Annotated in this window: 41 protein-coding genes and 5 tRNA genes (1 of these 46 running past the window's edge); 33 read left to right on the top strand and 13 right to left on the bottom strand. The window is 39.2% G+C overall.

What is annotated here, in order from left to right; genetic code table 11:
• Nucleotides 1-1,257, top strand: partial view of a phosphoenolpyruvate carboxylase gene (locus tag ACKWBX_RS16710; protein ID WP_413969866.1) — the end only. 1,290 nt of this gene lie to the left of the window's left edge; only the last 1,257 of its 2,547 coding nucleotides appear in the window; the start codon falls outside the window, past its left edge; its stop codon occupies nucleotides 1,255-1,257.
• Nucleotides 1,258-1,348: 91 nt separating this feature from the next.
• Here ACKWBX_RS16710 and ACKWBX_RS16705 read toward each other — a convergent pair whose 3' ends face one another.
• The gene (locus ACKWBX_RS16705) at nucleotides 1,349-3,433 is read right to left on the bottom strand and encodes a hypothetical protein (protein ID WP_413969865.1); all 2,085 of its coding nucleotides are present in this window, start codon (nucleotides 3,431-3,433) and stop codon (nucleotides 1,349-1,351) included.
• A 142-nt stretch (nucleotides 3,434-3,575) separates the two neighbouring features.
• Nucleotides 3,576-5,072 carry a M20/M25/M40 family metallo-hydrolase gene (locus ACKWBX_RS16700; RefSeq protein ID WP_413969864.1) on the bottom strand — a complete coding sequence of 499 codons (1,497 nt, stop codon included), beginning with the start codon at nucleotides 5,070-5,072 and terminating at the stop codon, nucleotides 3,576-3,578.
• A 104-nt stretch (nucleotides 5,073-5,176) separates the two neighbouring features.
• Between ACKWBX_RS16700 and ACKWBX_RS16695 the strand changes: the two genes are divergently transcribed.
• A complete protein-coding gene (locus ACKWBX_RS16695; RefSeq protein ID WP_413969863.1) occupies nucleotides 5,177-6,928 on the top strand; it encodes a RagB/SusD family nutrient uptake outer membrane protein in 1,752 nt (583 codons plus the stop codon).
• A gap of 4 nt (nucleotides 6,929-6,932) precedes the next feature.
• Here the strand turns inward: ACKWBX_RS16695 and trpA are convergent, their stop codons facing one another.
• From trpA to ACKWBX_RS16645, 10 genes are all read right to left on the bottom strand, one after another.
• Nucleotides 6,933-7,694 carry a tryptophan synthase subunit alpha gene (gene trpA, locus ACKWBX_RS16690; RefSeq protein WP_413969862.1) on the bottom strand — a complete coding sequence of 254 codons (762 nt, stop codon included), beginning with the start codon at nucleotides 7,692-7,694 and terminating at the stop codon, nucleotides 6,933-6,935.
• Between the two features lie 70 nt (nucleotides 7,695-7,764).
• A complete protein-coding gene (trpB, locus tag ACKWBX_RS16685) occupies nucleotides 7,765-8,946 on the bottom strand; it encodes a tryptophan synthase subunit beta (RefSeq protein WP_413969861.1) in 1,182 nt (393 codons plus the stop codon).
• A 134-nt stretch (nucleotides 8,947-9,080) separates the two neighbouring features.
• Nucleotides 9,081-9,767, bottom strand: coding sequence for a phosphoribosylanthranilate isomerase (locus ACKWBX_RS16680; RefSeq protein ID WP_462044678.1), 687 nt, complete (start codon nucleotides 9,765-9,767; stop codon nucleotides 9,081-9,083).
• A 67-nt stretch (nucleotides 9,768-9,834) separates the two neighbouring features.
• Nucleotides 9,835-10,617, bottom strand: coding sequence for an indole-3-glycerol phosphate synthase TrpC (gene trpC / locus ACKWBX_RS16675; protein WP_413969859.1), 783 nt, complete (start codon nucleotides 10,615-10,617; stop codon nucleotides 9,835-9,837).
• Between the two features lie 78 nt (nucleotides 10,618-10,695).
• Nucleotides 10,696-11,691 carry an anthranilate phosphoribosyltransferase gene (gene trpD, locus ACKWBX_RS16670; protein ID WP_413969858.1) on the bottom strand — a complete coding sequence of 332 codons (996 nt, stop codon included), beginning with the start codon at nucleotides 11,689-11,691 and terminating at the stop codon, nucleotides 10,696-10,698.
• Between the two features lie 84 nt (nucleotides 11,692-11,775).
• Nucleotides 11,776-12,360: an anthranilate synthase component II gene (locus ACKWBX_RS16665; RefSeq protein WP_413969857.1), complete on the bottom strand. Its 585-nt coding sequence runs from the start codon at nucleotides 12,358-12,360 to the stop codon at nucleotides 11,776-11,778.
• A gap of 1 nt (nucleotide 12,361) precedes the next feature.
• Nucleotides 12,362-13,759, bottom strand: coding sequence for an anthranilate synthase component I family protein (locus ACKWBX_RS16660; RefSeq protein WP_413969856.1), 1,398 nt, complete (start codon nucleotides 13,757-13,759; stop codon nucleotides 12,362-12,364).
• A 274-nt stretch (nucleotides 13,760-14,033) separates the two neighbouring features.
• Nucleotides 14,034-14,615: a YceI family protein gene (locus ACKWBX_RS16655; protein WP_413969855.1), complete on the bottom strand. Its 582-nt coding sequence runs from the start codon at nucleotides 14,613-14,615 to the stop codon at nucleotides 14,034-14,036.
• 44 nt (nucleotides 14,616-14,659) lie between these two features.
• Entirely contained in the window at nucleotides 14,660-15,292 is a 633-nt protein-coding gene (locus ACKWBX_RS16650; protein ID WP_413969854.1) for an NAD(P)H-dependent oxidoreductase, read from the bottom strand.
• A gap of 8 nt (nucleotides 15,293-15,300) precedes the next feature.
• Nucleotides 15,301-15,747 carry a MarR family winged helix-turn-helix transcriptional regulator gene (locus tag ACKWBX_RS16645; RefSeq protein ID WP_413969853.1) on the bottom strand — a complete coding sequence of 149 codons (447 nt, stop codon included), beginning with the start codon at nucleotides 15,745-15,747 and terminating at the stop codon, nucleotides 15,301-15,303.
• Nucleotides 15,748-15,886: 139 nt separating this feature from the next.
• Here ACKWBX_RS16645 and ACKWBX_RS16640 point away from each other — a divergent pair, with 139 nt between their 5' ends.
• The 25 genes from ACKWBX_RS16640 to ACKWBX_RS16520 all read left to right on the top strand — a co-directional run bounded on the left by ACKWBX_RS16640 (nucleotide 15,887) and on the right by ACKWBX_RS16520 (nucleotide 38,012).
• Nucleotides 15,887-16,198: a rhodanese-like domain-containing protein gene (locus ACKWBX_RS16640; protein WP_413969852.1), complete on the top strand. Its 312-nt coding sequence runs from the start codon at nucleotides 15,887-15,889 to the stop codon at nucleotides 16,196-16,198.
• Between the two features lie 60 nt (nucleotides 16,199-16,258).
• On the top strand, nucleotides 16,259-17,539 hold the full coding sequence (locus tag ACKWBX_RS16635; protein ID WP_413969851.1) for a DUF2851 family protein: 1,281 nt from the start codon (nucleotides 16,259-16,261) through the stop codon (nucleotides 17,537-17,539).
• A 10-nt stretch (nucleotides 17,540-17,549) separates the two neighbouring features.
• Nucleotides 17,550-17,777, top strand: coding sequence for a PspC domain-containing protein (locus ACKWBX_RS16630; protein WP_413969850.1), 228 nt, complete (start codon nucleotides 17,550-17,552; stop codon nucleotides 17,775-17,777).
• 2 nt (nucleotides 17,778-17,779) lie between these two features.
• Complete coding sequence (locus ACKWBX_RS16625) at nucleotides 17,780-18,787, top strand: potassium channel family protein (RefSeq protein ID WP_413969849.1); 1,008 nt, start codon at nucleotides 17,780-17,782, stop codon at nucleotides 18,785-18,787.
• 74 nt (nucleotides 18,788-18,861) lie between these two features.
• Entirely contained in the window at nucleotides 18,862-20,484 is a 1,623-nt protein-coding gene (locus tag ACKWBX_RS16620) for an alanine/glycine:cation symporter family protein (protein ID WP_413969848.1), read from the top strand.
• Between the two features lie 147 nt (nucleotides 20,485-20,631).
• Entirely contained in the window at nucleotides 20,632-21,378 is a 747-nt protein-coding gene (locus tag ACKWBX_RS16615; protein ID WP_413969847.1) for a ComEA family DNA-binding protein, read from the top strand.
• 4 nt (nucleotides 21,379-21,382) lie between these two features.
• Nucleotides 21,383-22,552, top strand: a complete 1,170-nt coding sequence (locus ACKWBX_RS16610; protein WP_413969846.1) for an acyl-CoA dehydrogenase family protein — start codon at nucleotides 21,383-21,385, stop codon at nucleotides 22,550-22,552.
• Nucleotides 22,553-22,644: 92 nt separating this feature from the next.
• Nucleotides 22,645-22,839, top strand: a complete 195-nt coding sequence (gene rpsU / locus ACKWBX_RS16605; RefSeq protein ID WP_047244701.1) for a 30S ribosomal protein S21 — start codon at nucleotides 22,645-22,647, stop codon at nucleotides 22,837-22,839.
• Between the two features lie 93 nt (nucleotides 22,840-22,932).
• Nucleotides 22,933-23,826, top strand: a complete 894-nt coding sequence (locus tag ACKWBX_RS16600) for a tyrosine-type recombinase/integrase (protein WP_413969845.1) — start codon at nucleotides 22,933-22,935, stop codon at nucleotides 23,824-23,826.
• Nucleotides 23,827-23,881: 55 nt separating this feature from the next.
• Nucleotides 23,882-24,184, top strand: coding sequence for a ribosome hibernation-promoting factor, HPF/YfiA family (gene hpf, locus ACKWBX_RS16595; RefSeq protein WP_413969844.1), 303 nt, complete (start codon nucleotides 23,882-23,884; stop codon nucleotides 24,182-24,184).
• 101 nt (nucleotides 24,185-24,285) lie between these two features.
• Nucleotides 24,286-24,359, top strand: a tRNA-Thr gene (locus ACKWBX_RS16590).
• A 27-nt stretch (nucleotides 24,360-24,386) separates the two neighbouring features.
• Nucleotides 24,387-24,468, top strand: a tRNA-Tyr gene (locus ACKWBX_RS16585).
• A 53-nt stretch (nucleotides 24,469-24,521) separates the two neighbouring features.
• A tRNA-Gly gene (locus ACKWBX_RS16580) sits at nucleotides 24,522-24,594 on the top strand.
• 86 nt (nucleotides 24,595-24,680) lie between these two features.
• Nucleotides 24,681-24,752: transfer RNA gene (locus tag ACKWBX_RS16575), tRNA-Thr, on the top strand.
• 167 nt (nucleotides 24,753-24,919) lie between these two features.
• A complete protein-coding gene (gene tuf, locus ACKWBX_RS16570; RefSeq protein ID WP_413969843.1) occupies nucleotides 24,920-26,107 on the top strand; it encodes an elongation factor Tu in 1,188 nt (395 codons plus the stop codon).
• Between the two features lie 75 nt (nucleotides 26,108-26,182).
• Nucleotides 26,183-26,255 (top strand) — tRNA-Trp (locus tag ACKWBX_RS16565).
• Nucleotides 26,256-26,395: 140 nt separating this feature from the next.
• Nucleotides 26,396-26,584, top strand: a complete 189-nt coding sequence (secE, locus tag ACKWBX_RS16560) for a preprotein translocase subunit SecE (RefSeq protein WP_413969842.1) — start codon at nucleotides 26,396-26,398, stop codon at nucleotides 26,582-26,584.
• Between the two features lie 11 nt (nucleotides 26,585-26,595).
• Nucleotides 26,596-27,147, top strand: a complete 552-nt coding sequence (gene nusG, locus ACKWBX_RS16555) for a transcription termination/antitermination protein NusG (RefSeq protein ID WP_413969841.1) — start codon at nucleotides 26,596-26,598, stop codon at nucleotides 27,145-27,147.
• Between the two features lie 67 nt (nucleotides 27,148-27,214).
• The gene (rplK, locus tag ACKWBX_RS16550; RefSeq protein WP_099574512.1) at nucleotides 27,215-27,652 is read left to right on the top strand and encodes a 50S ribosomal protein L11; all 438 of its coding nucleotides are present in this window, start codon (nucleotides 27,215-27,217) and stop codon (nucleotides 27,650-27,652) included.
• Between the two features lie 19 nt (nucleotides 27,653-27,671).
• Nucleotides 27,672-28,361, top strand: coding sequence for a 50S ribosomal protein L1 (gene rplA, locus ACKWBX_RS16545; RefSeq protein ID WP_413969840.1), 690 nt, complete (start codon nucleotides 27,672-27,674; stop codon nucleotides 28,359-28,361).
• Nucleotides 28,362-28,388: 27 nt separating this feature from the next.
• Complete coding sequence (gene rplJ, locus ACKWBX_RS16540) at nucleotides 28,389-28,904, top strand: 50S ribosomal protein L10 (RefSeq protein WP_413969839.1); 516 nt, start codon at nucleotides 28,389-28,391, stop codon at nucleotides 28,902-28,904.
• Nucleotides 28,905-28,956: 52 nt separating this feature from the next.
• A complete protein-coding gene (gene rplL, locus ACKWBX_RS16535) occupies nucleotides 28,957-29,337 on the top strand; it encodes a 50S ribosomal protein L7/L12 (protein WP_167961641.1) in 381 nt (126 codons plus the stop codon).
• Between the two features lie 140 nt (nucleotides 29,338-29,477).
• The gene (gene rpoB, locus ACKWBX_RS16530; protein ID WP_413969838.1) at nucleotides 29,478-33,287 is read left to right on the top strand and encodes a DNA-directed RNA polymerase subunit beta; all 3,810 of its coding nucleotides are present in this window, start codon (nucleotides 29,478-29,480) and stop codon (nucleotides 33,285-33,287) included.
• 56 nt (nucleotides 33,288-33,343) lie between these two features.
• Nucleotides 33,344-37,642 (top strand): DNA-directed RNA polymerase subunit beta', encoded by a 4,299-nt coding sequence (gene rpoC / locus ACKWBX_RS16525; RefSeq protein WP_413969837.1) that lies wholly within the window; start codon nucleotides 33,344-33,346, stop codon nucleotides 37,640-37,642.
• Between the two features lie 55 nt (nucleotides 37,643-37,697).
• Nucleotides 37,698-38,012 carry a DUF3467 domain-containing protein gene (locus ACKWBX_RS16520; RefSeq protein ID WP_413969836.1) on the top strand — a complete coding sequence of 105 codons (315 nt, stop codon included), beginning with the start codon at nucleotides 37,698-37,700 and terminating at the stop codon, nucleotides 38,010-38,012.
• A gap of 33 nt (nucleotides 38,013-38,045) precedes the next feature.
• Here the strand turns inward: ACKWBX_RS16520 and ACKWBX_RS16515 are convergent, their stop codons facing one another.
• On the bottom strand, nucleotides 38,046-39,635 hold the full coding sequence (locus ACKWBX_RS16515) for a peptide chain release factor 3 (protein WP_413969835.1): 1,590 nt from the start codon (nucleotides 39,633-39,635) through the stop codon (nucleotides 38,046-38,048).
• A gap of 360 nt (nucleotides 39,636-39,995) precedes the next feature.
• Here ACKWBX_RS16515 and ACKWBX_RS16510 point away from each other — a divergent pair, with 360 nt between their 5' ends.
• From ACKWBX_RS16510 to ACKWBX_RS16485, 6 genes are all read left to right on the top strand, one after another.
• On the top strand, nucleotides 39,996-44,036 hold the full coding sequence (locus tag ACKWBX_RS16510; RefSeq protein WP_413969834.1) for an Ig-like domain-containing protein: 4,041 nt from the start codon (nucleotides 39,996-39,998) through the stop codon (nucleotides 44,034-44,036).
• A 12-nt stretch (nucleotides 44,037-44,048) separates the two neighbouring features.
• Complete coding sequence (locus ACKWBX_RS16505) at nucleotides 44,049-45,005, top strand: PorP/SprF family type IX secretion system membrane protein (RefSeq protein ID WP_413969833.1); 957 nt, start codon at nucleotides 44,049-44,051, stop codon at nucleotides 45,003-45,005.
• 11 nt (nucleotides 45,006-45,016) lie between these two features.
• Nucleotides 45,017-46,957 carry an OmpA family protein gene (locus tag ACKWBX_RS16500; RefSeq protein ID WP_413969832.1) on the top strand — a complete coding sequence of 647 codons (1,941 nt, stop codon included), beginning with the start codon at nucleotides 45,017-45,019 and terminating at the stop codon, nucleotides 46,955-46,957.
• Nucleotides 46,958-47,196: 239 nt separating this feature from the next.
• Nucleotides 47,197-52,476, top strand: coding sequence for a beta strand repeat-containing protein (locus ACKWBX_RS16495; protein ID WP_413969831.1), 5,280 nt, complete (start codon nucleotides 47,197-47,199; stop codon nucleotides 52,474-52,476).
• Between the two features lie 245 nt (nucleotides 52,477-52,721).
• Nucleotides 52,722-56,459, top strand: coding sequence for a hypothetical protein (locus ACKWBX_RS16490; RefSeq protein WP_413969830.1), 3,738 nt, complete (start codon nucleotides 52,722-52,724; stop codon nucleotides 56,457-56,459).
• 335 nt (nucleotides 56,460-56,794) lie between these two features.
• Nucleotides 56,795-57,671, top strand: an 877-nt coding sequence (locus tag ACKWBX_RS16485; RefSeq protein WP_413969829.1) for a hypothetical protein, incomplete at its 3' end; no start/stop codon positions are given.

Genomic DNA, 57,671 nt, shown 5'->3' with positions numbered 1-57,671 from the left:
GAGGGCTGCAATAGGTATATCATTAGTAATTCAGAAGATATATTTTCAATCCTATTTGTTTATGGTCTGTTCCGCTGGTGTGGTTGGAAAGATAAGACCATAACTTTTGATATTGTTCCACTTTTTGAAACTATGAAGGGAATGGATAGTGCACAGAACACGATGCATCAACTATTCAATTTAAAAGCATATAGAACACACCTTACCAATAGAAAAGACAGGCAAACGATAATGCTTGGATTTTCGGACGGAACCAAGGACGGAGGGTACTTAAAAGCAAATTGGTCCATTTTAAAAACCAAGGAAGTGTTGTCCGAAGTCTGTGACGAAAACAATATTTCCGCTATTTTCTTTGATGGCAGGGGAGGACCGCCGGCTAGGGGTGGCGGTAAAACGCATCGCTTTTATGCCGCCCAGACCAATAAAGTAGCGAACAATGAAATTCAATTGACCATTCAAGGGCAGACGATTACCAGTACCTATGGCACCAAAGAACAATTCATTTATAACAGTGAGCAGTTGCTCACCGCAGGTCTGTCCAATACTATTTTGGAAAAAGAAGTAACCATTTCCGATGATGATAGAAATTTGATAGAAGAGCTTTCTGAAACGAGTTTTGAGAAGTACGATGCCTTAAAACACCATGATAAGTTTATGCCTTATTTGGAGAATATGAGCACATTAAAGTACTACACAAAAGCAAATATTGGCAGTAGACCGGGAAAAAGAGGAAACAAGGCCAAATTGGAGCTGACGGACCTACGGGCGATTTCCTTTGTAGGGTCTTGGAGCCAATTAAAACAAAATGTTCCCGGGTATTTTGGTATTGGTACCGCGTTGAAAAAATTAAAGGATTCAGGGAGATTTGCCGAAGCGCAAAAATTGTACAATGAAGTGCCATTTTTCCAAGCCTTGATGATGAATAGCATGATGAGCCTTTCCAAATGCTATTTTGAATTGACAAGCTATATGAAACAGAATGACGAGTATGGAGATTTTTGGGATATTTTGTTGAATGAATATAATCTTTCCAAAGAAATGCTCCTGGAACTTTCTGGAATGAAGATCTTGATGGAAAAAGAAGCTGTTTCGAGAGAGTCTATCAAGATAAGAGAGGATATTGTACTACCGTTATTGGTCATACAGCAATATGCCTTACAGAAAATAGGAGAAAATAATGACTATAAAGCGTTATACGAAAAAATTGTAACGAGATCACTTTATGGTAATATCAATGCCAGTAGGAATTCGGCATAATTTTTAAAAAGTTTCTTAAAATAAAAACCCTGCAATATTGCAGGGCTTTCTATTTGTTGATTTGAGAAAAATCAACTACTTGAACACTGTTTTAATGTACTTTTCTAACCACTTTGATGGAGTTGGAAATATCGTAACATCCATTGAACTCATCAAACGTCCAACCTACTTCCAGTCCAGTTAATCCATCTTCATAACGGATATAGTAGATGAAACATGTTCCTTCTCCTGCATCATCAAGATTTACACCTTCAACGGCTGCCAGTGTAGGTGGTAGACCTAGTATTTTTCCAGATTCGTCCGTAATGATCCAAGAGCTGTTCGCTCCGGATGCATTGGGATTTTCCAAAGTAATACCGCTGACATAATCGGCAGTTCCATCAACAATAAACTTAAAGGGTCCGCCAACTATGGTGCCTGCTTCTGGTTTTGTTCTTGTCACCTTCAATGGATTGGAAAGTGCAAAGTTGCCTGTGATGTCATTTGCATTTTTACCCATTTCCGCACCTTGTATTTCTCCTTCATAGCGAGCATACCAGATCAAACATACTCCTGCGCCAGCTTCATCAAAATCCACTCCTTTCACGGCTTCCAAAGTTGGTGGAAGTCCAAGGATGGTTCCATCGGCATCCGTAATGACCCAAGTACTGTTTGATCCTGATGCATTGGAACTATCCAACGTAATTCCGTCAACATTGTCAACTTCGCCATCCACGCAGAAATTGTATGGTCCGCCGGAAAGTACTCCTGCGTTTACCCCTGCAATTCTTTGCACCTCAATAGAGTTGGAAAGGTCAAAGCATCCTTTTAAATCGGCTGCATTTTTACCCATTTCCGCACCCTCAAGTCCGTCTTCAAAACGCAAATACCAAATTAAGCAAGTACCTGCACCGGCCTCGTCAAAATCAACACCTTTAACGGCATCCAATGTTGGAGGTAACCCAAGAATGTTCAATTTATCATCGGTGATTACAAAAGTTGAATTTGTACCCAGTGCTTCTGAGCTATCCAAAGTAATATCGGTAACAAAATCGGCCTCTCCATCAATATAGAACCTATAAGGACCTCCAGCAAGCACACCTGCTTTTGTCTGAAGCCTGTCTACGGTGATAGAATTGGATAAACTAAAATTACCTTGTAGATCATTGGCATTTTGACCGGCAGTCAAACCTGTTAAGCCTTCTTCATAACGTAGGTACCAGATAAGACATGTGCCAGCACCGGCTTCATCAAAATCCACTCCTTTCACTGCTTCCAAAGTTGGTGGCAGTCCTAAAATAAGACCTTGATCGTCCGTTATTACCCAACTGCTTAAGCTTCCCGAAGCATTAGTGCTATCCAAGGTAATATCGGTAACAAAATCGGCCTCCCCATCAACACAAAAACTGTAAGGTCCTCCTACAATGGTCCCTGCATTGGCAGCATCCAAACGAGTAACTTGAATAGAATTTGAAAGACTAAAGCAACCTTCAAGATCACCTGCATTTTCCCCCATTTCCGCACCTTCCAGGCCATCTTCAAAACGTAAATACCAAATTAAGCATACGCCTGCCCCTGCCTTATCAAAATCTACTTCTTTCACGGCATCCAATGTAGGTGGCAACCCAAGAATATTCAATTCATCATCGGTAATTACAAAAGTACTGTTGGTTCCTTTGGCATTTTCACTATCCAAAGAAATTTCCGTTACAAAATCCGGTTTTCCGTCTACTGTAAACTCGTATGGGCCACCTGAAAGTACTCCGGCCGCAGTTTCATTCCGTGTTACCTCAATAGAATTTGATAAATCAAAGGTTCCCGTAAAGTCACTGGTATTGGCATCCACTTCCAGTCCTACCAAGTCGTCCTCGTAACGTAAATACCAGATGAAACAAATTCCAGGACCTGCCTCATCAAAATCAACACCGTTTACCACTTCTAAAGTTGGCGGTAGGCCTAATATCTTTCCAGCGTCATCAGTGATGACCCAAGTACTATTGGTTCCCGTACTTTCCGAAGCATCAAGAGTGATTCCCGATACATTATCTACCGTTCCGTCTACACAAAATACAAATGGACCACCGGCAATCGTCCCCGAGGCGGGCACAGTAGTTTCTGCTACGGCATCTGCATCATCCGTACAACTTGCCAAAATTAGCAAGCACAATAATGTTAAAATTAAATTGAATTTTTTCATAGTTCTGTTTTAAGGTTCTGAACAAATGAAAAAATACAGGGTAACAGGAAGGTCACAAGAATATCAACTTTCTGTGATATTTATTGTGATACTTTCGTGATATTTAAGTTTGTGTTTTGTTGTAAAATAAATTTTTCCGATTTTATTCTACAGGGCTACTCAATATGGAATAAAAGGTTTGAATCCCGTAAGCAATCTGACCTATTCTCAAATTTTCGTTAGGGCTGTGCTGATTGTTGTCCGGATTGACCATGGGAACTATAAAAGCCGGCATTTTAAGTTCGTTGATAAACGGGGCTATAGGAACAGTACCTCCCATAATGCGAATTTGGACAACATCCTCATTAAATGTTTCTTTTAAAGTATTAACCAAAAAATTACCGTAAGTATTGTTCAAATCCGTTCGGAAAGCATCGGTTACGGAGCCTTCCTTTACAGTGATGATTTTATCGTGCGCCATGCGCTCCTCTTTAGTTGGTATTGTTTCCTTAATATAAAAACCTTGTTCTTTGATATGGTTTTTGACCAAGTTTTTAAGTCGGGTTCCATCGGATTCCGGAACCAAACGTAAATCCAGTTCCGCAGTTGCCGTTGCAGGAACAATAGTTCTTGCTTTTTCACCGATCCACCCAGAACCTAAACCCCGGATATTCAAGGAAGGATACTGTAAAGCTTCCTGATAAAACCCACCTACTTTTTCAGGCGTTTTTATAGCCAGGTTCGAGTTGATTTTCATGGCATCGTCCGGGACGCTTTTTAAGATGGTAACGGTAGGTTCATCCAAAGAAATACCGTTATAATAACCCTTTACCAATACCTTTCCCTCGCCATCTTTCATTGAGGCCAAAAGTTCAGCAAGCAAAAAACCGGGGTTTGGGGCATAGTTCCCGTAATGACCGCTGTGTTGCGGTTTTATAGGTCCGTGGGTGGTCAAGGATAAGGTGGTAATGCCCCTGCAACCGTAAACTACGGTTGGTTTCCCCGATGCATGTACCGGACCGTCGTTGATTACCAGAAAATCAGCCTTCAATAATTCTCTATATGTTTTTACAGCTTTAGGAAGGGGTTTACTGCTTTTTTCCTCTTCACCATCTAAAATCACTTTTACGTTGAAGGGTATTTCTACGGCATCTTTTTTTAATAAATCGATAGTATTTAAAAACATTACGATGGGGCCTTTATCATCTGAGGTAGACCTTCCGAATAAACGCCAATCATAATCTATGTCATCGTTCAAATCTTCAAACGATTCGTTTTTCCATTCATCTCCATCTTTTGATTTTAAAACGATATGGTAAGGATTTGGTTGATTCCATTTTGAAGGGTCCACGGATTGCCCGTCCAAATGCATATAGAACAAAACGGTAGGTTTGGCATCATCCATGGGTAATGCCGCAAAAAATAGGGGCAAGTTTTCAGTCTCCAAGACAGAGGTGTTAAAGCCTCTTTCGTTGAATTTATTTCTTAGCCAAATCAGGTTTTGGTCTATATCATCCGCATCCAATGCATCATTGGGTATTTTAACGAAATTCACCAGTTCGTCTATCGTGTGACGTACTTGGGATTTTAGTGAAATTGAGTCTTGGGAAAAAAATACGTTAGATGTAAATAAAAATAATATTAGTACGTTTAACTTCATATTAAGTTTAATAAATTATTGACTAAGGTCGGAATCTTTTTTCTGATATAGAAAACAGTTTTAAGATTTAGCCCTAACCTTCTTTCAAATTAAATTATATAAATATGAGGACTTTCCATGTGGTGTCAATTATCTTTATTTGCTTTTTTTTAAAAAGTTGTGTTAAAGAGAATATATCAAGTGAACCAAAGGGAAGCTTAAAAGTTGTTATTAAAACATCTGATAATCTTCCCGAACCTAATGCAGTTGTAACAACCGAACCAAGTACACAAAGATTGATATCCGATTCAACTGGAAGTGTTGTTTTTGACAATATATCGGCAGGGGTATATAAAGTTATCATTGAGCTATCTCCAAATTCTACATCCTTTGCAGATTTTGATTTTATTTTGGAAAATATTAAAGTGGAAGAAAGCACCACCGCAGAAGTCTTTTATACTTTAATTGATGGCCCAAGTCCGATTACTGAAAACCCACTGAATCTGGATTTACTTCTTAGCGATAGTTATAGAAAGCTAAAAGACACGTATTTTATCGGAAATTACGATTACATATATTGGGGGGATATAGGCACTAATTCCGTCTATGTTAATCCGAATGAATCCGATAGGGATATTTTGGAGCTAGATACATATGAGGTGTCGGTAAATAATAGAATTATATATAATGTATGGACAGAAAATTATAAAGGTATACGAAATACAAATATTGGATTAGAAGCTATTCAGGATTCCAAATATGAGTCTCCATCAAATAGAGAGGAAGTAGAGCTAGAGGCAGAATTTAAGTTTTTAAGAGCATTGTTTTATTTTAATATGGCCAAATTATATGGCAATCCAGTTTTAGTAACTTCTACAGATTTTAATCAAGAATTTCTTCAGTCAAAAGAGGATTTATTACTCTTAATTGAGGAAGATTTAGTTTTTGCTGAAGAAAATCTTCCATCAATACAAGTTTCTGATATAGCTTCTAAAGGTGCGGCCCAAGCTATGCTTGGTAAATTTTATTTGTATTTAGCAGGCTTCCCTAATAATCAAACTGACAAGTATACATTGGCAATTAATCAATTTGAAAAAGTTATCGGAGCATACTCTTTAAATGAAAATTATGAGGATACATTTAATCCTCAAATTAAGGATTCCAATAAAGAAATTATCTTTAGAATCCCATTTAATTCAGATGAAAATAATGGAGGGAATCGAGGAGTTTTCTGGGGACCAAAAGGCTATGCCCTCCGTGATTTTTTATTACTGGATAAATCTTTTGTTTTAGATTATTTCAATATATCAGAAGGAGTTGGAGAAATTGTTACTTTTCCCTTAGATATAACCGATAAAAGGTTTTTCAATAATATAGCTTCTTTTACTGTTGTTGATAACGTGGCCAACAATGCAGAAAATATTGATGACTGGAGACCACTAAAATTTATTAGTGACATAATTGTTGAACCTCAGTTAAATTCTTCTATTGAAGATTTTCCACTATTGCGTTATGCTGATGTGCTATTAATGTTAGCCGAAGCTGAAAACGCCGTCAATGGACCTACTCAGAAAGCATACGATGCTATAAATGAAGTTGTTATGCGTTCTATCGGACCAGTAGGGATTCTATCTAATAACCTTACTCAAAGGGAATTATTATTAGAAATTATAAAACAAAGGAAGCTTGAATTTTGCTTCGAAGGCCAGTACAAAGATGATTTAATAAGGAATGAACTTTTGGAGTCTGTTATCTTAGATTTTAATGAGAGGAATCCAAGTTTTGCAAAACAATTTGATACTCATGAATATATTTGGCCCATACCACAAGAAGAGATTGATTTACTTCCTAATCTTATTCAGAATCCAGGATATTAACAAGCTAACGAATCTTATTGATAAAATCTGAAATAACATTCACTCCATTCTCTGTTAAATACTTTATAAAAGCAGACCCGATTATCGCTCCTTTTGCATATTTGGTGGCGGCCTGAAAAGTCTCCGCATCCTTAATACCAAAACCAACAATTTGAGGATTTGTAAGTGCTAGCGAAGCAATCCGCTCAAAATAATGTTCCTGTTCATCACCAAAACCTGATTTTGAACCTGTTACACTTGCCGTGCTTACCATGTAGATAAATCCGTCCGAGACTTTGTCGATTTGGCGAATGCGTTCATCACTGGTTTGGGGCGTTATTAGGAAAACATTGAGAAGGCCAAATTTTTTGAAAGTAACCTCGTAATCATTTTGATATACGTCCAAGGGCAAATCTGGCATAATGATACCATCAATACCTATTTCATGGCATTTCTTGCAAAAGGCTTCCACACCGTATTGCAACATGGGATTAAAGTACCCCATAACAATCAAAGGAATGGAAACCGATTTCCGAATGTCTTTTAATTGCTCAAAAAGTATTTCGGTGGTCATTCCGTTTTTAAGAGCTGCGGTAGAGCTATTCTGTATAGTAGGTCCATCTGCTAAAGGATCGCTAAATGGTAGACCGATTTCAACCATATCGACACCGCTCTTTTCCAAATCCTTAATGATTTTTACGGTATCGTTCAATGCAGGATAACCTGCCGTGAAATAGATGGAGAGGAGTTTTTTGTCCTCTTGCATTTTTTGGTTTATTCTGTTCATTATGTAAAGTACGAGGTGCGAAGCATGAAATACAAAGTCATTTTCTTTATACTTGTTGCTTCATGCTTGTTTAAAGTTTAAAGTAGTCTATGTATGTGTTCAAATCCTTATCCCCACGTCCTGAAAGACTTATCACGACTACATCATCAGGTTTAAATTTTTTATGTTCAAAAATAGCAAAGGCATGCCCGGTTTCAATGGCCGGAATGATACCTTCTAACTGTGATAATTCCAATCCCGCGGTCATGGCCTCATCATCCGTAGCAGAATAAAACTCGGCCCTTCCCGATTTGTATAAATGTGAATGCATAGGCCCCACACCGGGATAATCCAATCCGGCAGAAATGGAATAAGGTTCCGTTATTTGTCCGTCCATCGTTTGCATCAACATCGTTTTACATCCATGGATAATACCTACTTTTCCTAATGCCGATGTTGCTGCACTTTCTCCCGTATCTACTCCTTTTCCGGCTGCTTCCACGGCGATGATGCCCACATCGGGTTCATCCAAAAAGTGATGGTATGTTCCTGCAGCATTACTGCCACCACCAATGCAGGCTACTACATAATCAGGATTCTCACGACCTTCTTTTTCCTTTAATTGCCATTTTATTTCTTCTGAAATAACGGATTGAAAACGGGTCACCATATCAGGGTAGGGATGTGGCCCAATGGCCGAACCTATAATATAATGTGTGTCTACCGGATTATTGATCCAATCCCTGATCGCTTCGTTGGTAGCGTCTTTAAGCGTTCTACTTCCCGAGAGTGCCGGCCTCACTTCCGTGCCCAGCATTTTCATACGTGCGACATTCGGTGCTTGACGGGAAATATCGATTTCTCCCATATATACGATACACTCCATTCCCATTAGGGCGCAAACCGTAGCGGTGGCCACACCGTGTTGACCTGCTCCGGTTTCGGCAATAATCCTAGTTTTTCCCAACTTTTTTGCCATTAAAATCTGACCGATGGTGTTGTTCACTTTATGTGCCCCGGTATGGTTTAAATCCTCTCGTTTTAAATAGATTTTACAGCCATGTTTTTGGGATAATCTTTTGGCAAAATAGAGTGGGGAGGGCCTACCTACATAGTCTTTGAGAAGTTGATGGAATTCCTTTTGAAAAGAATCTTCATACATGATTTCCAAATACTTTTGGCGTAATTCTTCTACGTTGGGATACAACATTTCAGGAATATAGGCTCCTCCAAATTCTCCATAGTACCCTTTCTCGTCTGCGTGATATTTCATAGTTTTCAGTAATCAGTAATCAGTAATCAGTAATCAGTAATCAGTAATCAGTAATCAGTAATCAGTAATCAGTAATCAGTAATCAGTAATCAGTAATCAGTATTGGTAATTTGATGCCTAAACGATATAAATTCTTATAAATCATAAAGTACTTCTTTAAATTTTCTTACTTTTTCTACTTCCTTTAATCCCGGTTCAATTTCAAATTTGCTGTTGACATCTATAGCATGGCAATATTTGCTTTCGGGAGTCTTTAAGAATTCCAGTAGGCTTTCCGTTTCTTCCATACCAATTCCACCACTTAAAAAATAGGGTTTGGTAGAAGGGTAGTTTTCCAATAATTTCCAATCAAAGCGGTAACCGTTTCCGCCCGGTAATTTTCCCTTGGTATCAAACAGAAAAAAATCACAAACGTTCTCAAAAGGTTTCAATTGATCAAAATCAAAATCATCTTTTATCGAAAATACTTTGATGATTTTTAATATCTTTTCTGTCCGGTCTAGCGGAGTCGAGACCTCGTTATCGTTTCTTGACTCCGCTCGAAATGACGGGTAATCTTCTTTTAACCTTTTACAAAAATCAGGACGTTCCTTTCCATGTAACTGAACTGCGTGCAAGTCATATTTTGCTACTTTCTCCAATACTTCATTTATAGGAGCATTGACAAAAACCCCTACCTTCTTCACGCTATGGGGAACAGATGGCATTTCTGTATTGAAATATCTTTTTGAAGGTTCCCAAAAGATAAAACCCAAATAATCAGGTTTCAATGTAGCTACGTCTAAAGTATTTTTATTCATACCACATATCTTGAGTCTCACCCTATCCTTTTCTGTAGGGAAGGGTTTTTTACTTTCGTTCTTATTTGGATGAGGATAATTCACTTTTTTATTTCAACTTTTCTATGAAATCTTTTGCACTTTTCCCGGGATTATCGGTCTTCATGAAATTTTCACCTATCAGAAAACCCTGATAACCAAAGCTCTTTAAATCCTTAATCGCTTCAATACTACTGATACCGCTTTCAGATACTTTTACAAAATCTTCCGGAATTAATTTGGACAAATACTTGCTGGTCTCCAGACTTACCTCAAAGGTTTTCAAGTTACGGTTATTTACTCCTAACATATCCAAACTGGGCATGATGGATTTATATAGTTCCTCTTCATTATGAACTTCTAACAGTACATCTAAATCCAGACCTTTTGCAAGTTCCGAAAACGTTTTTATTTCTTCCCGTGATAAGATGGCCGCAATCAATAAGATGACATCCGCGCCATGCGCTTTTGCTTCAAGAATTTGATATTCACTAATAATGAATTCTTTTCTGAGTAAAGGCATGTCTACAGATGCTCTTGCCAGTATTAAATCTTCCAAAGAACCGCCGAAGTATTTAATATCGGTCAAAACGCTCATGCCGCAAACGCCTGCTTTTTGATATCCCATCGCTACTTGTCCCACATTGGTATTTTGATTGATAGTACCTTTTGAGGGCGAACGTCTTTTGTGTTCCGCAATAATACCTGTGGCACTATTTTTTAAAGCGTTAGCCAAAGAAAATGTTTTTCTTTCAAACAGAACGGAAGCCTCTAATTGAGATATGGGAATAAGCGATTTTTTTAAATCGACTTCCTTGTGTTTATCAGCTGTTATTTTAGCTAGAATATTCATATTGTCTTCTAATTCCAGGCGAAGCGATTGAGAAATCTAAATTTTCATTGAGATGTCTCAAATTCGTTCGGCATGATACTAATTTCTACTTAATTCCTGTAATTTTTTTAAAGCTCTTAATCCATTACCACTTAAAAGAGATTCTTTTGCTTTTTCGAATCCATCTCTGGGCATGGTTTCTTCAACCGTAGCAATAGCGACACCTGCATTGGCACAGACCACATTGTTCTGTGCTTCCGTTCCTTTGCCCTGTAGAACGTTCAGGAATATCTGTGCGGATGCCTCAATGGAGTCGCCACCGACAATATCGGATTGCTTAATGGCCGATAGTCCAAAATCAGATGGTTTTATCATTCCTTCAGAGGTATTGGAAATGGTTTTGGTATTTCCCGTTAGGGAAATTTCATCGTATCCATCCAAAGCATGAAGTACCGTAAAATTCTTATCGGTATTTTGATAAAGATACCCATACATCCTCGCCAGTTCCAGATTGAAAACACCTACCATCTGGTTTTTTGGAAAGGCCGGATTTACCATAGGGCCCAACATATTAAAAAACGTTTTTACGGCCAATTCTCTACGGATGGGTGCTACATTTTTCATTGCAGGATGAAATAAAGGAGCATGCAGCACACAAATTCCCGCTTCATCGATAGACTTTTTTAGGAAATCTGCCTCATTACTGAATTTAATACCCAAAAATTCCATGACATTGCTGCTGCCACATTTAGAGGAAACGCCGTAATTACCATGCTTGGTTACTTTTATACCAGCACCTGCTGTTACAAACGAGGCCAGTGTAGAAATGTTAAAAGTGTCTTTACCATCACCCCCGGTGCCACATAAATCTATGGGGTTGTACTCGCTTAAATCCACGGCCAAGCATAATTCCAAAAGTGCATCCCTAAATCCTTCCAACTCTTCAATGGTAATGCTACGCATCATATAAACCGTTAAAAAAGCGGCAATTTGACTGGTATTGTAATCGCCTTTGGCAATATTGACCAATATCCTGTTCGCATCGTCTTTAGAGAGGATTTCGTGGTTTATTAACCTGTTTAGTGTTTCTTTCATAAGCCCCACCTAACCTCCCCAAAGGGGAGGAACTGGCCTCCTTTTTTAATTAATAATAATTGCATTATACTTTCAATTCGAGTTTTAAATCCCACCTTTGGGAGCTAAGGCGCGCAACCAATTCTCCAATATTTTTTTACCATCCGGGGTCAGAACGGATTCTGGATGAAACTGTACGGCACTCACATCAAAAGTTCGATGACGGAGGGACATTATTTGACCGTTTTCATCAAAACTCGTAGCTTCCAAAACTTCTGGTAAATCTGGATGTACCACCCAAGAATGATATCTGCCTACCTCAATTTCATTTAACATACCATCAAACAATATATCATCTTTGGTAATATTTATTTTGGTCGCGACCCCATGGTACACTTGATCCAAATTTACCAATGTGCCCCCGAACACTTCAGCAATTGCTTGTTGCCCCAAACACACCCCAAAAATACTCTTGGTAGCGGCATACTTTTCTATAATCGGTTTTAGCAATCCAGCTTCCTCGGGAATTCCTGGGCCTGGGGAAAGCACAATTTTATCAAAGCCTTCTAAATCCTCCAATTCCAATTGGTCGTTTCGCAAAACCGTTACCTCACAATCCAAATCTTCCAAATAATGCACTAGATTGTAGGTGAAACTGTCGTAATTGTCTATGACTACTATTTTTTTCATGTTAGATGTCCTCTGCTAATTTTAGCGCCTTCGTGAGCGCTCCCAATTTATTGTACGTTTCCTGTAATTCTGCTTCGGGGTCCGAGGCAGCGACCAATCCCGCTCCTGCTTGATAGTGTAATTCATGGTTTTTGCTCAGGAACGTTCTGATCATAATAGCGTGGTTAAAATTCCCATTAAAGTCCATAAAACCTATAGCACCGCCATAGTAGGCCCTACTGGTTTTTTCATATTTTTCAATGAGTTGCATGGCCATATGCTTAGGTGCGCCACTTAGGGTGCCGGCGGGAAAAGTATCCGCTACGACCTTCATGGTAGAAATAGCTGGCTTTTTTTGTCCTGTAACTTTAGAGACCAAGTGAATTACGTGCGAAAAGAATTGAACCTCCCTGTAATTCTCTACTTGTACTACATTTCCGTTTCGGCTCAAATCGTTCCGGGCAAGGTCTACCAGCATCACGTGTTCGCTATTTTCCTTATCGTCCGCTTTTAACGCTTTGGCCAATTGTGCATCCTGTTCGTCATTTCCGGTTCTTTTGAAAGTTCCGGCGATAGGATGAATTTCGGCTTTACCATCGCTTACAATGAGCTGTGCTTCCGGCGAGCTGCCAAAAATCTTAAAATCCCCGTAATCAAAATAAAACAGGTAAGGTGACGGATTCACGGAACGAAGCGCCCTATATACGTTAAATTCATCGCCTTTGAACCCTTGTGAAAACCTACGGGACAATACCAATTGAAAAACATCTCCTCTTTGACAGTGTTTTTTTGCCAAAACGACATGCTCTTTATATTCTTCATCGGTGAGATTGGAATTTGGTTCGCCTTCCGTATTAAAATTATAAGACGCAAAATTTCGAATGTTGAAAATTCGTTCTAATTCAGCGATATTATTTTCGCTTTCATAGCAATGAGCGAAAATGTATGCTTCGTTATTAAAATGATTTATAGCGATAATGTTTTGATATACCGCATAAAAAATATCCGGAATGACCAGCGAATCGGTCTTTTTGGAAATTTCAATGTCTTCAAAATACCGCACCGCATCATAGGACATGTAACCGAACAGTCCGTTGTTTATAAATTTGAAATCATTGTTGTCCGCCTTGAATTTTTGACTGAATTTATTGATGGTCTCTACCACATCAGTAGATGTGCCAATAGGTGTCTCTTGTTGAGAACCATCGGGAAACTGCTCAAAAATGATTTCGTTCTCTACCTTTATGGAAGCAATAGGATTGCAGCAGATGTATGAGAAACTGTTATCATTGGCATGGTAGTCACTACTTTCCAAAAGAATACTGTTGGGGAAACGGTCCCGTATTTTCAAATAGATGCTGACAGGGGTAATGGTGTCCGCCAACATCCTCTTGTGATAGGTTTTTAATTGATAGTCCATAAATTCATTTTCATTTTGCCTTTGTCCAAACGAAAGTAAAATCTCTTAAATTAAAAAAGGCCTGTCGTGATGACAAGCCTCTGTATATGAAATAGGGTGCTTTGCTCACGAAGATTGCCGTAAGTTACTCCACCACCAAGTTTTTTTGTTACTGTTTTTCATTGAAGCCCAAATATAGAAATCATTTTTTGAATACCCAATTAAGGATATAAAAAAATAACCTCGTTTTCTATTTTTAAAGAAAACGAGGCTAAACTTGTGAGGTCAAGTTTATTTACAATGCCAAATCTACGACCAAATCAAACTCGTCATAAATGGTTTTGTCTCCCAAATCATCAAAGAAGCTGCCTGAACCATATTTTACATCATACTTTGCTCTGTCCACTTTCATAGTAGCAGTTGCCTTATTTTCAAACATAGAAACAACCAAGGTTATAGGTTTGGTAATTCCCTTAATGGTCAAGTCGCCCTGTACGGTATAGGAATTCTTGTTGAAAGGTTTTGCTGAATTTATCACCAATTTGGAAGTAGCGTGTGTTGCGGTTCCAAAGAAATCATCGGACTTTAAATGGCCTTCCAGTTTTTCCTTTCCGTCACCCGCTTTTAAATCGGTTACGGTCAAAGAGGTCATATCCACTACAAACTCTCCTCCTGTTAGTTTTTCGCCTTCCATTTCTAAATAACCTGATTTTAGGCCTATGGTACCTTCATGTGACCCGGTAACCTTATAACCTTTCCAAGTAACGCTACTTTCGCTAACTTTTACTTCTTTTTTTTCTCCATCGATAGGATTGTTGGCAGTTGCGGTAGACCCGAACACTACGGCCAAAGCCAAGCTTAACATTGTTTTTTTCATGATACTGATTTTAATGTAATTGTTAATTTGAAGTTTATAATGAATTATATATGCTGAATAAAATCTTTTTTGGACTGTCTTACTTTTGAAAAATGTTGTGTGCCATCTTCCGAAGACCTATATCCAATGGGCAATACCAATGCTGCATTGAGCCCTTTTTCCGTTAAATTTAAAATACTGTTATACGCCTCTGGCTCAAAACCCTCCATGGGACAAGTGTCAATTTTTAACAGTGCCGCCGCGGACATTAGGTTTCCAAGGGCAATATACGCTTGTTTGGAGGTCCAATTAGCCCGCTCTTCAGGCGTAAGAGCCAATACTTTTGATTTCATAAAATCACCATATTGATCAAGTGATTCCAAAGGGATGTTCCTTGTTTCGCTCACATCCTTTAGATAACTATTTATCCAATCTTCGTCTACCTCTGTTTTGTTAGCAATGACCAGTAAGTGTGACGCATCTACTATTTGCGTTTGCCCCCAAGAAACAGGTTGCAATTGTTTTCTAACACCCTCATCGTTTATTACAAAAATATGATAAGGCTGTAATCCATAGGACGATGCACTTAGCCTTGCGGACTCCAGGATAATATCTAGATTTTCTTGTGATACTTTTTTGGTAGCATCAAACTTTTTGGTAGCATAACGCCATTGCAAGCTTTCTATATATTCTTTCATTCTTATGTTTAAAATTTATCCAATAATTTATTTAGTTCCAATAGTTCCCTATCTGTAAAATCTTTGAGGATACGTTCTTCCGTTTCAAAGAGTATGCCATCAATTTTTTTGAGTACCGCCAATCCTTTGGGCGTTATTTGTATTTCAACCTTTCTTCTGTTATGCTGGCAAACAGTTCTGTTTACGTAACCTTTGGTGAGTAATTTGTCTACCAACCGGGTAGTGTTGCTCATTTTGGTCACCATACGTTCGTTAATGGTAGATAAATTGGCAGGTTCTCCTTTTTGACCTCTTAGTATGCGCAATACATTAAATTGTTGTGTGGAAATTTCAAAAGGTTTTAGACAGCAGTTCACCTCTTCATTTATTTTGTTCACTACAAGTGATAAATGAATGATTGTCCTCTTTTTTAAAGGAATCTCCGCATTGGTCTTTATGATTTCCTCAACATTCATGTTATTACAACAATTGTATATACAAATGTATGTAAGTTTGTTTTAGAGTCAACTTGTTTTAAAATTAAATATTTGTTAAAAAATTGAGTTAGTAGGTTTGCTTTAAATCGATTATTTTTGTGAATCAAAAACTAAAAAAATGGCAGACTTATCACAAGAAGAGTGGAGGGAACAACTGGAAAAGGATGAAAATGCCTTTATCTTGGATGTAAGAACAGATGATGAGGTTGCGGAAGGCTATATCCCAAACGCAAAGCAAATAGATATTTATTTGGGCGACGGCTTTATAGAGGAAGTGGAGAAACTGGATAAAAGCAAAAACTACTATGTATATTGCAGAAGCGGCAACCGTAGTGGCCAGGCCTGTTCCATTATGAACAGCCTCGGTTTTGAAAATGCCTATAATCTGGAAGGTGGTTTTATGAATTGGGACGGAGAAGTAACCGAATAGCTGATGGTCTAGCCAAAAATGATACGACCCGCTTTTCGGCGGGTTTTTTATTATTATCGAGTGAAAGAAGAATTACTACATTTTATTTGGAAGTATAAAAAGTTACCGTTGGAAGGTCTTCTCAGTGCGTCCCAAGAAACTATTCAAGTAATTCAAACAGGCAGGCACAATCATTTAAGCGGACCTGACTTTTTCAATGCCAAATTGAAAATTGGGGGTCAGTTATGGGCCGGAAACGTAGAGATTCATTTGAAAGCATCCGATTGGTACGCGCACCATCATGAAAAGGATGCAAAATACGATAATGTTATTCTTCACGTAGTTTGGGAAAATGATGTTTCCGTATTTAGGAAAGATAATTCCGAAATTCCTGTTTTGGAACTTAAAAATTATATCTCAACGGAATTATTAAATAGATATCAAGAATTGTTCAACCGAAAGAACCAACAATTTATTCCATGTGAAAATGAGATAAAGGATATTCAAGAGTTTACCTTAAAACATTGGTTTGAAAGACTTTTTTTTGAACGTTTGGAACAAAAGTCCAACGTTATCCTAGGGCTATTGGAAACTTCTAAAAATGATTGGGAAAAAGTGCTTTTCATTCTATTGCTGAAAAACTTTGGTTCTAAAATTAATGGGGAACTGTTTTTTGAAATGGGAAAGTCTTTGGATTTTTCCATCGTAAGGAAATTACACGGAAAACCGCTACAAATGGAAGCACTGTTTATGGGCCTGTCCGGATTACTTATTTCAGAAAACAGCACGGATTCGTATTACACTGCCCTAAAAAAAGAATATAAGTTTTTGAAGAAAAAATTTGTGTTACGCGAAATTCCTTCTGGCCCTCCAGAGTTTTTTAAATTAAGACCGCTTAATTTTCCAACCATTCGTTTGGCACAATTGGCTGCTCTATATTCTGGTGCCAACAACTTGTTCAATTTAGTGGTCAATGCAGAGAGTGAAGAGCTAAAAACGATATTCAGTATACATCCAAACACCTATTGGGAGGAACACTATACTTTTGGAACGGTTTCTAAAAAAAGTAAAAAGGGGCTCTCTAAGAATTTTGTTGATTTATTGATGATCAACACGGTTATACCATTGAGATTTTGCTATCAAAAGTATAAAGGTATTTTTGATGAAGACATTATCCTAAGCACTATTGAAGCCATCCCAAAAGAAAACAATAGTATTGTGAAGCGGTACGAGGGTTTGGGAATAAGTGTAAGAACAGCTAAGGAAAGCCAATCTTTATTACAACTTTATAATAACTATTGCACTCAAAATAAATGTTTGGACTGTACGGTAGGTGCACGGTTATTAAATTTAAAGTCCTAATTTTATAACTATGAATATGTTTTATGACTTGCTGCACTATCTTCAAAAACGTGGTTTTGAGGTTTGCCGTCGTATAGCGGAAAGGTTTGGCATCAGGGCTAGGGTGGTGCGTACTTCATTTATTTATTTGACTTTCGTAACGCTGGGCTTTGGTTTTGCTCTTTATCTATTCTTAGCTTTCTGGCTTAAAATAAAGGATTTGATTTATACCAAAAGAACTTCTGTTTTTGACCTCTGACCATGATAAAACTATCCCGTTCCAAACTTTATGTAGCTCTATCCTTAACACTTGCTGTAGTTTTTTTTGGTACCGTGGGTTATCGGTATATCTCTGATTATTCATGGATAGATGCGCTGTATATGACTGTTATCACCATGGCTACGGTCGGTTTTAAGGAGGTGCAGCCTCTGGACGATACTTCAAAAATTTTTACAGTATTTTTAATCGTAGCAAGTGTCTTTATTTTGGGTTTTGCTATATCAGTACTAACGGAATATGTTCTCAGTAGAAGTTCGCTGAACCTTTTAAAAAAGAAAAAAGTGAAAAATAAAATAAATAGTTTATCCGATCACGTAGTTATCTGTGGTTACGGTCGTAACGGAATGCAGGCTGCTGAACGTTTAATCGCTTATAAGAAACCTTTTGTGGTCATAGAGAAAAACAAGGATATCATTGAAAAATATGAAGAAAATATTCTATTTGTAGAAGGGGATGCTAATGATGATAGTACCTTGGATGAGGCCGGGATAGCTAGAGCGCAGTATTTGATTACGGCCATGCCGGATGATGCGGCCAATTTGTTCGTTGTGCTTTCGGCACGTCAACTCAATGAAAAACTATTTATCATCAGCAGGGCTTCCTTGGCAACATCACAAAAGAAACTATTTCTTGGCGGAGCGGACAAAGTAATTATGCCCGATAAAATTGGAGGTGACCACATGGCCTCTTTGGTCGTAATGCCGGATTTGATTACGTTCATGGATAAACTTTCTATGGAAGGTGTTCACACTACCAATCTAGAAGAAGTGGCCATTGAGGATTTTTCCGATCAGGTGGACTGTAATTCCCTCAGGGATTTGGATTTGAGAAAAAGAACAGGTTGTACCATAATAGGCTATATTGCACCCGATGGTGAATATATCATCAATCCCGAAGCGGACTTACAGCTACAACCAAAAAGCAAGGTCATAGTTTTAGGAAGGCCCGAGCAGATCAAACGGCTTAATGAAATGTTCCATATTGGATAAGCATCTTTTCAAGTTTTTTTTGACTCCCTCTATAATTTTTAAGATATTGCCGCTTAGACTAAATTAAAAATAATATGAAATACAAGCTTTTTGCTTTATTGGCTCTTTTTTTACCTGTAGTAACATTTGCACAGGAAACAGCGGAAAAAGGATTGGATGAAAAGGTAAACGACGCTTTTATGCCGTTTGCCACGTGGTGGGAAAATACCGTTTTAACATCTGTTCCTATTGCTGGTTATAATATTCCTATCGTATTGATTCTACTTATACTAGGTGCTACATTTTTTACCATTTATTTTAAATTTCCCGGTATCACTAAATTTCCTTTGGCCATTAACGTAGTTAGGGGAAAGTATGAGGAAATTGAAAAATACGGCCTTGAAAAGGTAGAAATGCACATGACCGAAGATGGTGATATTCCTGACACTATTCGAGATGAAAGCGAAGAGGGGGAAGTAAGTCATTTTCAGGCATTGGCAACTGCCGTTTCCGGAACAGTTGGTCTGGGCAATATTGCAGGGGTAGCCGTTGCGATAGCCCTAGGTGGGCCAGGAGCAACATTTTGGATGATTGTTTGTGGGTTAATAGGGATGTCCACCAAATTTGTGGAATGTACTTTGGGTGTAAAATATAGGGATGTTGGTCCGGACGGAACAGTATATGGTGGGCCAATGTATTATTTGTCCAAAGGGTTAAGTGAAAGTAATTTCAAAATTTTAGGAAAAGTTTTGGCTGTAATTTTTGCCATTTTATGTGTAGGTGCATCCTTTGGAGGCGGTAATGCATTTCAATCCAATCAAGCGGCTGTTCAACTTACAACGATGCTAAGTTTGGAAGGTGGCGCAACGGGAGTGATCATCGGAGTTGTTTTAGCCATTCTTGTGGGTATCGTTATCATTGGAGGTATTAAAAAGATTGCCAGTGTCACCGAAAAAATAGTTCCGTTCATGGCGGGTATTTATGTATTGGCTTCTCTGATTATCATTTTTGCGAACATCAAATACATAGGTGATGCTTTTGGGATGATATTTTCTGGAGCGTTTTCTCCTGATGCCGCAATAGGTGGTATCGTTGGGGTGATTATCGTAGGATTTCAAAGAGCGGCTTTCTCGAATGAGGCAGGAGCAGGTTCGGCTGCTATTGCACACTCAGCCGTAAAGACCAGATACCCCGCTAGCGAAGGCATTGTGGCCTTATTGGAGCCTTTTATTGATACCGTTGTGATCTGTACCATGACCGCTTTGGTCATCATATTTTTTAATATGGATGCCGGTGCCTTTGATTATGGTAACGGTGTTGGAAGTACAGTGTTATTGAATGATTCCGGAGCTTATGTGGGTGGGGTCGACTTAACTTCAATGGCCTATGATTCGGTTATTCCCGGGTTTAGATATGTGTTGACAATAGCGATTATCCTATTTGCTTTTTCAACGATGATTTCATGGTCTTACTATGGGCTTCAATCGTGGAAGTATTTATTCGGTAGAGGGAAAACAGCAGATATTTTATATAAAGTTCTTTTCCTTTTATTCGTTGTAATCGGTGCGGCCGCAACTTTGGATGCTGTCATCAAGTTTTCGGATGCCATGATACTTGCCTTGGTGTTTCCAAATATGATTGGCCTTTTGATTCTCTTTCCAAAGGTTAAAAAGAGTCTCACAAAATATATCAATGCCATTAATAAGGTCTATGAATAATATAGATTGATAAGATTGAAAAATTTTAAATCCCACTTTGAGTTCACAAAACAGGAACGAAGTGGGATTTTCTTTTTGTTATTGTTTTTAGTTTCGATCCAAGTTGGATATTTCGTGTACGACAGCGCAGACTTTTCTAAACCGAATATGTTCCAAATAGATGACGAGCTTCAAAAAGAGATAGATGCATTAAAGAAAGAAGTGGTTTCGGACAGCTTGAAGATATATTCCTTTAATCCCAATTATATTTCGGACTATAAAGGATATACGCTGGGAATGAGTGTTGAGGAAATAGACCGTTTGCATTTATTTCGCTCTAAAAACAAATATGTGAATTCGGTAATTGAATTTCAACAAGTTACTGGTGTTTCGGATTCACTGCTATATAGAATAGGGCCCTATTTCAAATTTCCCGATTGGATCAAAAATCAAAAACAAAAGACCAAAACATATCGATCTAAAAAAGTTGTTGAGAGTAGGAATGTAAATGCAAAAAAGGATTTAAACACTGTATCTGTTACGGAATTGAAAACAATTTACGGTATAGGGGATAAATTGTCCGCTAGAATCCTAAAGTTTCGTGACCGCTTGGGCGGATTTCTAGTGAACGAACAATTATACGATACCTATGGGTTGGAAAAAGATGTTGCGGACAGGGTTCTGTCAAAATTTGAAGTCAAGAATCCGCCGATAATCACCAAAATAAATATAAACAGTGCTACTGCGGAAGAATTGTCACAATTGATCTATATCCAAAAGAATGTAGCATGGAATATAGTCAATTATAGGAACGATAACGGTGCATTCATTTCTTTTGACGAATTGCTAAAGATTAAGGATTTTCCTGCTGATAAAATCGATAGAATTAAGCTATATTTGACCCTCAAAAAATAAGGCTATGCAAAGTATGTACTTCACTGAAGAACATCGATTATTTAGAGAAAGTTTAAAAGATTTTTTACAAAAAGAAGTTGTTCCACATATAGAAAAATGGGAAGCTGTGGGTACCATAGAAAAGTTCATTTGGAAGAAGTTTGGCGAAATGGGCTATTTTGGCCTTGCAACTTCTGAAGCGTATCATGGTCTAGGGTTGGATTTGTTCTATACCGTGATTCTTTTAGAGGAACTACAAAAAATCAATTCCGGTGGTTTTGCGGCTGCAATATGGGCACACGCCTATTTGGCCATGACGCATTTGAACAAAAATGCAAACGATTCGCAAAAAAAGAAATATTTGATTCCAAGCGTAAATGGGGATAAAGTCGGTTGCCTTGGAGTTACCGAGCCTTTTGGCGGGAGTGATGTTGCCGGTATGCGAACTACCGCTACCAAAAATGGGGATGTTTATATTGTCAACGGTTCAAAAACATTTATTACCAATGGTGTTTATGGGGATTACTGTATACTGGCAGCTAAAACGGATCCATCAGCGGGCAATAAAGGGATTAGCCTTTTTATAGTGGATTTAGATAGTGCCGGAGTTTCTTCCAATAAACTTAATAAATTAGGATGGAGAGCATCCGATACGGCAGAATTGGCTTTTGATAATGTAGAAGTACCTGTTGAAAATAGAATAGGTGTAGAAGGAAAAGGTTTTACTTTTATCATGGAAGCCTTTGCTTTAGAGCGTTTGATTATGGGTGTGAATGCCCACGCCAGAGCAGAATTTGCAATTGATTACACACTTCAATATATGTCCGAAAGGGAGACCTTTGGAAAACAGATAGACCAATACCAGGCATTACGCCATAGAATGGTAGACATGCATGCGGATATGGAAATGTGCAAACAATATAATTATGCCGTAATCGCTAAAATGGATAAAGGTGAATATGTTGTTCGAGAAGCAACGATATCAAAATTAAAATCCACTAAAATGGCCGATGAGGTCATTTATAACTGTCTGCAGTTTTTAGGAGGGTACGGTTATATTGAAGACTATCCCCTGGCCAGAATGCTGCGCGATAGTAGGTTGGGTCCCATAGGTGGAGGTACATCGGAGATTCTTAGGGAAATTATCGCCAAAATCATAATCGATAAAAAAGAATACCGAGCACCAAAATCATAGGTTTTAAATTTTATTAAAATAAGTTAGGCTGTAAATCATTAATTCGTTTTATATTTGTAGCCTTAATCATTAAAGAAAGGAGGTTGTAGCCAATGTTAATAATACCAGTAAAAGAAGGAGAAAACATAGACAGAGCTTTAAAGCGCTTCAAGCGAAAGTTTGATAAGACAGGTACAATGCGGCAGTTGAGAAAACGTCAACAGTTCACAAAACCTTCTGTTGAAAGAAGAGCGCAAATACAGAAAGCGCAATATATTCAAGGTTTACGAGATCAAGAGGAAATCTAGACCCTTGTTTGACAAAATAAAAGAAATCCCGCTAATAGTGGGATTTTTTTATGCCTTTCAATAAAACGAGTATTAAGTTTGGTAACTTTGATTATGGCGTTAACCGAATTTATTTCCTACTTGTCCTTGGAAAAGAATTACTCTTCCCATACGGTAAATGCATACAAAAAAGACCTTCAAGATTTTCAAGAATTCTGTTCGGAAAGATATGAAGAACCGAACATTGATAATATAGGTTATCCTATAATAAGAAGTTGGATCGTATCCCTGTCCGAAAAGGATACATCCAATAGGACCATCAATAGAAAAATAGCATCCTTAAAGGCATATTATAAATTTCTTCAACGAACAGGTGAAATAGGAGTTACACCCTTGGCAAAGCACAAAGCTTTGAAAATGTCTAAAAAGATAGAGATTCCTTTTTCGGAACAAGAGATGAACCTCGTATTATCGTCCATAGCGTATTCAGATGATTTTGAAGGGAGTCGGGATAAATTAATAATTCACATTTTATATTGTACAGGAATGCGCAGGGCAGAGCTCATTAATCTCAAAATAAACGATTTTGACGATGCTGCCAATACCATAAAAGTTCTTGGAAAAAGAAACAAAGAGCGTATCATTCCCATACTAAATGAAACTAAGCAGTTATATGCGGAATATATTGCGAAGCGTAACAATCTGGAAAAAATACAGGATTTTGAATATATATTTCTCTCAAAATCTGGCAACAAAATGTATGAAACCCTTGTTTATAGAATTATAAATAAGTACTTTAATGATGTTTCTGCAAAGGTTAAAAAAAGCCCACATATATTGCGGCACACCTTTGCGACCCATTTATTGAACAAAGGGGCGGATTTGAATTCCGTGAAGGAACTATTGGGCCATTCCAGTTTGGCTTCTACACAAGTCTATACACATAATAGTATAGCAGAGCTTAAAAAGGTACATATGTCATCACATCCACGTAGTGGTAAAAAATAATTGTAACTGTTTAACCCGTCTTGATGATTTTTGTTAAGACATAAAATTTCTATCTATGAAAGTAAACGCACAATCCGTTAATTTCAATGCAGATGTGAAACTCATTAATTTTCTGCAGAGCAGAATGGACAAGCTCGAAAACGTTTATGATAAAGTCATAAGTTCAGATGTTTATTTAAAAGTGGAAAATACAAGCTCAAAAGAGAATAAGATAGTGGAAATTAAAGTGAATGTGCCCAGGAATAAATTTGTGGTGAAAAAACAATGTAAATCCTTTGAAGAAGCAGTAGATTCTGCCTGTAATTCTTTGGAAAGGAAGTTGATAAAAAGAAAGGAAAAATTACGGTTACATGCATGATGAAAATTTTTCAAATTTTATTTTGAATAAACAAATAAATCAATACATTTGCAGTCCGTTAGAAATAGCGGACTTTTTTATGCTTAAAAAGTGTAGAAAGTGCCGATGTAGCTCAGCTGGCTAGAGCAGCTGATTTGTAATCAGCAGGTCGTGGGTTCGAGTCCCTCCATCGGCTCGTAAGTTCTAAAAATACTGGTTATCGGGGGAGATACTCAAGCGGCCAACGAGGGCAGACTGTAAATCTGCTGACTACGTCTTCGCAGGTTCGAATCCTGCTCTCCCCACTTTAACATGTAAAAGAGGGCACTGGTATTTGAAATGTTGAATAATAAAATAAGCGGGAGTAGCTCAGTTGGTAGAGCGTCAGCCTTCCAAGCTGAATGTCGCCGGTTCGAACCCGGTCTCCCGCTCAAAACTTGAAGTTTAAGGTTTCAAGTACAAAAAGGTTTAAGTTTTTTGGGCTAAAACTTTAAACTCTAAACCTGGAACACAATACGCCGGTGTAGCTCAGGGGTAGAGCGTTTCCTTGGTAAGGAAGAGGTCACGAGTTCAAATCTCGTCATTGGCTCAATTAAGAATATATAAAGATTTTAATTTGACATCTTGATTTTGTTTTCTGCGAGTGACCAAGGTCACGCCTGCCCGACGGTAGGCAGTAGTTTAAATCTCGTCATTGGCTCAATTTAAGGCATAAATTTGTACACTAATATAAACTAAGATTAAAATTCAATAAAAATGGCAAAGGAAACTTTTGATCGTTCCAAACCGCACTTAAATATAGGTACCATTGGACACGTAGATCACGGTAAAACTACATTGACTGCAGCTATTACTGAAGTATTGGCAAACGCAGGACTTTCTGAAAAGAGAAGCTTCGATTCTATCGATAACGCTCCAGAAGAAAAGGAAAGAGGTATTACTATCAACACATCACACGTTGAATACCAAACTGCTAACCGTCACTATGCACACGTTGACTGTCCAGGTCACGCGGATTACGTAAAGAACATGGTAACGGGTGCTGCTCAGATGGACGGTGCTATCCTTGTTGTTGCTGCCACTGATGGTCCTATGCCACAAACTCGTGAGCACATCCTTTTAGGGCGCCAGGTTGGTATTCCTAGAATCGTTGTTTTCATGAACAAAGTTGACATGGTTGACGATGAGGAGCTTTTAGAGCTTGTTGAAATGGAAATCAGGGAATTGCTTTCTTTCTATGAGTATGATGGAGATAATGGTCCTGTTGTTGCTGGTTCGGCACTAGGTGCATTGAACGGTGAGCAAAAATGGGTTGACACCGTAATGAAGTTGATGGAAGAAGTTGATGCTTGGATCGAGCTTCCAAAAAGAGATGTTGATAAAGATTTCTTAATGCCCGTTGAAGATGTATTTACGATTACTGGTCGTGGTACTGTTGCAACTGGTCGTATAGAGACTGGTATTGCCAATACGGGTGATGCTGTTGATATCATTGGTATGGGTGCTGAGAAATTGGCTTCTACAATTACTGGTGTTGAAATGTTCCGTAAGATATTGGATAGAGGTGAAGCTGGGGATAACGTAGGTATCTTGTTGAGAGGTATTGAAAAATCTCAAATTAGCCGTGGAATGGTAATCTGTAAGCCAGGTTCTGTTAAGCCACACGCTAAATTTGAAGCTGAGGTGTATATCTTGAAAAAAGAAGAAGGTGGTCGTCATACACCATTCCATAACAACTACCGTCCACAGTTTTACGTAAGAACTACAGACGTAACGGGTAATATTGCTTTGCCAAGTGGAGTAGAAATGGTAATGCCTGGTGATAACTTGACCATTACTGTAGAGTTGATTCAGCCAATCGCATTGAGCGTAGGTCTTCGTTTTGCTATCCGTGAAGGTGGTAGGACTGTAGGAGCTGGTCAGGTCACTAAGATTTTAGATTAATCTTTCGGTATTAAATAGTGTTACATCTATAAGGGGTGTCCCGATTCATCGGGATACCTTTCGATGTAAATATAAACGGGTGTAGCTCAGTTGGTAGAGCACTGGTCTCCAAAACCAGGTGTCGGGAGTTCGAGTCTCTCCTCCCGTGCGTATTGAGATAAGGTATGAGACGAGAAGCCTGCCTGTCGGCAGACAGGTTTATCCCGAGCGGAGTTGAGGCAAGTTTCTCATTGTATGTCAAGAGTAAAAAGGAATACATGGTATTCCTTATAATATAAAATAGTTGAAATGTTTACATATATAAAAGAATCTTACGAGGAATTAAAGAACAATGTTACATTGCCTTCCCGTTCCGAGTCTTCTAACCTAATGGTGATAGTTGCCGTTTTTTCAATATTATTTGCATTGGCTACTTGGGGGGTTGACACTGTTTTTAGTAAGGTTATAAAGCTATATTTCAACAACGTTCTAAACTAATTCGAATCACTATGTCAGATGTATTAGAGAAAAAATGGTATGTGGTTAGGGCTGTTAGTGGGCAGGAGAATAAAATCAAGGGCTACATTGAGAGTGAAGTGGAGCGTCATGGTTTTTCCGATTATTTGGAAGACGTTTTGGTTCCTACCGAAAAGGTGATTCAAATTAGAAACGGAAAAAAAATAAATAAAGAGCGTACTTATTTTCCAGGATATATCATGGTGAAGGCCAATCTTGGGGGTGAAATGGTACATATTATACGGTCTATTACAAATGTGATCGGTTTCCTTGGTGAAACAAAAGGAGGTGATCCTGTGCCATTGCGTAAATCCGAGGTAAATAGAATGCTCGGTAAGGTTGATGAGTTGGCCGTGAATACGGATAGCGTTGCAATACCTTTCGTATTTGGTGAAACCGTAAAAGTAATCGATGGTCCTTTTAACGGATTTAACGGTACGGTAGAAAAAATTAATGAAGAAAAGCGTAAGCTAGAAGTGATGGTGAAGATTTTCGGGAGAAAAACACCATTGGAATTAAGCTATATGCAAGTAGAAAAGATTTAAAGATAATTGTTACATATTTAAAAGTTGTGTTGCTTCCATTGACACACTTTCAATTTAATTTTAAACAATGGCAAAAGAAGTAGGTAAAGTAGTTAAACTACAAGTTAGGGGAGGTGCAGCGAATCCGTCGCCACCGGTTGGACCCGCCTTAGGTGCTGCCGGCGTTAACATCATGGAGTTCTGTAAGCAGTTTAATGCACGTACACAGGACAAACCCGGAAAGGTTTTACCAGTTGTTATCACGGTTTACAAAGACAAGTCGTTTGACTTCGTTGTAAAAACACCACCAGCGGCAGTTCAGCTATTGGAAGCAGCTAAGATTAAAAAAGGATCTGGCGAACCTAACAGAGTTAAATTAGGTAGTGTAACCTGGGACCAAATCAAGGCAATAGCCGAGGATAAAATGGTTGACCTTAACGCATTTACGGTAGAATCTGCAATGAGTATGATTGCAGGCACTGCACGATCAATGGGTATGAAGGTGGCAGGCAAAAGACCTTTTTAAAATCTTAAAAAGCAATTAAATGGCAAAGTTGACAAAAAAGCAAAAAGAAGCCAATTCTAAAATTGAAAAAGACAGATTATATTCTGTAGAGGAGGCTTCCGCTTTAGTAAAAGAGATAACTAATACAAAATTTGATGCATCCATAGATTTGGCTGTTCGTTTGGGAGTAGACCCTAGAAAAGCAAATCAAATGGTACGTGGAGTGGTAACCTTGCCCCATGGAACCGGTAAAGATGTGAAAGTTTTGGCTTTAGTGACCCCGGATAAAGAAGCGGAGGCGAAGGATGCCGGCGCGGATTATGTTGGGTTGGATGAGTATTTGGAGAAAATTAAAGGCGGTTGGACAGATGTAGATGTTATCATCACCATGCCAAGCGTTATGGGTAAATTAGGACCTTTGGGACGTGTTTTAGGACCTAGAGGATTAATGCCCAATCCAAAAACAGGAACTGTAACTATGGATGTTGCCAAAGCGGTATCCGAAGTAAAGGCAGGTAAAATAGATTTTAAGGTTGATAAAACTGGAATAGTTCATGCCGCTGTAGGTAAAGCTTCTTTTTCCGCTGATAAAATTGCAGGTAATGCAAGGGAATTATTGGAAACATTGAACAAAATGAAGCCAACGGCAGCTAAAGGCGTTTACATGAAGAGTGTTTTCATGTCAAGTACCATGAGCCCCAGTGTCCAACTAGACCCAAAATCAGTTTAATACAACTGCTAGTTAATAATTTACATTATGACAAGAGAAGAAAAAGCAACGGTTATAGAAGATTTGACTTCGCAGTTAGCGGATAATGCTACCATTTATTTAGCAGATATCTCCGGTTTGGATGCAGGAACAACCTCTGATTTAAGGAGAGCTTGTTTTAAGGCCAATATTAAACTGTCCGTGGTCAAAAATACCTTGCTTGCAAAAGCAATGGAAGCCTCTGAAAAGGAGTTCGGAGAACTTCCGGAAGTATTGAAAGGGAATACCTCTTTAATGTTTTCGGAAGTAGGAAACGCTCCTGCAAAGCTGATTAAAAGTTTTAGAAAAAAATCTGAAAAACCTTTATTAAAGGGAGCTTTTGTAGAAGAGGCAATTTACATAGGTGATGAAAATTTGGATACGCTCGTGAGCATCAAGTCCAAGGAAGAAATGATTGGCGAAATTATTGGATTGTTACAATCCCCGGCCAAAAATGTTATTTCTGGACTTAAATCTGGTGGCAGTAAGCTGTCAGGAATCCTAAAAACATTATCTGAAAAATAAGTACGCACTAAAAACTAAGTATATTTTAAAAATTTTTATTAAACGATAGAAAATGGCAGATTTAAAAGATTTCGCAGAACAATTGGTTAACCTTACGGTAAAAGAAGTAAATGAGTTGGCTGATATATTAAAAGATGAATATGGTATTGAGCCTGCTGCTGCTGCAGTAGCTGTTGCTGCTGGTGGTGGAGCCGCTGAAGGTGGTGAAGCAGCTGAGGAAAAATCAGAATTCGATGTAATTTTGAAAGCAGCTGGAGCTTCTAAGTTAGCAGTGGTTAAATTGGTTAAGGAATTGACCGGTTTAGGATTGAAAGATGCTAAGGATATTGTTGATAGTGCACCTAAAGCTGTAAAAGAAGGTGTAGCTAAAGACGAGGCCGAAGGAATCAAAAAATCATTAGAGGAAGCAGGAGCAGAAGTTGAGCTTAAATAATAGCAACGACAATAGTCCCGAAGCTTCGGGAGGTTTAGGTCTTTTCGCTTTTTGCGGTTAGACCTAAGCCTTTTTATAGAATTAGGTATATGAAGCTGTATACCGCCCATTAGTACTCACGATCAAAACACTGTCCGTAGATGTTCACAAATCAGACTGAAAGAATAAATTTCGCTTCGGCCAAGAATACTCCAAACTACCCGGATTTCTTGGATATTCAGATTAAATCATTTCAAGACTTTTTTCAACTTGAGACCAAATCTGACGAAAGGGGAGATGAAGGTTTGTACAATACCTTCATGGAAAACTTCCCGATAACTGATACCAGAAATCAGTTTGTACTAGAATTTTTGGATTATTTCATAGACCCACCAAGATATTCCATTCAGGAGTGTATCGAAAGAGGTCTTACCTATAGTGTTCCGTTAAAGGCACGTTTAAAATTATACTGTACCGATCCCGAGCACGAGGATTTTGAAACAATCGTTCAGGATGTGTATTTAGGTACTATACCCTACATGACGCCCAGCGGTACTTTCGTTATCAATGGTGCGGAACGCGTAGTGGTATCTCAATTACATCGTTCTCCAGGGGTTTTCTTTGGGCAGTCTTTCCACGCTAATGGAACTAAACTATATTCTGCAAGGGTAATTCCTTTTAAAGGTTCTTGGATAGAATTTGCTACCGATATCAATGGCGTAATGTATGCTTATATCGATAGAAAGAAAAAATTACCGGTTACTACCTTGTTTAGGGCTATTGGTTTTGAGCGAGACAAGGACATTTTAGAAATTTTTGACCTTTCTGAAGAGGTTAAGGTTTCCAATGCCGGACTTAAAAAAGTAATGGGCCGTAAGTTGGCCGCAAGGGTATTGAACACTTGGCACGAGGATTTTGTGGATGAAGATACGGGTGAGGTTGTATCCATAGAGCGAAACGAAATTATTTTGGATAGGGATACGATTCTTGAAAAAGAGCATATCGCACAAATTATCGATGCTGACGTAAAGACCATCCTTTTACATAAAGAAAATAATGCGCAGTCTGATTATGCCATTATTCACAACACGCTTCAAAAGGATCCAACAAATTCCGAAAAGGAAGCTGTTGAACATATTTACCGTCAATTACGTAATGCGGAGCCGCCAGATGAGGAAACGGCACGTGGTATTATTGACAAGTTGTTCTTCTCAGATCAGCGTTACAACTTAGGTGAGGTTGGTCGTTATAGAATGAATAAAAAATTACAGTTGGATATTGGAATGGACAAGCAGGTCTTGACCAAGGAAGATATCATAACGATTATCAAATATTTGATTGAGCTAATCAACTCTAAAGCAGAGATTGATGATATTGATCACCTTTCCAACCGTCGTGTAAGAACAGTAGGTGAACAGTTATCTTCTCAGTTCGGTGTTGGTCTGGCGCGTATGGCACGTACGATTCGTGAGCGAATGAACGTTCGTGATAACGAGGTGTTTACACCAATTGATTTGATCAATGCGAAGACACTTTCTTCCGTGATCAACTCGTTCTTTGGTACAAACCAGTTATCTCAGTTTATGGACCAAACAAATCCATTGGCAGAGATTACGCACAAAAGAAGATTATCGGCATTGGGACCTGGCGGACTTTCAAGAGAAAGAGCTGGTTTTGAGGTACGTGATGTACATTATACGCACTATGGTCGTCTTTGTCCCATTGAAACACCTGAAGGGCCAAATATCGGTCTTATTTCTTCACTTTCGGTATTTGCCAAAGTAAACCCTATGGGCTTCTTGGAGACTCCTTATCGCAAAGTTGATAATGCCAAAGTAAATACTGAGGAGTATATCTACTTAAGTGCTGAAGAAGAAGAAGGGATGAAAATTGCGCAAGCGAATATCCCTTTAAAAGAGAATGGTCAAATAGACACGGATAAAGTAATTGCAAGGGAAGAAGGGGATTTTCCTGTAGTGGAACCCTCTGAGATTCAATACACGGATGTTGCTCCTAACCAAATTGCTTCTATTTCTGCATCATTGATTCCATTTTTGGAGCATGATGATGCGAACCGTGCTTTGATGGGATCTAACATGATGCGTCAAGCCGTCCCATTGTTAAAGCCACAATCTCCGATTGTAGGTACTGGTTTGGAAAGACAAGTTGCCTCGGATTCCAGAGTGTTGATCAATGCGGAAGGAGATGGAGTTATTGAATATGTAGATTCGCAAAAAATTACGATTAAATATAATCGTACGGACGCAGAACGATTAATAAGTTTTGATGAAGACCAAAAAACGTATTCTTTGGTTAAGTTCAGAAAAACAAACCAAGGTACGAGCATCAACCTTAAACCAATCGTTAAGATTGGGGACAAGGTTAAGAAGGGCCAAGTGCTTTGTGAAGGTTATGCGACTGAAAAAGGAGAATTGGCATTGGGTAGAAACCTTACCGTTGCTTTCATGCCATGGAAAGGGTATAATTTTGAGGATGCGATTGTAATTTCTGAAAAAGTGGTTCGCGAGGACATCTTTACCTCTATCCACGTAGATGAATATTCATTGGAGGTTCGTGACACCAAATTGGGTGCAGAGGAATTAACACATGATATCCCAAACGTATCGGAAGAAGCTACAAAAGACCTCGACGAAAACGGAATGATTCGTATTGGTGCGGAAGTGAAGCCTGGAGATATATTAATAGGTAAGATTACTCCTAAAGGGGAGTCTGATCCTACTCCGGAAGAAAAACTGCTTCGTGCCATTTTTGGCGATAAGGCGGGAGATGTAAAAGACGCTTCTTTGAAAGCTTCGCCATCTTTAAGAGGAGTTGTTATCGAGAAGAAATTATTCTCAAGGTCTGTCAAGGATAAGCGTAAGCGTTCCGAAGATAAAGAAGAACTTTCAAAATTGGAATTGGAATATGAAGTGAAATTTCAAGAATTGAAAGATGTTTTGGTTGAAAAACTGTTCACTTTGGTAAATGGGAAAACATCTCAAGGGGTGTTGAACGATTTAGGTGAAGAGGTACTGCCAAAAGGGAAGAAGTACACGATGAAGATGTTGAATTCCGTTGATGACTTTGCGCACTTGGTAGGCGGAAGTTGGACTACGGATAAAGACACGAACACATCGGTAGCTGATTTACTCCATAATTACAAGATCAAACTGAACGATCTTCAAGGTAACTTAAGAAGGGATAAATTCACGATTTCAGTAGGAGATGAATTGCCTGCGGGAATCATGAAATTAGCCAAGGTCTATATCGCTAAAAAACGTAAGTTAAAAGTTGGTGATAAAATGGCAGGTCGTCATGGTAACAAGGGTATTGTTTCTAGAATTGTACGTCAAGAAGATATGCCGTTCTTGGAAGATGGAACTCCTGTGGATATCGTTTTGAACCCACTAGGTGTACCATCCCGTATGAACATCGGTCAAATTTATGAGACGGTATTGGGTTGGGCCGGCCTAAAGCTGGGCAGGAAATACGCAACGCCAATTTTTGATGGTGCTACTATAGACGAAATCAACGCATACACAGATGAAGCCGGAATCCCAAGATATGGTCATACTTACTTGTATGATGGTGGAACAGGACAGCGTTTTGATCAACCTGCCACGGTTGGGGTGATTTACATGTTGAAATTGGGCCACATGGTTGACGATAAGATGCACGCTCGTTCTATAGGTCCTTACTCATTGATTACGCAACAACCATTAGGTGGTAAAGCACAATTTGGTGGTCAGCGTTTCGGAGAGATGGAAGTTTGGGCACTTGAGGCGTATGGAGCATCCGCAACATTGCGTGAAATTTTAACGGTGAAATCGGATGACGTCATCGGAAGGGCTAAAACGTACGAATCTATCGTGAAGGGCGAAACAATGCCAGAACCTGGTTTGCCAGAATCTTTCAACGTATTAATGCACGAGCTTAAGGGATTAGGTTTGGATATTAGACTTGAAGAATAATAATAGTTTTATAGAACTATTCAGTATAAAATTAAAATCATTATCAGCACGCTATTATGGCAAGAATTAAAGATAATAATCCAATAAAAAGGTTTGATAAAATTTCTATCGGTTTGTCTTCTCCAGAAGCAATTTTGGCAGAGTCGAGAGGTGAGGTTTTAAAACCTGAAACCATTAACTATAGAACGCACAAACCGGAACGTGACGGTCTTTTCTGTGAGCGAATCTTCGGTCCGGTAAAAGATTACGAATGTGCCTGCGGAAAATATAAGCGTATTCGTTACCGCGGTATCGTTTGTGACCGTTGTGGTGTTGAAGTAACGGAGAAAAAAGTACGTAGAGATAGGGTAGGACACATTAATTTGGTAGTGCCCGTAGCGCATATTTGGTATTTCCGTTCCCTTCCTAATAAAATAGGATATTTACTCGGATTGCCGTCCAAGAAATTGGATATGATTATTTACTACGAACGTTACGTGGTCATCCAACCCGGTATTGCCAAGGGACCTGAAGGCGAGGAAATTAATAAAATGGATTTCTTGACCGAGGAAGAGTACCTCAATATTTTGGAGTCGATTCCCCAAGAAAATCAATATTTAGAGGATTCCGACCCAAATAAGTTTATTGCTAAAATGGGGGCTGAGTGTCTGATTGATTTGTTGGCTCGAATCGATTTAAAAGAACTGTCGTTCAGTTTGCGCCACAAAGCAAATACCGAAACTTCAAAACAAAGAAAGACCGAAGCTTTAAAACGTCTTCAAGTTGTTGAGGCACTACGAGAGTCACAGGAAAACAGGGAAAATCTCCCTGAATGGATGATTATGAAAGTAATCCCAGTCATTCCACCAGAATTACGTCCGTTGGTGCCATTGGATGGGGGTCGTTTTGCGACTTCGGATTTGAACGATTTGTACAGAAGGGTTATTATTAGAAATAATCGTTTAAAGCGATTGGTTGAAATCAAAGCGCCAGAGGTAATTTTACGTAATGAAAAACGTATGCTTCAGGAAGCTGTGGATTCTCTTTTTGATAATACGAGAAAAGCTTCTGCCGTTAAGACAGAATCAAATAGACCTTTAAAATCACTTTCGGATTCTTTAAAAGGAAAGCAAGGTCGTTTCCGTCAAAACTTATTGGGTAAACGTGTGGATTACTCGGCACGTTCCGTAATTGTGGTTGGACCGGAAATGAAACTGTACGAATGTGGACTTCCAAAGGATATGGCCGCAGAATTGTACAAGCCTTTTGTTATTCGTAAATTAATAGAAAGAGGTATCGTAAAGACGGTAAAATCAGCTAAGAAAATAATAGATAAAAAAGAGCCAGTAGTTTGGGATATTCTTGAAAATGTATTGAAAGGGCACCCAGTATTGTTGAACCGTGCCCCTACATTGCACAGATTGGGTATTCAAGCATTCCAGCCAAAGCTTATTGAGGGTAAAGCGATTCGTTTACACCCATTGGTTTGTACTGCATTTAATGCGGATTTTGATGGTGACCAGATGGCAGTTCATTTACCATTAGGGCCCGAAGCTATTTTGGAAGCTCAATTATTGATGTTGGCATCTCACAACATTTTGAATCCTGCAAACGGTTCACCGATTACAGTTCCTTCTCAGGATATGGTCTTGGGACTATATTATATGACCAAAGAGCGTAAGTCTACTAAAGAAGTTCCTATCAAAGGTGAAGGATTAACCTTTTATTCTGCGGAGGAAGTAGAAATAGCCTTTAATGAAGGAATGGTGGATTTGAACGCCGGTATAAAGGTAAGAGCCAAGGATTTTAATGAAGAAGGAGAGTTGGTAAATCAAATCATACCAACTACCGTGGGTAGGGTTCTTTTCAATATGGAAGTACCGGAAGCCGCAGGTTATATCAACCAAGTATTGAATAAAAAGGCATTGCGTGATATCATTGGTGATATTTTGGCTGTGACCGATGTGCCTTCAACGGCCGATTTCTTAGATAAGATTAAGACTATGGGATACGAATTCGCCTTTAAAGGTGGTCTTTCCTTTAGTTTAGGAGATATTATTATCCCTGCTGAAAAGCATGATATGATTAACGAAGCCAATGGTCAAGTTGATAATATAATGGCAAATTATAATATGGGCCTTATTACCAATAACGAGCGTTACAATCAAGTAATTGATGTGTGGACATCCACAAATGCGATGCTGACGGAATTGGCCATGAAGCGTATTCGAGAAGATCAGCAAGGATTTAACTCTGTGTATATGATGTTGGATTCCGGTGCAAGGGGTTCAAAGGAACAAATTCGCCAATTGACCGGTATGCGTGGATTAATGGCAAAGCCTAAAAAATCTACTGCTGGTGGCGGTGAGATTATAGAAAACCCTATTCTTTCCAATTTTAAGGAAGGGTTGTCCATTTTGGAATATTTTATCTCCACACACGGTGCACGTAAAGGTCTTGCGGATACAGCCTTGAAGACTGCGGATGCAGGATACTTGACAAGACGTTTGGTAGACGTTTCCCAGGATGTTATCATTAATATTGAAGATTGTGAGACGCTAAGAGGAGTAGAGGTAGAGGCACTGAAGAAGAATGAAGAAATAGTGGAGACGCTCGGAGAGCGAATCTTAGGCCGCGTTTCTTTACATGATGTGTACGATCCAATAACAGAGGAATTATTACTTTCTGCAGGTCAGGAAATAATGGAGTCCGATGTAAAGAAAGTTGAGAATTCTCCAATAGAGAAAATAGAAGTACGTTCCGCATTGACCTGTGAGGCCCAAAAGGGAATCTGTGCCAAATGTTATGGTAGAAATTTATCTACCAATAAAATGGTACAACGAGGAGAAGCAGTAGGTGTCGTTGCTGCGCAATCTATTGGTGAGCCAGGAACACAGTTGACGCTGCGTACCTTCCACGTGGGTGGTATTGCGGGTAACATTTCCGAAGAAAACAAACTTGAAGTTAAGTTTGCCGGTGTTGCGGAAATTGAGGATATGAGAACGGTCAAAAGTGAGGATGCCGATGGGAAACCGACAGATATCGTAATTTCTAGGACTTCTGAGATAAAGGTTGTGGACCCAAAAACGGGAATTACGTTAAGTACCAATAACATTCCTTACGGTTCGCAATTGTTCATAAAAGATGGTGCCAAGGTTTCCAAAGGGGATGTAGTTTGTTCATGGGATCCATACAACGGTGTTATCGTTTCCGAGTTCCCAGGTAAGATTGCCTACGAGAATATTGAACAAGGTGTTACGTATCAAGTAGAAATCGATGAGCAAACAGGTTTCCAAGAAAAAGTTATCTCTGAATCTAGAAACAAGAAGTTGATACCAACATTATTGATTCAAGATGCCAAGGGAGAAACATTACGTTCTTATAACTTGCCTGTTGGATCGCATATTATGGTTGATGATGGTGATAAAATCAAGGAAGGTAAAATCTTGGTGAAAATTCCACGTAAATCTGCAAAAGCAGGTGATATTACAGGTGGTCTGCCAAGAGTAACGGAGTTGTTCGAAGCACGTAATCCGTCTAATCCTGCTGTTGTTTCAGAGATTGATGGGGTCGTTTCTTTTGGAAAAATCAAAAGGGGTAATCGTGAAATCATTATTGAATCAAAATTAGGGGAAATCAAGAAATACTTGGTAAAACTATCCAATCAGATCTTGGTTCAGGAGAATGATTACGTAAGAGCGGGAATGCCATTGTCCGATGGTTCCATTACTCCGGAAGATATTTTGGCAATCAAAGGACCTTCAGCCGTACAACAATACTTGGTAAATGAGGTACAGGAAGTATATCGTTTGCAAGGGGTGAAAATTAATGATAAGCATTTTGAGGTTGTTGTAAGACAGATGATGCGTAAGGTGAGAATTGTAGATCCGGGAGATACTATTTTCTTGGAAAACCAATTAATCCACAAGGATGACTTTATTCAAGAAAATGATGAAATTTTCGGTAAGAAAGTGGTCATGGAACCAGGCGATTCAGAAAACCTTAAAGCAGGTCAAATTGTTACTCCACGAGAGTTAAGGGATGAAAATTCTTTATTGAGACGTGCAGATAAAAACCTTGTTGATGCTAGAGATGCTGTCGCAGCGACTGCAACCCCAATACTGCAAGGTATTACAAGGGCATCGCTTCAGACAAAATCATTTATATCTGCGGCATCCTTCCAAGAAACGACCAAAGTATTGAACGAAGCTGCGGTGAGCGGTAAAGTAGATACGTTGGAAGGTCTGAAGGAAAATGTAATCGTAGGACATAAGATACCGGCAGGTACCGGTATGAGAGACTATGACAATATTATTGTTGGATCTAAAGAGGAGTATGATGAGATAATGGCCAGAAAAGAGGCCTTAAGATTTTAAAAAACAAGCCCCCTTTATTGGGGGTTTATTTTTTGATATTAAATTTTTAAGTACAATGAGTGAAAATAACAAGCAAAATCAAAAGCAGATAAACATAGAGTTGGACGAAAAAACAGCAGAGGGGATTTATTCCAATTTAGCCATTATAAATCATTCGGTCTCGGAATTTGTTGTAGATTTTATTAGTATGATGCCCGGAGCTCCCAAAGCAAAGGTTAAAAGTAGAATTGTATTGACACCACAGCATGCAAAGAAATTTTTAAAAGCTTTAAATGATAATGTCAATAGATTTGAAAAAGCTCACGGGACCATTAAGGATTATGAGCAGCCCGCGATTCCTCTCAATTTTGGACCAACGGGAGAGGCATAATAAAAAAGCCAGCTTTTTCAGCTGGCTTTTTTATTAATCGAACTCCGAGGTAAAATGAAGCTTTACCGATGGATATTTTTGTTGTGTCATTTGAAGTGAAAACTGCGAGTCTGCCAAGAAAACCAGTTTTCCGGATTTGTCTTTTGCCAAGAATTTCGATTTTATCCTAAGAAATTCTTTATACTCTTCGTTTTTGACATCTTCTGCTTCAATCCAACAAGCTTTGTAGACAGGAAAATTTTCATAGTTACATTTGGCACCGTATTCATGTTCTAAGCGGTATTGAATTACTTCAAATTGTAATGCACCTACCGTCCCTATAATTTTTCTACCGTTAAGTTCAAGTGTAAACAATTGCGCTACTCCTTCGTCCATCAGCTGATCAATGCCCTTATAAAGCTGTTTGGCTTTCATTGGGTCGGCATTGTTAATATACCTGAAATGTTCTGGGGAAAAACTTGGGATTCCTTTATAATGGAGTGATTCGCCTTGCGTTAGCGTATCTCCAATCTTAAAATTTCCTGTATCATGAAGCCCAACGATATCCCCTGGATAAGAAATATCTACAATTTCTTTTTTCTCGGCAAAAAAAGCGTTCGGACTGGAAAATTTCAATTTTTTGTCTTGCCGTACATGGAGATAAGGTTTATTTCTTTCAAAAGTTCCAGATACGATTTTCACAAAGGCCAATCTGTCTCTATGCTTGGGATCCATATTTGCATGGATTTTAAAAACGAATCCGGTCATTTCCTTCTCATTTGCCTTTACCAAACGCTCTTCGGCCATTTTTGATTTAGGCGGTGGCGCAATTTCGATAAAGCAGTCCAAGAGTTCTCTCACACCAAAATTATTTAGTGCCGAACCGAAAAAAACAGGTTGTTGCTTCCCTTCGAGATAAGCTTCTTTGTCAAATTCTGGATAAACGCCCCAAACTAGATCAAGGTTATCCCTTAAATCTTGTGCGGCATTTTCTCCGATTATTTTCTCTAATTCAGAATTTTCAATAGTATCAAAGGCGATGGTTTCTTCAATATTTTTTTTGCTGTCCCCGCTAAAAAGGTTAATGTTCTTCTCGTAAATATTATAAATTCCTTTAAAATCATAACCCATCCCTATGGGAAAGCTTAGAGGGGTAACGGAAAGATTCAGTTTCTGTTCCAATTCATCCAATAAATCAAACGCATCCTGACCTTCGCGGTCTAATTTATTAATAAAAACTAGCATTGGAATGTTACGCATCCTACAAACTTCAACCAACTTCACAGTTTGTTCTTCAACACCTTTAGCAACATCAATTACCACAATGACACTGTCAACGGCGGTTAATGTTCTAAAAGTATCTTCTGCAAAGTCCTTATGTCCTGGAGTATCAAGAATATTTATTTTTTTATCCTTGTAAATAAAGGCAAGAACAGAGGTGGCTACAGAAATACCTCTTTGGCGTTCAATCTCCATGAAGTCACTGGTAGCTGTTTTTTTTATTTTATTGTTCTTGACAGCACCTGCTTCTTGAATGGCTCCTCCAAACAATAATAATTTTTCCGTTAACGTAGTTTTACCGGCATCAGGGTGGGAAATTATTCCAAAAGTTCTTCTTTTATCTATCTGTTCCTTAAATGTCATTCCAACAAATTTTTGCAAAAATAGGTAAATGATAGTTTGTATTTAAATGAAACGGAAGGCATAAAAATTTCAAAAAATTGTAGATGAAAATTATAGGTACAAGAAATTATTTTTAACATTTATTTATACTTCCGTAATCCTTTTATCGAAAAAATGCGTAAATCAAAAAGTAGAAATTTAGTAAGATATTGTAGTTCATCGATTAAACATTCTATTCAAAGTAAATATTGATTTTATGCGCTAGAAACAATTTGAGTATTGCAATATTAAAATTATCTTGCATCGTATTTTATAAGAAACCCCACATCTTACAAACATATTTTCCTATTTGCCATGGTGATTAGTTAAAACTATTCATTTATGGAAAAAATTACTACTCTGTTTATCAGGTTAAGGGAATGTGCATTTATTGTCTTCCTATTGAGTTTATTCACAAGTTTCAATACTTTCAATAATTTTGCTGAGTCTATTGTTACCATTAACGGTAGTACAATCGATAAAAAGACTACTGAAAAATGTGAAGTCTTAAATGCAGATAGATGCGATTATCACGAAGCCTCAAATTTTCACTGGTCGCAAACCGGTTTTTTTTCGGCTACGGATACAGCTGCTCTTTCTTTTGAAAAATATGATGACGGTACGGCCCTTATTTCTGGAAGTACAATGTCGGGTAACTGCGTTGCGGAGGTTCATGTAGTTCTAAAAGATAAACAAGATTGGGCTACTTGGAATGCTAATGGGGGTAGCTTTAAAAGTGAAGGGTGCACTGGAGCAATTGCTGAAAATCAGTATTATTATTTAATTGATGAAAACAACAGCTATATTACTTTTTCTGGTTCTGAATGTGGTCCGGAAGGTAAATTCAGGGTTTCTAACAGACCGGACCATGATGATCCTTCTACAGAAAATTATGGTTTTCAAGTAGGTCAAGGTGGAGCATTGTTTCATTCGGATAGTTCGGCCAACGGTCTTTCGGGATGGGGTTGGATGGGTCCGGAGGGAGATGAGAGAAAATGGGAAATTGATTTTAATTTTCTATTGGACTGCCAAGTGCAGCCTAACGATGATTTTGACGATAATATTGATACGGATGGCGATCAAGTGCCTGATAATGTTGATTTAGATGATGATAACGATGGGATATTGGATTCCGTGGAATGTGAGTCCGTTCCATTTGAAGACATTAGACCATCGGATTTCGGTTTCTCCAGTAATGCATCGGGATTGTCTTCTGTAAACACGGATTTAAGCTCCAAGTTCGGACTTCCTGAAGGGAGTGTTTTGGTAAGCGTTACCGGAGCAAATACACGTTCAGGATCATTTGTGATAGGTAAAGATCGCTCAACTCAATTTGAATTTTCTGGATCAATACCGGTAATGGTGAATCCACGGCATTCAGTACGTATCTCTGCAATGAATAAGGATGGGATTATTGCTTTGGATGGAACGTCTTATCGTTTTTTAACTGAACTCAACAATGGAATCATATCCAATAGTATTGACAATAAGTTTTTTATTGAAAACACCACATCAGCAACAATCTCTAATTCCAATAGTTATGTATGGGAGTCTGTGTCCACGGTCAGCGATATTGAATTCTTTACTTCGGATACCAGACTGGACAATATCATAGGACTTAGAATTTCGCCAACAATTTGCCCAGACAGCGACGATGACGGTGTCCCGAACCATTTGGACATCGACAGCGACGATGACGGCATCCCTGACAATGTTGAGGCACAGACGACCTCGGGCTACATAGCCCCTAACGAAGACGACGCGGCCACGTACGCTGCCAACGACGGTGTGAACAGCGCCTACATCGGCGGTCTGGACCCCGTGAACACTGACGGCGCGGACGAGCGCGACTACCTCGATGGTGACAGCGACAACGATACGGTACCGGACAACAACGAGGGGAACGACTTCAACTTCGACGGTGTGCCCGACCAGACCTATACGGGCAACGACGAGGACGGTGACGGCCTTGACGACGGCTACGAGGGCTCGGATACGGACGACGGCTACGACGTGAACGACGAGATCGACGACCCTGTGAACGACCTTCCGGACACGGACGGCACGGAGGACGTGAACTACCGCGACCTGGACGATGACGGCGACGGCATTGACACTCCCGACGAGGACGCCGACGGCGACGGGGACCCTACCAATGACGATACGGACGGCGACGGCACTCCTGATTACCTGGACCCGGACAACGGCCCGGATACGGACGGTGACGGCGTTCCTGACGTAGCGGACCTTGACGATGACAACGACGGTATCCTGGACACGGTCGAGGACCCTAACCTTGATGGCGACGACGACCCCCTGACGGATGCGCTCGACAGCGACGGTGACGGTGTCCCGAACCATTTGGACATCGACAGCGACGACGACGGCATCCCCGACAACGTGGAGGCGCAGACGACCTCGGGCTACATAGCCCCTAACGACGACGACGAAGCCACGTACACGGCCAACGACGGTGTGAACAGCGCCTATATCGGCGGTCTGGACCCCGTGAACACTGACGGCGCGGACGAGCGCGACTACCTTGACGGTGACAGCGACAACGATACGGTACCGGACAACAACGAGGGGAACGACTTCAACTTCGACGGTGTGCCCGACCAGACCTATACGGGCAATGACGAGGACGGTGACGGCCTTGACGATGGGTACGAGGGTTCGGATACGGACGACGGCTACGACGTGAACGACGAGATCGACGACCCTGCGAACGACCTTCCGGACACGGACGGCACGGAGGACGTGAACTACCGCGACCTGGACGATGACGGGGACGGGATCGACACGCCGGACGAGGACGCCGACGGCGACGGGGACCCTACCAATGACGATACGGACGGCGACGGCACTCCCGATTACCTGGACCCGGACAACGGCCCAATGTTAGATGCTATAGATGATGTGGTATCAACTCCTGTGGATACAGCAGTAGAAGTTGAAATCCTAGAGAACGACATTAATATACCCAGTGACGGAACCTTGACGTTTACCGATCCATCTAACGGAACAATCATTGCAAACGATGGAGGTACACCTGACGATATCAGCGACGATACGATTACCTATACGCCGAATCCCGGATTTGAGGGAACGGACACCTTGGAGTATACGGTCTGTGATACGATGGACAACTGCGACACGGCAACGATAACCATTACCGTTGGTACACCACCAATGTTGGATGCTGTGGATGACGTGGTTTCAACGCCAGTAGATACAGCAGTAGAAGTTGAAATCCTAGAGAACGACATTAATATCCCAAGTGACGGTACCTTGACGTTCACCGATCCCTCCAACGGGACAATCGTCGTAAACGATGGAGGAACACCTGACGATATCAGCGACGATACGATTACCTATACGCCGAATCCCGGATTTGAGGGAACGGACACCTTGGAGTATACGGTCTGCGATACGATGGACAACTGCGACACGGCAACGATAACCATTACGGTAGGTACACCACCGATGTTGGATGCTGTGGATGACGTGGTATCAACGCCAGTAGATACAGCAGTAGAAATTGAAATCCTAGAGAACGACATTAATATACCCAGTGACGGTACCTTGACGTTCACCGATCCATCTAACGGAACCATTGTCGTAAACGATGGAGGTACACCTGACGATATTAGTGATGATACAGTCACCTATACACCGAACGCCGGCTTCGAGGGTACGGATACCTTGGAGTATACGGTCTGTGATACGATGGACAATTGCGATACGGCCACGGTAACGATTACGGTAGGTACACCTCCGATGTTGGATGCTGTGGATGATTCGGTCTCTACACCTTCAGATACGGAAATATCAATTGATATATTGGATAACGATATCAATATTCCCAGTGATGGAACCTTGACGTTCACCGATCCATCTAACGGAACCATTGTCGTTAATGATGGAGGCACACCAAATGATATTACTGATGATATAGTTGTCTACACTCCTAATTCGGATTTTAGTGGAACGGATACCTTTGAATATACAGTCTGTGATTCGATGAATAATTGTGATACGGCAACAGTCTCCATTGATGTTGAAGCACCTGAATTCTCGAAAATTGAAGTAAATCAAATGGTAACACCCAATGCAGATGGAAAAAACGATTTTCTATTCATCAGAGGAGTGGAATCCATCAGAAGTAGTACACTTAAAATCTTTAATAGATGGGGTGTTGCAGTTTATGAAGGCGAAAATTATAACAATCAGAACAACGTATTTGATGGTAGATCAAGAGGTAGGTCAACCTTGAGCGTGGACAACTATTTGCCTCCGGGAATTTATTATTACATTTTTGATTACATCACGTTAGAAGGTGAGAATATAGTGGATAGTGAGTATATTTACATCAGCAGGTAATATCCTAGATATATGAATTTCAGCAAGAATTTTTCAGTATTATTTTTTTTATTTTCCGTTACATTAAGTAGCAGTCTTTTTGCTCAGCAAGACGCGCAGTATACACAGTATATGTTTAATACGATGACCGTAAACCCGGCATATGCGGGTTCTCGTGGTCAACTTAGTATTGCGGCACTTTATAGAGCACAATGGGTTGGTCTGGATGGCGCACCTACTTCGCAAACACTTAATCTGCATTCCCCTATACGAAATAGCAAATTGGGGTATGGTGTGTCTATCGTGAATGATGAAATAGGAAATGGAGTGGTACAAGAGACCTATTTTGATGCTGTTTTATCCTATACAATAGATGTTTCCTTGGAAGGCAAACTATCTTTTGGACTAAAAGCAGGAGGTAATTTATTGAATTTGGATTTTAATCAACTACGAAATTTTGATGTTGAACCTGTGAATCAGGATAATATCGAGAATAGATTCTCACCTAATTTTGGATTAGGAGTCTATTATCACACTAAAAGATTCTATGCAGGTCTTTCCGCTCCAAATTTAGTGGAGACAGAACATTTTGATAATTCACAAAGGGATGCTAACACAGTGCAGTTTTTATCTAAGGAGCGTATAAACTTTTATATGATTACAGGATATGTTTTTGATTTGAACGGTAATTTGAAATTTAAGCCGGCACTATTGACCAAGATAGTTGGTGGTGCCCCTCTACAATTGGATTTATCGGCAAACTTTATGTTCAACGAGCGGTTTACATTTGGAGCTGCCTATCGTTGGGATGCCGCTGTCAGTGCGTTGGCCGGATTCCAGATATCAGACCAGTTCATGTTGGGTCTTGCATATGATAGGGAAACTACTGATTTGGGTGGTAGGGCATTCAATGACGGCTCATTTGAAGTTTTTCTGAGATTTGAATTGGTAAAATCATTTCAAAAATTAGTATCTCCCCGCTTCTTTTAAAACGAACACCTATGATGAAAAAACTACAGTTCTTTATTGTTCTTTTTGTACTATGCAATACTGGTGTATCGCTCGGTCAGGAAAGATTGGTGAATAAGGGAAATGAAAAGTATGAAGAGTATTCATTTCGCCCTGCTATTGATATTTATAAAAGGGTTATAGAAAAAGGTTATGTATCCGCAGAAATATTAAAAAAATTAGGGAATTCCTATTATTTTAATGCAGACTATAAAGAGGCAGCTGAAACATTTAAAAAGTTGGTTGCCGAATATAAGGACTCCGTTATCGCCGAGGATTATTTTAAGTATGCTCAAACGTTAAAATCTTTAGGGGATTATAAGGAATCCAAAGAAGTAATGAAAGAGTTCACGGCGTTAACTTTTAATGATCGTAGAGCATCATCCTATAAAGATGATCGTGATTTTATGAAGGAGATAAAAGAGAACTCGGGTAGATATGTCATCACTCCTTTCAAGTACAACACACCCTACTCGGAATTCGCTCCGACTTATTACAAAGAAGGTCTAATTTTTTCGTCGGATAGGGATACAGGTAATTTTGCAAGGTATAGACATACTTGGAATTCCAAGGATTTTTTAGATTTATACAAAGTAGATACTGATAGTATTTCTTCTAATAAAGTTCTCAAATTAGGAGAAAATATAAATACAAGATTACACGAATCTACATCAGTTACCACTAAAGATGGTGAAACACTTTATTTCACTAGAAATAATATTATTGAGGGAAAATATGTTAAGGATGAAAAAGGGATTATTCGTCTTAAAATTTTCAGGGCTGAGATGATCAATGGTGTCTGGAGCAACGTAGAAGAATTACCTTTCAACAGCAATGCCTACTCGGTCGCTCATCCAACATTAAGCCCAGATGAAAAGACACTTTATTTTGCATCGGATATGCCAGGCACGTTCGGTAATTCTGATATCTTCATGGTTGAAATAAATGATGACCGCACTTTTGGCACTCCAAAAAATTTAGGGTCCAATATCAATACTGAAGCTAGGGAAACGTTTCCTTTTGTCACGAGCGATGAAAAACTATACTTTTCATCCGATGGTCATCCTGGTTTAGGCGGGTTGGATATTTTCGCAACTAAAATAAACAGGAAAGATTTTACGGGTACCGTCATAAATATCGGAGAGCCTGCGAATAGTAATAATGATGATTTCACTTTTATTTTTGATGAAGAAAATAGAGAAGGCTATTTGGCATCCAATAGAGAAGGGGGTCTTGGTTTTGATGATATTTATAAATTTAAGGAGACCAAACCGTTGGTGTTTGACTGCATGCAAAAAGTGACGGGAACCGTGAGGGATAAAATTTCAAACGAAGTACTGGTCGGTGCTACAATTAAAGTAATCAATGAAGAAAATGAGGAGCTTGCTTCAACCATTACGGATTCAAAAGGGACTTATAATCTGATTTTGGACTGTAATAAAGGAAATTTTGTAAGGGCACTAATGGAAGGCTATGTTCCTTTTGAGGAGTATATAGGCGTATCGGACGGTAAGCCAAAAATCATTGACTTTTATTTGGAGAGAGACAGGATTACGGCAGGTTTTGGAGATGATTTGGCCAAACTGCTACAACTCAGTACTATTTATTTTGATTTTGATAAATACGATATCAGAAAAGATTCTGAAATAGAAGTTGAAAAGGTCATTGCCGCTATGGAAAAATACCCCAGTCTTAGACTAAAAGTAAATTCCCATACCGATAGTAGGGGACCGGCGGCCTATAATCTTTGGCTTTCCCAAAAAAGAGCTGCGGCCACGGTTAATTACATGGTTTCCAAAGGTATTTCCAAAGACAGGCTTGTCAGTGAAGGATATGGGGAGACCAAACTCATTAATGAATGTGCGGACGGTATAAAATGTTCTGCAGCTAAACATGATTTGAACAGACGCTCTGAGTTTATTATTCTAGAGTAACATATTTTATAATTTTGAATACCCAAAAAAGCACTATTTAATAGTGCTTTTTTAGTTTTTAATTATAGACTTTTCATCGATCAATCTCCATATTTATTGTGTGTTTCAAACTTTTCTACCTCTTTAAAAGTGCTCTTCACATTGTATAAAGTGCTATACACAACATTGTTTTTTTGCCTGTTCAATGTACCCATACCTTTATACAGTCCAAAAATTTGCTCGGATAATGACAATAAATTATGGAACCAAAATGTAGTAGAATATTATTGTTCTTTATTTTCCTAATTGTTACTGGTTCTTCATTAGCTCAAGTTACAATTTGGGAAGAAGATTTTGAGAGTTATGCAGACGGAATTACTAGTGGAACAGGTACAGGAGCAAATCCTGCTAATTGGTCTACCAATAACGCAAACATAGATGTTCTTACGGTAAGCGGTAATAAAGTCCTTAATGGGAGTGATACAAGCACTACTTCTACTTGGACGACTAGTCCTATTGATATTTCAGGTTATACAAATGTTCAATTCAGTCTGGATGTAACTTCGGGTGGAGGGCTAGACTCTGGCATAGATGTCTTTAGAATTCAATATAGGATCGATGGAGGAACCTATGTGGAAATAGAAAATACTTCTGGAGATACTTCTCCCTCTGAACCTATAGACCCTTCTTATAGCGTTACGGGACTATCCGGAAATACTTTGGAGTTTAGGATTACCATGTACAATACCTTTAGCGGTGAATATTATCGCATAGACAATGTTTTAGTACAGGGAACAACTGGTTGCGAAACAAGAACTTCTTCACCAGGTACTTTCATTACGAATGGAGCTCCAGTAAGTGAAACTTTAACCGGATTTGCCACGGGTACGATTACAGATGTGAATGTAACTCTCAATATTGCGCATACCTACGATGAAGATTTGAATATCTCCTTAACTAGTCCAGATGGGACTACTATAGATTTGTCAAGTGGAAACGGTGGTCAATTTAATAATTATACCAATACAGTTTTTGACGACGATGCAGGAACTGCCATCACAGCTGGAAGTGCACCGTTTACAGGTAGTTTCCGACCCGAAGGTTCATTGAGTTCTTTTAATGGTGAAGAAGCAAGCGGAACTTGGACATTAACGATTGTCGATACTTTTAATCAAGATGACGGTACGCTCAATAATTTTTCAATAGAAGTTTGTACTGCTGCTGTCCCTACAACTCCTGTTTTGACAATAGATGACGTGACTGTAAATGAAGGAGATGGTAATGCAGTATTCACTGTAACTCATACAGGAGGTTCAACCTCTGGTCCTTTTAATGTGAACTATACAACAAATAATAGTACCGCGGTTGCTGGTGATGATTATTCTGCTGCTGTAGGAACTTTAAATTTTACCGGGACTTCTGGCGATACTGAAACGATTACTATTTCTATTATAGACGATTTAGATGATGAACCAAATGAAACTTATACTATCGGATTTACCGGTACAACAGATAACTCAGTAGATATTACGGATACTGCTATAGGAACCATTACCGATGATGATGATCCTAGAGTTCTAACGGTAGAAGATATAGCTGTTAATGAAGGAGATGGGACAGCTGTTTTTACGGTAACACATTCTGGCCCCAATGCATCTGGTCCTTTCACGGTAGATTTCACGGTAAATAATGGTACAGCAACTTTTGGAACGGATTTTTCCCCGAATAGTGGTTCACTTAGTTTTAGCGGTACTTCGGGGGACACTGAAAATATTACGATTACTATAATTGATGATACGGACGTAGAAAGTCTAATCGAAGACTATTCTGTCGCATTATCAAATCCCTCAGACGCTTCTTTCGATACTTCGGATACGGCAAATGGTACTATTAGGGACAATGACGCGATATTGGTTACCGATGGAGGGACTGTAAATACCTGCGGGGACACTTTATTGGATGATGGTGGAATTAATGGTAATTATAGCAACAATCAAAATAATTTTATAGTCATATGTCCAGATGCTCCGGGTAAAGATGTTGAACTTAGTTTTTCAAGCTTTGCTTTAGAGAACAACTTCGATTTTTTAATGGTTTATGATGGCAATAGTGGAGATGCTTCGGGAACGCTTCTAGGTCAATTTACAGGTAGTTCACTTCCTCCAAATATCAAATCTTCCGATGCTTCTGGTTGTTTGACTATACGTTTTTTTGCCGATAATATCATTAATGCAGCAGGTGTGGAGGCAAACATTACCTGTGTGGACAAAACGCCAGAGTTATCTATTGCAGACGTATCGGTAAATGAAGGAGATGGTACGGCAACGTTTACCGTTACACATACTGGTATTGATACGGCCGGCCCGTTTAATATAACTTACGAAACGGTAGATGGTACAGCAACCGCAGGGTTGGATTATACGGCAATTAGTAATGGAACATTAAGTTTTAATGGTACCGTTGGGGATACAGAGACAATAACGATAAATATCATTGATGATACCCGGACAGAATCTCAGGAAAATTTTACGATTCGTTTTCTTACTTCACCAGATGATCCAACAGTTGATATTTCGGATACAGCTATAGGAACTATCAATGATAACGAAGTAATTTTGAACGATGTTCCACTTTCCTTGTATGATGATTTGAGTGGTAAATACGATTATGCGGTGACAGGGGGTAGTTTAAGGACATTGGCAAATGACCCCGGGGATACTAGCGCTGCTTGCGCAATTACTACAAGTTCCTCAGGAGTATTGACATCAACAATAGCGCCTGCAGGTAAAAAAGTAGAAAGAGCCTATTTATATTGGTCTCACTCAAGTTTTGATGTTGATCAAGATGTTACTTTAGAAGGTACGCCAGTGAGTGCAGATTTGGTGTATGGAGCTACATTTTCCGGTTTGCAATACTATGGATATATAGCAGATGTAACGGATTTGATAGACGGAATAACCGACCCATGGAGCGAAACCTATGATTTTTCCGGTTTAACGATTGATAATACCGGTAGTTATTGTACTGGCCAAACAGTTCTTGGAGCATGGTCCTTAATGATTTTCTATGAAGACTTGGCATTACCCTCGTCGACCATAAATCTTTATTACGGTTTTGACGTAACCCAAAATGCAGGAACCTCTTTCACTTTGGATAATTTTTTCGCTATAAGTCCTACAGGAAGTAAGGCCACCTTTTTATCCTATGAAGGCGATGATACGTTAGATGGTAATACTGGAAATGCAGGAGAAAGAGAAGAATTGTCCATTACTACACAAGGCGGGGTTACCACTATTCTAACGGGAGATGGTGCTCAAACAGGTAATAATCCCTATAATTCAACCCTTTATGACGAGTTTTCCGGAACAAATATCACAACTACATATGGTTTGGATCTAGATACTTATGACATTTCGTCCTTTATCAATACCTCGGATACTCAGATAACGGCAAATGTCAATGCTAGACAGGATTTAATTCTTTCGAGTGCAGTTGTACTCAGAGTTCCATCAAATGTAATATCTGGGATAGTTTTTGAAGATATAAATTACCCTGGTGGTCTGGGAAGAACACAGACAGCTTCGACCGGTATTGGAATTGAAAACACCACATTAGAGCTCTATAATTCTGTTGGCACTTTACTTGATACCGAAACTACAGACGAAAATGGTGAATATACCTTTGGAGGTATGTCAGATGGAAATTACACGGTCCGTGTTGTAAACGCAACGGTAAATTCTACCAGAGGTGGAGGAGATACTTGTCCAACATGTTTTGCGATACAAACATTTCGATCCGATTATGACGGTACTACTTTTACAAATATATTGGATGAAGTTGGTGGAGCATTTCCATCTGCCGAAGATGCAGGTGCAGGGACCCTCGCCGGAGCCCAGACTACCAGTAGTGTAATTATATCTGCGGGTGGTACGGGCAATGTAGACTTTGGTTTTAATTTTAATACCATTGTAAATACCAATGAGAATGGCCAAGGTTCTTTGGAACAATTTATTATTAATGCCAATAATTTGGATGAAACGGGATTAGACATAGGATCCAATGGTATTTTTGACCCGGCAGCGGGAGAAGATACTTCTATCTTTATGATTCCGCCAACGAGTGATTCACAAGGAAGAATAGCGGATACTAATTTTACCAGTGGGTATTTTGATATTTTTATTTCAGATGTAAACCCGCTCAGTAGCATTACGGCAGCAAATACTGTCATAGACGGTAGAACGCAAACAGCTTATTCCGGTGATACGAATACTGGTACTGTTGGTTCAGGAGGCACTACAGTAGGCGTATCCGGTTCGGTTCTACCTAATTATGAACTTCCAGAGATACAAGTGCATATTAATGCAGGTGATGTTTTCAAAATTGAAGGAGATAATACTGTAGTTAGGAATCTCGCAGTATATGCTAACAATAATGCAGGTATACGTATAGACGATGGCGACAATATAACGATAAGAAATTCCTTATTGGGAGTCAATGCTGCTGGAGTCAATGCTGGTGATATTGATCATGGTATTGAAATTGTTGGAACTACGTCCGGGAACCTATTTATAAACGGTAATTATATTTCAAGTACAACTACTTCGGGTATTTTCATAAATGGTGGTGCCGGTTCAAAAACCATCGAGAACAATCACATTTTTGCAATAGGAGATAGCCCGTGCGACCGTGGAATAGATATTAGAAATGGTTCTAGTGGAGTGATTATTAGGCAGAATTTAATTGAGAATACCGCAAGTGTAGGCATAGATAATACAGGTTTGGGAGACATCGCGATAACTGAAAATTCTATTACAGGCTCCGGTCAGGATGGAGGTGATTGTTCTGGTAACGTAGAGAATTTTGGAGTACGTTTAAGTGGAAGTAACTCAGACATAAATAATAATATCATTTTTGATAATGGAGGAACCGGACTTGTTCTTGTGGGCAGTGCTACGGATACAGGCAATCTAATTTCTCAAAACTCTATTTACGGAAATGGAACGGCAAGTGCAGCTTTGGGTATAGATATAGTGGCTACTGGAGTTATTCCGGATGGTGTTACATTAAATGATACGGGAGATACGGATACTGGTCCAAATACACTGATTAACTTTCCTGTATTTTCAGGAATCAATCAATCAGGAACAAATATGATAGTATCGGGATGGGCGGAGTCCGGAGCCATAATAGAGTTCTTTCTAACCGATATAAACCAAGGAACCGCTGCGGCCGGTGACAATACGCTGGGCCTTTCTACAGATTATGGTGAAGGACAGATATATCTTGGAACTTTTGTGGAAGGCAGTATAGATGATACTGATTCTGGTGTTTCATTTTATAATGATTTGGACGGTAATACAGGTAATACAAATAGGTTTAGATTTTCAATTCCTATGGGTATGGGAAGTACGTTAGGTTCAAGTATTACAGCTACAGCCACAATTGCTAATTCTACTTCGGAGTTTTCTCCGGTAAGTCTTATTAAGGCATATACGGTAATCACTAACCGAAGAATCACCTACAGGGTCAAAAAAGATTAAACTAGTTACACAGAATATTACAGGCAGTAGTACTTTTTGCTAATTGGGCAATTGAGACTTATTCTGCCCAAAAGACCAAATTTGAAAATAGGTAAGGTTATCAATCAATCTTTTCGTATAAGTAATGCTTTATGTCCTGTAGTTTCCTGATTTCTTTCTTTAAATATACTCTTCACATTGTATAAAGTGGCATATACAACATTGTTTTTCTCCAATTATAACAAAACTATATTTTTAAATTCATAATGAAAACTGGGGTGAAATTATTCTTGGGTTGTATTATAGGTTTCTTATTGGTTTTCCCTGAATTGGTTTTAGGGCAGGATACCTATTTGGATAATTTCGGTATTAGAGCCTATAATAATTCTAATGGCTCTGCAAATTGGTCTACAAATCCTTGGACTGAGGTTAATGACAATAACTCAGCGACAAACGGTTATATAAGAATAACTAGTGGGGGAGAACTTAGATTCAGGGAAGTATATCAAAATTTAGAATATTTAGAGCGTACAGTGAGTTTAAGCTCCTATGTATATGCAACTTTATCTTTTGATTGGAGGACTTCAAGTTTAGAGATTGGAGATGATCTGGATGTACAAATCTCTACTGATGGTTCTAGTTTCTCCACAATATTTACTATTAATGGCACTGGAAGTAATACTTCAAATACTTTTAGCACCAATATTACTTCGTTCATATCGGCAAATACAACTATCAGATTTATTAATACTAATGGGGACTGGCTTGACAGTAACGATACTGTATTTATTGATGATGTACAGATTACTGCTTATGCTGGTCCAGATTTAGAAGTTACCAAAACGGTAGATGACAATATCCCGGCAGAAGGGTCTAATATTATATATACCTTATCAGTAATAAATAACGGACCCGTGAACGCGACAAATGTTAGCGTAACTGATATATTGCCTTCCGGAGTAACTTATGTGAGTGATGATGGTGCATATAATTCTGGAACCGGATTATGGACAATAGGAACTTTGAACGATGGGCTTTCTGCTACCTTGAACATAACCGCAAATGTAGATTTTGGCACAAATGGCTCAACCGTTACAAATACAATAACGGCTATAAATGCAGACCAATCGGATAGTAACCTTACTCCGGATGATTTAACGGAATCTATAGTGCCGACAGTGGATCAGGCGCCAGTATTAACGGTGACAGGAGACCAACTATATTGCCCGGGAACTTCTCAGCCTATTGCGGAAACTATCAGTATTACTGACCCTGATGATACAACAACGGATGCTATTTATATTCAAATTTCTTCAGGTTACGTAAATGGAGAAGATGTGTTGAATTTAACAGGTTCACACCCAAGTATAGTAGCTACTTGGGATGTTACCGAAGGGGAATTGACCCTTTCGGGTCCAGCAACATTTGCTGAATTTGAAGCAGCAATACTTGATGTTGAATTTTCAAGCTCTTCGGCATCTCCATCTGGAACAAAACAATTTTCAATTACTCCGGGTACTGCAAATTACTTGCCACCCACAGATCACTATTATGAGTTTGTGTCAGATGTTGGTATAACCTGGACAGCTGCAAGAGATGCAGCTGCGTTGAGAACTTATTATGGTTTACAAGGGTATTTGGCAACGTTGACTACACAAGCAGAAGCTGATTTTTCAGGAACTCAAGCTGCAGGCGCAGGATGGATTGGAGCTTCCGATGAGGCAGTAGAAGGAGATTGGAGATGGGTGACTGGACCGGAAGCGGGAACTCCTTTTTGGAGTGGAGCTGCTGCCGGGACTACCGTTGCACCTATAAATTTTGCATACTGGAACGGGAACGAACCAAACCAGTCGGGAAATGAAGATTATGCGCACATTACAGATCCGTCAGTGGTCAGGGGATCGGGTGGTCCTGGCTCTTGGAACGATCTTTCCAATACGGGAGCCGCAAGCGGTGCTTATCAACCTAAAGGATATATCGTTGAATACGGAGGAACAACTGGAGATCCAGTTTTAAATATTACAGGTGTGACTACACTAACGATTGACAATGTTGCTCCAACCGCAAGCAATCCAAATTCTGTTACTGTTTTTTGCTCTAGCGACGTGCCTTCTTTAGATATAACGGTTGTAACGGATGAAACAGATAACTGCACTACCAATCCAACGGTTACATTTGTGGGTGATTCTAGTGATGGAGGAAGTAATCCGGAAATAATCACCCGCACATATCGAGTTACGGATGAAGCTGGTAATTTTATAGATGTTGCCCAGACGATAACAGTAAGCCAAATTTTAATTGATTCCCAACCAACTGACCAAGTTGTGGGAATAGGTAATAATACAACTTTTTCATCTAGCACTAATAATGCTGATACTTTTCAATGGCAGGTAAGCACAAACTCTGGAGCTAGCTTTACTAATATTTCAAATGGCGCAGAGTATTCAGGTACAACTACGGAAGTACTTACTGTTTTAGCCTCAGATCTAGGCAAAGACGGTTATCTATATAGAATACTGGTTTCTAATTCCACTGGTTCATGCGCTACCGTGATATCTTCGGAAGCTACGCTAACTGTAATACAAGATAGCGATGGAGATGGAATTGACGATGTGTCGGACTTAGATGATGATAACGATGGTATACTGGACGCTATTGAATCGCCCAAGACTGTACTATGGGTTACCGAGACAGGTGGAGGTATAGATACGGAGGAACAAAATACAATTGATAAATTGATTGCTCTAGGCTATACCGTTACCGTAGTTGATGATGGTACAGGAGGTAATGCCAACAATTTTGCAGCGATCTATGTTCACGAAGAAGCCTTAAGCGGAACAGCTTTATCCAATGTTAGTAATCTTACCACTACGACTAATGGAGTTATAACGAGTGAACCAGCTTTGCATGATGATTTATTAGGGGCAAGCGTTGGAGGTAGTGGTGGTCTTACATCTATAAATATCATTGATAATACACATCCAATAACTGCTGGATTATCCTTAACTACCTTAAATATTGGAAATGCGCAATATCATGGGAATGGATTGACAACGGGTACAGTATTAGGTAGGGATCCAAATAATAGTGAAGCATCCATAGTCTTTTGGGAAGAAGGAGATGCAATGGAAGTAGGTGTAGCTCCCGGGAAAAGAGTTCTTGTTCCACATACGGATGGCTACAATACGGCCGGAGAGGATTTGCTGGTAAATGCTATTATATGGACCGCAGGAACGGATACGGATAGAGATGGGGTTACTGATGATTTGGATTTGGATAGCGATAATGATGGTATCTACGATGTAATTGAAGCGGGTCATAATCAAGCACAGACTCTCGGTAGATTAAATGGAAACGTTGGCACTGATGGTGTACCGGATAGTGTTCAGGCTTCAGGCCAAGAAAATAGTGGAACAGTAAATTATACACTTCAAAACTCTGATAGTGCCGGAGATAACGATTATCTGGTAGTGGATAGTGATGGCGATGGTTGTAATGATGTATTGGAGGCTGGTTTTACTCAAAGTGGAACGATTACAGGTGAATTAGCTGGTACTGGATATGATATCACAACAGGAGTTGTAACGGGTAATACCGATGGCTATACTACGCCTCTAGACGGAGATAGCAATCTAATTTTTGATTATCGCGAAGCAGGAATAGCACCCTCTATTTCAACACAACCAATGGACCAACAGACATGTCCAGGTTGTAACGCTACTTTTATTGTAGCTGCTAGTAATACCAATACGTTTCAATGGCAACAGTTCAACGGTTCCATATGGGAAGATTTATTGGACGGGGGCATTTTTGGGGGCACTTCGACAAATACATTAACGATAACTGCACCAACAGTCGCTAATGACGGAAATCAATTTAGGGTAATCATATCAAATACTGCTTATATATGTACTACGGAAACTTCACTTCCTGTGGTATTGACAATTCGTTCAAATACGGTAATTACAAATCGTAGAATCACATATCGCGTAAAGAAAAATTAATCTTTTCCACCCATTATTTCTTCCAAAAATTTTTCATTTTTCTTCCATTAAAATATTCCTTAACTATTGAAATTATTGATTTTATCGATAAACGGAACATCGTTTTCTTTAAAAAAAATCAAAGCTGAAACCTCATGATTCAAGAGATAGACAATGTTAAAGTACTGTTACACAACATTTATTTTTCGAGGGACGTACTAAAGTTAATTTTGTAAAATAATAGTATGCCGTAGTGTTTTTTCAACAGTTTGGAGTAGATGAAAAAGATGATTACGAACGCTGGAAATAATAAAATCGGAATGCGATTGATATCGAGTTTAAGTAAAGTTTTAGTTATGGATAAGAGAATCCTTTTTGTATTTCTTTTAATATCAAGTTTTACGTTTGCACAGACCACAGTTACTTTAGAGGATCAATGTAATTGTGAAGTCTTACAAGGAACGGATGTTTCGGCACCGGGGAGTGTAACTCCAACAGGAGCGGACTTGGGAGACCTGTATGTGAATACCACTACCGGAACCATCTATTTTTGGGACGGTGATTCATGGGAACTGACTTCTGGCGCGAATACGGATAACCAACAGTTGCAAAACTTTACGTTTGATGCAGCTACCAATGTCTTAAGCCTTGATTTACAGAATGGCGGTACTGTAAGTGTAAACTTAACTGATTTACAGGATACTTTGGTGGATACTAATACAACCAATGACCGTATTGAAGTAGCCGGGCCTAATTTAGTAATTACGGATAGCGATACGAACACGATTTCTGTTCCTTTGGCTGATATTGCGGCACAGGTAAATACGAATACTACGATTACAAATTTTGAGATTGATGCTACGGATACAAATCTTATTTTAACGGATAGTGATTCAAATACATTTACCATTCCTTTAGCCGATATTGCCGCTCTAGTTAATACGGATAGTCAAAACCTTCAAAACTTTCAGGTTAACGGTGCTAATTTAGAATTGGGAATAACGAATGGAAATACGGTCAGTGTTCCTTTGAATACAATAGACACTGACGACCAGGACGCGAGTGAGGTTCCCTATGATAACAGTACATCGTCATTGGCGGCCGTAACGACACAGGCCGCAATAGACGAGCTGGCCGACGATATCACGGACAACGAACTGACGACCACTGTAGTGGAAGGATCGGGAACGGACGTAACCACGAGCGTGGTAGGGAACAACACGGAATATACGG

The organism is Maribacter algae, assembly GCF_047345745.1.
GTDB lineage: Bacteria > Bacteroidota > Bacteroidia > Flavobacteriales > Flavobacteriaceae > Maribacter.
Note: the sequence above shows the minus strand (reverse complement) of the source record. Positions and strands in the feature narration are given on the sequence as shown.

Bases quoted from the DNA above. Each gene is read 5' to 3' on its own strand.
- rplA (WP_413969840.1), top strand. From the start codon at position 27,672: ATGGCAAAGTTGACAAAAAAGCAAAAAGAAGCCAATTCTAAAATTGAA.
- ACKWBX_RS16695 (WP_413969863.1), top strand. From the start codon at position 5,177: ATGAGGACTTTCCATGTGGTGTCAATTATCTTTATTTGCTTTTTTTTA.
- ACKWBX_RS16655 (WP_413969855.1), bottom strand. From the start codon at position 14,615: ATGAAAAAAACAATGTTAAGCTTGGCTTTGGCCGTAGTGTTCGGGTCT.
- hpf (WP_413969844.1), top strand. From the start codon at position 23,882: ATGAAAGTAAACGCACAATCCGTTAATTTCAATGCAGATGTGAAACTC.
- ACKWBX_RS16615 (WP_413969847.1), top strand. From the start codon at position 20,632: ATGTTCCAAATAGATGACGAGCTTCAAAAAGAGATAGATGCATTAAAG.
- ACKWBX_RS16650 (WP_413969854.1), bottom strand. From the start codon at position 15,292: ATGAAAGAATATATAGAAAGCTTGCAATGGCGTTATGCTACCAAAAAG.
- ACKWBX_RS16600 (WP_413969845.1), top strand. From the start codon at position 22,933: ATGGCGTTAACCGAATTTATTTCCTACTTGTCCTTGGAAAAGAATTAC.
- ACKWBX_RS16500 (WP_413969832.1), top strand. From the start codon at position 45,017: ATGATGAAAAAACTACAGTTCTTTATTGTTCTTTTTGTACTATGCAAT.
- ACKWBX_RS16625 (WP_413969849.1), top strand. From the start codon at position 17,780: ATGATAAAACTATCCCGTTCCAAACTTTATGTAGCTCTATCCTTAACA.
- tuf (WP_413969843.1), top strand. From the start codon at position 24,920: ATGGCAAAGGAAACTTTTGATCGTTCCAAACCGCACTTAAATATAGGT.
- rpsU (WP_047244701.1), top strand. From the start codon at position 22,645: ATGTTAATAATACCAGTAAAAGAAGGAGAAAACATAGACAGAGCTTTA.
- rplK (WP_099574512.1), top strand. From the start codon at position 27,215: ATGGCAAAAGAAGTAGGTAAAGTAGTTAAACTACAAGTTAGGGGAGGT.
- ACKWBX_RS16510 (WP_413969834.1), top strand. From the start codon at position 39,996: ATGGAAAAAATTACTACTCTGTTTATCAGGTTAAGGGAATGTGCATTT.
- nusG (WP_413969841.1), top strand. From the start codon at position 26,596: ATGTCAGATGTATTAGAGAAAAAATGGTATGTGGTTAGGGCTGTTAGT.
- rpoB (WP_413969838.1), top strand. From the start codon at position 29,478: ATGTTCACAAATCAGACTGAAAGAATAAATTTCGCTTCGGCCAAGAAT.
- ACKWBX_RS16515 (WP_413969835.1), bottom strand. From the start codon at position 39,635: ATGACATTTAAGGAACAGATAGATAAAAGAAGAACTTTTGGAATAATT.
- rplL (WP_167961641.1), top strand. From the start codon at position 28,957: ATGGCAGATTTAAAAGATTTCGCAGAACAATTGGTTAACCTTACGGTA.
- ACKWBX_RS16645 (WP_413969853.1), bottom strand. From the start codon at position 15,747: ATGAATGTTGAGGAAATCATAAAGACCAATGCGGAGATTCCTTTAAAA.
- ACKWBX_RS16505 (WP_413969833.1), top strand. From the start codon at position 44,049: ATGAATTTCAGCAAGAATTTTTCAGTATTATTTTTTTTATTTTCCGTT.
- ACKWBX_RS16610 (WP_413969846.1), top strand. From the start codon at position 21,383: ATGCAAAGTATGTACTTCACTGAAGAACATCGATTATTTAGAGAAAGT.
- ACKWBX_RS16640 (WP_413969852.1), top strand. From the start codon at position 15,887: ATGGCAGACTTATCACAAGAAGAGTGGAGGGAACAACTGGAAAAGGAT.
- ACKWBX_RS16520 (WP_413969836.1), top strand. From the start codon at position 37,698: ATGAGTGAAAATAACAAGCAAAATCAAAAGCAGATAAACATAGAGTTG.
- secE (WP_413969842.1), top strand. From the start codon at position 26,396: ATGTTTACATATATAAAAGAATCTTACGAGGAATTAAAGAACAATGTT.
- trpA (WP_413969862.1), bottom strand. From the start codon at position 7,694: ATGAACAGAATAAACCAAAAAATGCAAGAGGACAAAAAACTCCTCTCC.
- ACKWBX_RS16665 (WP_413969857.1), bottom strand. From the start codon at position 12,360: ATGAAAAAAATAGTAGTCATAGACAATTACGACAGTTTCACCTACAAT.
- ACKWBX_RS16620 (WP_413969848.1), top strand. From the start codon at position 18,862: ATGAAATACAAGCTTTTTGCTTTATTGGCTCTTTTTTTACCTGTAGTA.
- trpB (WP_413969861.1), bottom strand. From the start codon at position 8,946: ATGAAATATCACGCAGACGAGAAAGGGTACTATGGAGAATTTGGAGGA.
- ACKWBX_RS16705 (WP_413969865.1), bottom strand. From the start codon at position 3,433: ATGAAAAAATTCAATTTAATTTTAACATTATTGTGCTTGCTAATTTTG.
- ACKWBX_RS16630 (WP_413969850.1), top strand. From the start codon at position 17,550: ATGAATATGTTTTATGACTTGCTGCACTATCTTCAAAAACGTGGTTTT.
- rpoC (WP_413969837.1), top strand. From the start codon at position 33,344: ATGGCAAGAATTAAAGATAATAATCCAATAAAAAGGTTTGATAAAATT.
- ACKWBX_RS16700 (WP_413969864.1), bottom strand. From the start codon at position 5,072: ATGAAGTTAAACGTACTAATATTATTTTTATTTACATCTAACGTATTT.
- ACKWBX_RS16495 (WP_413969831.1), top strand. From the start codon at position 47,197: ATGGAACCAAAATGTAGTAGAATATTATTGTTCTTTATTTTCCTAATT.
- rplJ (WP_413969839.1), top strand. From the start codon at position 28,389: ATGACAAGAGAAGAAAAAGCAACGGTTATAGAAGATTTGACTTCGCAG.
- ACKWBX_RS16660 (WP_413969856.1), bottom strand. From the start codon at position 13,759: ATGGACTATCAATTAAAAACCTATCACAAGAGGATGTTGGCGGACACC.
- trpD (WP_413969858.1), bottom strand. From the start codon at position 11,691: ATGAAAGAAACACTAAACAGGTTAATAAACCACGAAATCCTCTCTAAA.
- trpC (WP_413969859.1), bottom strand. From the start codon at position 10,617: ATGAATATTCTAGCTAAAATAACAGCTGATAAACACAAGGAAGTCGAT.
- ACKWBX_RS16490 (WP_413969830.1), top strand. From the start codon at position 52,722: ATGAAAACTGGGGTGAAATTATTCTTGGGTTGTATTATAGGTTTCTTA.